The sequence below is a fragment of the Acinetobacter sp. 161(2023) genome (assembly GCF_037027805.1).
In the GTDB taxonomy this organism is placed as follows: domain Bacteria; phylum Pseudomonadota; class Gammaproteobacteria; order Pseudomonadales; family Moraxellaceae; genus Acinetobacter.
Map to the genome: position 1 here is coordinate 115,344 of NZ_JAZEYD010000010.1, position 57,671 is coordinate 173,014.

The window sequence follows — 57,671 nt, forward strand, 5'->3', positions numbered from 1 at the left end:
CTTATGTGCTTCGGGCTTAGATGCTGTAGGACTTGCTGCACGCTCAATTAAAGCAGGTGAAGCACAGTTCGTTTTGGCAGGTGGCGTTGAGTCGATGAGCCGTGCGCCATTTGTACAAGCTAAACCGACCGAAGCATTTAGCCGTACACCTGAAATTTATGACACCACCATTGGCTGGCGCTTTGTAAACAAGCAGCTTAAAGCACAATACGGCACCGACAGCATGCCGGAAACAGCCGAAAATGTTGCTGAAAAATATCAAATTAGCCGTGAAGACCAAGATGCTTTTGCATTGCGTAGCCAACAAAAAACGGCTTCTGCACAACAAAACGGTTTTTTTAACGATGAGATTTTGCCTGTCGAGATTGTAGACCGTAAGAAAAACGTGAACGTTGTTAATCGAGACGAACATCCGCGTGAAACGACACTTGAAGCACTCGCAAAACTAAAAGCACCTTTTAGAAAAGAAGGTGGTTCGGTGACTGCCGGAAATGCTTCTGGTGTAAATGATGGTGCAGCGTGTGTGTTAATTACCAACCGTGAATTTGCAAATGCACATGGTTTAAAACCTTTAGCACGAGTGATTGGCATTGCAAGTGCAGGGGTTGAACCCAAATATATGGGTATAGGTCCTGTTCCGGCTGTGCAGAAAATTTTAAAGCAGACAGGTTTAACGCTAGATCAGATGGATGTGATTGAACTGAATGAAGCATTCGCAGCCCAATCTTTGGCTTGTATGCGTGAACTCGGTCTAAAAGATGACGATGAACGCGTTAATCCAAACGGTGGTGCGATTGCGTTAGGGCACCCGCTAGGTATGAGTGGTACACGTTTAGTGATTACCGCAACACGTGAGCTAAAAAAACGAGGTGGACGCTATGCACTTTGCACGATGTGTGTGGGTGTTGGACAAGGCGTCGCACTGATTTTGGAAAATTTAAATTAATTTAGACGGTTTTAAAAATTACATAATGAGGAGATAGGCGATGGACAGCCTTACAACGGATAATGTTGAACAATTAACACTTGCAGAGCTTAGAGAGCTGCAAACTAAACGGTTAAAACAAACCCTGACTTTTGTATATGAAAATAGCCCGGTCTATAAGAAAAAGTTCGACGATGCAGGTGTACATCCTGATGACTTCATCACTTTGGACGATCTGGCGAAGTTTCCATTTACCACCAAACAGGATTTAAGAGACAACTATCCGTTTGGAATGTTTGCCGTGCCGCAAGAGCAAATTGTGCGGTTACATGCGTCATCGGGCACTACGGGTAAACCGACGGTGGTGGGTTATACCCAAAAAGATATTAATACTTGGTCGGACATAGTTGCGCGTTGCTTACGCATGGCGGGTTTAACCGCTAAAGATATGATTCAAGTTGCTTATGGCTATGGACTATTTACAGGTGGTTTAGGTGCACATTATGGCGCTGAGCGCTTAGGTGCGACGGTTATTCCAATGTCTGGCGGGCAAACTGAAAAGCAAGTTCAGCTTATTCAAGACTTTAAACCTACTGCAATTATGGTTACGCCATCGTATTGCGTAAGTATTATTGAAAAGCTTGAACAGCAATTTGGTACTGCACGTAATACGTCTTTAAAAGTCGGTATTTTTGGTGCCGAGCCGTGGACCAACGAACTGCGCCGTGAAATTGAAGAACGCCTCAATATTAAAGCACTCGATATTTATGGTTTGTCTGAAGTGATGGGACCGGGCGTTGCGATGCAGTGCTTAGGGGAGGGCGAAGGGCTAACCATTTGGGAAGATCATTTCTACCCAGAAATTATTAACCCTGAAACGGGTGAAGTCTGTAAAGATGGCGAACTTGGCGAGTTAGTCTTTACCACCATTACCAAAGAAGGCTTGCCGATTATTCGTTACCGTACTCGTGATTTGACCCGTTTACTCGCTGGAGAAAATCTGGCGATGCGTAAAATGGATAAAATTGTGGGCCGTAGTGATGACATGCTGATTATTCGCGGCGTGAACGTTTTCCCGACCCAAATTGAAGAGCAAATTTTGCAAGTTCCGAATTTAGTTCCAAATTATGAAATTTTGGTGACTAAAAAAGGGCATATGGATACTTTGCATATTCGTACAGAGATGTGTCATAACTGTACTATACAGGCCAATCAACTTGCTCAGGAGTTGATGAAACGTATTAAAACCATGATTGGGATTAGCGTTACTGTAGAAGTTGTTACAGAAGCGACCTTACCTCGTTCGGAAGGTAAGGCAAAGCGGGTAATCGATATGCGTCAGATTGCTTAACATCAAAATCATTCAGGGTATAGAATCTATACCCTGAAACTAAACGCCAAGACATGAGTATGAGTGCAAAAATACAGCAAATAATTGATTCTGTTGTAAAGAATGAAACCTTAAGTGGAACTTCGCTTATTTCGACAATTTTTGGAGATTCAGTACTTCATCGGGGCGGAAACATTAGTCTTGCAAGCCTGATTCAGTTATTAGAGCTGTTTGGTTTTAATGACCGTGCCGTAAGAACCTCTGTTTTTCGTTTAGTTAAAAATGATTGGTTATGTTCCGACAAAATCGGCAGAACCAGTTTTTATCGAATTACCGATTCGAGCCGTTCGACTTATTTACAGGCCGAGCAACGCATTTATAACGACCAGATGAAAGAGTGGGATCATTATTGGGATCTTATTCTGATGTCTAGTCTCGACACTGAAAATAAAGCGTTGCTAAAGAAAGAACTCGAATGGTTAGGATTTGCCAATATTTCGACAAACTTAATGGCATATCCGGGTTGTAACCGTATTGAACTGCAACGGTTGTTGGTTGACTTAAATATGAGTGAGCAAGTGGTGGTGTTTAAAGCCGAAACCTTGCAGCTCTTTAATAATTCGGTCGATACCATTGGTCGTATGCTCAGAACCAATTGGCCAATTGATGAATTACGCCAAAGATATCTACAGTTTCTCGATATTTTTAGAGAAATTGGCGTGTTGCTGATGCAGGAAAATGAACAACTCGAACCTGTGCAGGCCTTTCAAATTCGAACTTTGCTCATTCATTATTATCGACGGATTTTATTGAAAGACCCTGCATTACCGCTTGAGTTGTTGCCAACTGATTGGCCCGCAATTAGTGCACGAACTTTATCAATGAATATTTATAAAAAAGTATTTGAACCAGCCGATGAATACTTCTTGTCTGTTGCTGCAACAGCAGAAGGACCAATGCCAAATGCCACAGCACATTATTGGCGCCGTTTCGGAGGTTTGGTTGCGACAAATGAGAGGTTAAATCATGCCTTGTTATAGTATTGACGGTGTTATTCCAATCGTTAGCCCAGAAGCTTTTGTACACCCAACCGCTGTTTTAATTGGTGATGTGATTATTGAAGCGGGCGTATATGTAGGACCATTTGCCTCATTGCGTGCCGATTTTGGTCGTATCCATATTAAGCAAAATGCCAATATACAAGACAACTGCACCGTACATGGCTTTCCGCAAAGCGTGACTTTAGTTGAGGAAATGGGGCACATTGGGCATGGCACAACTTTACATGGTTGCCGCATTGGAAAAAATGTTTTGGTCGGCATGAACAGCGTAATTTTGGACTATGCCGAAATTGGTGAAAACACCATTATTGGCGCAAATAGTCTGGTCAAAACTAAAGATGTAATTCCGGCAAATGTATTGGCAATGGGTAGTCCGGCCAAGGTTGCGCGTGATTTATCAGAGCAAGAAAAAAAGTGGAAAACCAGAGGCACGCAAGAATACATTGAGCTTGCACAGCGCTGCTTAAACTCAATGCAAGAAGTTCAGCCTTTAAGCTCAGAGTTGGATGACCGCCTAACCTACAAGGACTTTAGTTCTTCAAACTATCAGATTAAGCAAGATAGTGTTTAACGGCTTTTAATCAGTCGATTTCAATACTGATAGATTCATAACATTAAGGAATACTCGCACGAGTAGGGAGACGTTTGTGCAAAAAAATGAAACTACTGCGGTTGATCAATTTGCAGAGCTATTGGGTGTACAAGTGCTGCATCGCAGTTTTGATGAAGCGCGTTGCAAGCTGAATGTGAAAGACGAACACATGAATGCCTTGGGCGGCGTACATGGTGGTGTCATATTTTCTTTAGCAGATATCGCTTTTGCGATGGCTTGTAATGCAGGGGATGCGCCCTATACAGGCTTACAGGCAGATATTCGCTATATGAGCGGTGCGAAAGATAGGGTGCTATTTGCAACGGCAACCAAGGTTGGAAGTAGTAAAAAATTTGCGCATTATGAAGTGTTGATAACAGACGGTTTGAATAATAGAGTCGCTTTATTTACATCTACCTGTTACAGACTGGCGCCGTAGCATTAGATCCAGAGCAGAACTTAATTAAATTAATAAAAGCCCAGTTATATCTTTTTTGAACTATGGTGTGTTATTGAATCCATGACTTTTCCAATGGAAGTTTTTCAAATTGTTCTGCTTGAAGAAATATGCCTTTGCTTGTCTTTCTATCATGAAAATAAAAGTCGATATGGTGAGAAATAAGATCATCAAATTTGAGCTGTTCTTGCCATATATATTTTATTAGATGAAGGTGGTAGTAGAAAAAACTTTCAAAATTATTAAAATCTTTGGATGAACGTAAGTAGCCTCCGATTTTATCCCAAAATTTTTGATCAGGATTCATGTTTGCCATCAATGCGACAAGGTTCATTGAATCAACTTCTTGGATTTTTATATGTTGAAACTCGATATTGATTTCTAAAATCGCATCTTTGGTTGTTTTGCCATTTTGATTAAATTCTTTTGAAATTAATAGGATGGTTGTCATTTCTGAAAAGTGGCAAACACCTTTTAAATTACAATATCTATAGTAGGTATCTTCTAATATCTGATCTAAATTTCTTTTATGTGATGTTTGTGCCATACATTCAATATAAAAACATTCAGCTATTAGGTAGTCGCCTGCTGAAGCAAAGAAGCCAAAAGGAATTTTTCTCAGTTTTTGATAGTTGTCATCTATTTTTAAGATAATATTTTTTTCTTCATTGCCATAATGCAATAAACCTCTTCTGTCTGTTGCTAGAATGGCAAAATCATTTAGGTTAAAAGCTATAACTAAAGACATAATAATTACAAATATTTTTAATATATAATATAATTTAACAAAATATTAAGTATTTGATAAATAGAGAATTTAAAATGGGCGGTAAATTTGTAGTTAGAGCAGGGCAACATAAGTTTGAAAGTGGTGAAAAAATTGTTTCACCTGTGAATATATTGCCTACTGCACCTAATGATTATAGTCGTAAATTTTTTATTCCTCCAAATGCTGAATCAACAGAAAGTAATATTAAAGTTGGCCATCCTACTCATATTTTGGGACTTAGAACCGATGACCATAAACCTATTTTTTCGGAAAATATAAAACCAAATAATTCAGATGAAATCGTTAAAACAAATCGCTTTTATACGGACAAATCAACTAAAGCCATCGTTCATTTGTTTGTAGACTTGCCTGTGATGAATATTCATGAAAGTGATGAAGAAGCAAGGGAGGAAGATTTAAATGGCTGATTTTATAGACGTAAATATTTTAATTCTTGACTCTAATAATAAAAAATTTAAAGGTTTTCCATTTAAAGGGAAATTTTCTAATGAAACTGTGCAAAAACAGAAGATATGTGATGAGAACGGAATTTGTAAATTAACTTTAAAAGTTGGTACGGCTTATCAAATTTCTGTTTTAAAGCCAGATGATAGTTACCAAGAAAAATTAGTCATTAACGCTATGGCAGGTTTAAACAACAGTACTCAAAAAATTGTTCTAGATGACCCAATTAACTCATATTTAGCATCTATCATTTTGACTGCCAAAGATATTAGTACTCCTCCACAAATTGTGCCTAAAGCACAAATCCAAATTAGTTATATGGGAAAAACCAGTATTCGAGATACGGATGATTCGGGTGTTCTTAAACTCAGAATATTGATTGGTGAACCACTACAATATCAACTTGTTGATCCTCTTTCTAAGAAGCCAATGAAAGGTACTCATATAGATGAGACTATCGCTAAAAAAATGAAAAACGAGGTAACAGTAGTTCAACCATCAATCAGAGTTGATGCTAGTTTAGAGCCTGATAAGCCCGATACAACTACGCCTAAACCACCTGTAAGCAATATGACGATTACTATGGCACAAATGAAAAAAATGTTTGAAAGTGCTACGTCTACGAAAATGCAACCAATTTTAGATGAGTTAAATAATAATTTAAAAGAATATAAATTGGATACTAAACTAAGACAAGCTCATTTTATGGCTCAAGTCAGGCAAGAAGTAGGTGCTACATTTAAATTAAGAGAACAAGTAGAGTATATGAGTCCGCCAGTATTAAAAAAGATAGGGTATTATAGGAAGCACCCCAAACAAGCAGATATAGATGGTTGGAAAGGAAAAGGGCATCCCCCTGCAAATGGAGAAATTATTGCTAATCGTATGTATGAAGATCGCTATAGACCAACTAGCCCTTTGGGAAATACAACGCCAGGGGATGGCTGGAAATACTTGGGTCGAGGATTAAAGCAATTAACTGGAAAGTATAATTATAATGATTTAACCGTTATGTATTCTCAAGTTTGGAAAGACGAAAAAAAGGATTTTGTAAAAAATCCTGAGTTATTAGAGCAACCTAAATATGCTGTTCGTTCAGCTATTAGATTTTGGTTAAAATTTAAGTTGTATGATATTGCTGATAAAGGTGCGACTAATATGCAAGTAGATGCTATTACAAAAATTATTAATAAAAGCACAGACTCATATATTGATCGTCAGAAGAATTTTGCAAGAGCTAAAACTATTTTTAATTAAATTGTTAGGATATAGATAGAATGAAAATTATATTTAAGTTTCTCTTACTATTTTTTTTGTATACGGTAAGCATAAAAAACTTGTATGCTCAAGATAAATGTGAACAAAGTCAATCAGTTGACCTGAATGTTTTTAGTAAAAATGATTATAATTTTAAAAGCTTCCGTTGTGATGCAGAAGAAGGAACATTTTTAAAAAATTACTTAGTTGGGTTAAATCAAAATATATTCCTCAATGAATTTGCTGAGTTCGCCGCCAATGAGGAACCAAAAGTTATAGCTGTCAGTATTTATAGCCCTAAGATTAGTAAAAATCCGTTATTAATATCAATTACTTCAGCATATTTTTGCTGTACTCCACAGATTGAAGGCTACTCTTATCAAGTAAATATTTATGAAATAAAAAAGCAAGGTGAAAGGATTGCATTAAAAGATATTACTAAGAAATTATTAAAAGATAATGCTAGCGGATTTGAAGGTAAAACCGATGTAGTAAGTTATTATAAATATAAAAATATTGCTTCAATCAAAAAATGGTTAGATAAAAATTATAAATAGATTAATATTTTTAAATATGGCTTAACTCGTATTTGAAATTTTGTCGACTTTGCTAATGCTGTCTTTTTAATCGCAACTAAGTAATAGAGAAAATTTTTTAAAATGATAGAGTATAAAATGATAGTAATTAAATTAATGATGTTTATTAGTAGCTTTTTTATAGTATCAGCTGGATATACAGGCAGTTCAGTTGATACAGAAAAATTTTGTAAAACTCAAATTACTAAACTGACAGTATATACAAAAAATGATTTTGAACTTTTTAGTAAATCATGTGATTCTGAAAGCAACCCTTTTATTGAAAACACTTTAGTTTCTAAAAATCAAAAACTGTTTTTAAACAAATACAGTATGGATGGTGGGGATAATCCTCAAAAACTAGCTGCGGTTAGTGTGTATAAAAAGAAAAATAGTGAACCTGTTTTAATTACTTTACATACTCAAAAATGGTGTTGCTATCCTTCACCTCAAGGGACTGTTTATTCTGTTGATTTATATAAAATAAAAAAAATAAATAATAATATAAAAATAGATCCAATAACTAATATTTTAGGTGAAAATAGTTCTGGATTAGATGGTATTTCTGATGATTATTTGAGCTTTAGGTTTAAAGATATAGCATCAATTAAAAAATGGTTAGAAGAAAATTATAAATAGCTAGATACTTTAAAATATGACTTTAGTTGCTTTAAAGCTGGGGGGTGCTCTCTATAACTTTAAATAATCCTAAAATAATAGAGAAATTTTTAAAAAATATCAAAAAATTCCTCTATTATTCTATGAGAAAAACATTGCGCAACAGAATTTATAGCAAATTATAGAGAGTGCAAGTGAAAAAATATATATGGATTTTATTTGTATTTTTATCCTTTAATGTATATGCCGATACAAATAAATGTATTAATTTTAAAAAGGATTATAGTCATTATAATAATGAAAATATGTATGATTTGGATGCCTACCTAACTGATTGTCATCAGAAATCAAAAAAAATAGAAACTTTTGGATATTTTGGAGATAGCCCTAAAGTAAATTATTACTTTTTTCAAAAAATAGATGGTGTTAATCGTTTATTTATTTCTACTTATGTTTTAACAGATCAGTATGAAGAAAATCCTAAATACGTATATGAAGATGGTAAGTATAATTTCATGAAAGTATTTGATTGTTATGGCTTTACTTGTAAAACTAATAAAAAGATGACTGATTTTTTTGGCGATGGGGCGAGTTTAGTCGAAGTTAAAAGCTATAAAACAATGTGGAAATATCCTTATTCGCTAGCTAATGATGTAAAAAAAGAATTAAATTCCAATTTTTTTAAAAACTGGTGGAGTAATCAGTTAAAGTCCGGTGTTGTAAAAAATAAAAGTGAAATTTATAGAGAGGCGGGATTAAACTCCGAAAAATCAGGTTATCTTATTCCTGGTGACAAATTTAGTATTTCAGGTGTTTACTCTAGATGGCTAAATATTTCTTATGTTAATAAGAATCACAAAACCACAACTGGTTGGATTCGTTGTGAAGATACGAATATTTGTAGTTGATTCTTATGAAAAAAACATTACTTAGTTTAATTGTAGTTTCATATAGCTTCTTTGCTGTAGCACCAGTTTATGCTGAAACTATATTTCAATGTACTACAAAAAATAATAAAGTAATAAAGGTCTTTGATGCGGATAAGACTATTCAATATTCTTTTGGCAAATCGCTGAAAACGCCTGAAATAGCATTGTCTATTCCCCGCAATAAAGTAACGACCTATCAATGGGCTGGCATAGGTCGTGATGAAAATTACTCAATTCAAATCCCAAATGGCAAGATCGTCTATGAGGTTTTTCATAGCTTTGATAGAGGCACACGTAAAAACTCAGCCGGTATTAATGTAATGCAAGAAGATGAACAGCTTGCAACTGTAAATTGTGATATGCGCAAGCCTATTATCAATAAATTAGAAGGCATTAAACTTCGATCAGAGTTATAACTTGACTATAAAAGGGAGGAACTTTTATTTCTAAGTTTTTAGCATTTTCTATTTTTTGCCAAAACCAATTCCTGACTTTCATTGTAAAAAGTTAAGGTATAGCTTTTTAAAGTTTTCCCATTCGAACTGATACAAAATTCTCCTGTAACTGGAACTTTCCATTCTGATCCAACATTGTTTGCCAAGCCAATCCACGCGTGTCCATTAAAAATAAATACTCGTTTATTTTCTATATAAAAGTCTTTGGCCGTAAGTTTTTAAATAGTAGAACTTTTTTCTGTATTAAAAAAACTCTGCAAAAAGCAGAGTATATGTTTTATATAATTATTTTTAGATTAAAAAATAGATAAAGTGAAATAGAGAGTATATGAAAACTCTTTTAAAGTAAGATTTTATCTACTTTTCGTAAACTAAAGTATAAAATTACTAATGAAATTAAGTTAATTAAGCAATTAAATAAAAATACATATCTTGATCCAAAAAAATCTACTATTAATCCTCCTGATAATGCACCTAATGGCATTACTCCATAAATTAACGTTCTAGCAGCGCCTATTAACTTACCCATGACTTCGGGTGGTACTATTTTTTGGCGATAAGTAGCTGAATATATATTAAACAAACCAAGACAAAGTCCCCATAGGAAATATCCAATTGAAATTAATGTAGATGTTATCCAAATAGGGCCTCTTGCAAATGACATAATTATAGATCCAATTATCATAAGTATAATTGAGAAAAGCATTAGAAACTTTACACTAAAAAAATTATAAAGCCACCTAGCTGAAATATTTCCAACTAATGATCCAATGCCACTAAAAATTAATAAAGAGGAAGCTACTAATGTATTAAATCCAAATAATTTTAGAGTTATTATGAAATATACAGATTGTACAGCCATAAATGCAAAATTTGATATCGTACCGACAAGTATTATACCCATTAAAACAGGTCTTGCTAAAAGTTCATGAAATCCATCAAAAAAAGATTCTTTTTGGTTGGAAATATTACTTCTCCTATCTTTAGCTTCTATAGGTAACTTGGCTATAAATATAGCGGATAGGAAAAAAGTTGCTGCATTAATTAATAATGAGGATGTTGCCCCTATAATATTAATAATAAAGCCTGCTACTCCTGGACCACTAATTTCACCTACAGAGGAAATGACCTGTAGATTGGCGTTGGCAGAAAGGCGCTTATCGGGGGGGATGACTATTGGAAATAATGAAGAAAGAGATAACTCAAAAAATATCCTAGCGATTCCAATTAAAAAAGCTATTAATATAAGAAATGGAATGTTTATGAAATAAAAGGTATATAAAATGGGTATTGATAAAACTAAAATGAATCTAGTTAATTCAGCATATATTGCTATAAATTTTCTATCTGAGCGGTCAACAAAAGATCCTATACTGATACTAAATAGCAAATTAGGTAAGTAGCGTGCAGTAGATATTAAACTCACCTCTATTGCAGACGCATGTAATAAATGAATTGCTATGATAGGAAGTGCTATATTGTGAATAGCAATGCCTATGATAGCAATAGATTGAGAGGACCAAATAATTCTAAATACTTTGAGGGTCCATGCAGAATTAGAACTGATTTTTATAAACAAATTAAAAGTCCTTTTTTATTTTTGTTATATCTAGTTTATTAAGCGTCAATTTTGTACTTTTTAATACGGGAAAAAACCATGCAATTTCTTCACCTTTTTCTATGGTAATTTTTGTATTAATAGGCGGGAGTCTAACTATGATATTAAGATATGTATAATTGTATAAATCATTGTCTATGTAAGTTTGTCTGGTTTGATTACCGTGTTCAATACCAGCCATTACTTCAAATTGATTATTTGTAAGACATGCATTTGGAATTGGTCCTTGATAAAGATAATAGTCTGAAGGAAAAAAAACTATAATACCTGTTTGTATTTTTACGTATTCAGAACCAGAAATCCAACTAGCTATAAGACCTGAATCACTATTTGGCCACTCATCTCCTTGAATACAAGCTTTTCCAAAAGCAGATTTTTTTTCATAAAATATTCTTTCTTTTAAAGGCGTTTCATTTCTCTCTAAAATAACAGTTCCAGGGCAGCGGACACTAAAACCATAATTAGCTATGATTGCTATAGGAATACAATCATAAGGATGAACTTCTCTACCAAGGTCAACTGCACGTGGCAAATCATCTTCTTTTTTTTGTAATCTATTTGCATATGCAAGTTTAATTTTACTGGGCGGATAGGCCCCCATTTCTTTTGATTCAAGGCAATCAAATGCCCATAATATTTCAGGCATTTCATTTCCCCTTCATATTTTCTCTAAAGCTAGATGAGCGATAGTTAAATGCAAAGGCTTCCCGAGCTGGAAGAGTATTCTTTTGTCCACTACGGTGAATAGCATAAGCATGATGTACTATGCAGTCTCCTTTTTTTAGAATTACCGGTTCAAAGGTATATTCTGAAGAATCTTTAAGCTCCATTCCAAAATCACGCGCATCAGATTTTACATGAGGTAATAATTCCATTAAATTATTTGTTTTTGCATATTCTAGTGCGCCATCGCCTAAATTAATATCAGTTAATGGACACCAATATGTTATAGCCATTTCATCATCAAAATGGCTTTGATAAAAAATTTGATCTTGGTGTGCAGGGGTAGGATATGCGCCTAATTTAGGTTTACAGAAATATTCACAATGTATAGGAATTACAGATTTACTTAATAACTTTTCAGAGACATTCATTATTTCTTTATCTCTAGATAAATCAAAAAGAAATTCACTCTTAGAAAATAGTGAATTAATCACTAAAAAATTGCCTTCTTCATCTGTTATAGAATTTGATTGAATACCAAATTCTAAGTCTTTTTTAATTAATATAGCTTCTTCAGTTAAAGTGACAACTAGATTGCTAGATAAAAAATTAGGCAAAATTACCCAACCTCTAGAAAGGAGTGTTTTAGAATAAAATTTTAAATCATTATCACTGTAAAAATTATTAAAAAGCATTTTGTAACCCTTTGTCTAATGGTGGAATATAGAGAGTAGGTCTATTGTTTAGTAAAATTTCATTACTAGTAATATCTTGAATCTTAATTTTCTTTATGTCTGATATTTCTAAAATTTGTGTTGCAGAATGTATAATATAAACTTCATGTTCTTCAGGATAAAATTTAATTAAATGTTCTTTTAAAGGGGTTAAGGCAGAGCCATTAATTTCTCCTAGCATGATTTCTTTATTATTGGTAGTACTTAATTGAAATATTAGAAGTGGTACTTCAGTATTCAAACTCCAATTGTGATTTATTAATGTCGTACTATCAAAAAACTGTAAAGCATACCCATAATCAATTTTAAGATCACACATTAATGTGTCAAAGGAACTTATGCCTGGTAAAATTCTTAACGATAGATTATTTTTTTTTGCTAAATCAAGGGTGTATTCAGATGCACTAACTAAAAATAGAGGATGCCCATGTACTATAAATGATACAGGACCATTATCTTTTGCGGTTTCTATAATAACTTCAGAAATTTTTTTGTATACATCTTGGCGATATAATTCATCTTTATAAAGATAAGCCATATCATGTACTTGAGCAGAGGTGTATGTTTCTTTAAAGTCCTCAATTAAGGATGTATCAGGATTTAAAACAAATATATGTTTTGATATTTGAAGAGCCTGTTTTGTTTCTTCTGTAAGATGAAGAGAACCTAAAATCCCTGATCCTAATAGATATATATTTGTAGCCAAATTATAATTCCTTCTTTTAATTGTACTTTGAAAGAGATTTAGTGTTCTCTTTCAAAGTATAGTTTTAGGTTAATTATGATGTTATGCAACTTCTTCTAATTTCAGATTTTCTATTATTTTGAATCCGTTATCTCTTAGGAAGCCGCGGAATGGACGTACATCAATACCCCATTCTTCTAGTGCTACACGCCGCATAGTCGAAATAACACTAATTTCCTCCTCGGTTAATCCTGAGTTTTTTAATGCCTCCTTTGGATTCTCAGTTAATAGTTCACGAAATTTAATATCTTTTACTGCTTGCTGAAGAATATTTTCTATTCGAATTTTTCCTTCGCTTGTAAGTGGCTTAACATGTAGTGACATGGTTAGTCTCCTTTATATATTAGTTTTATGTTGTACCGCCTTAATCAAAAAGCAAAAGTCATACCAGATAATATTAAAAATTATTAATTGCTTGAATTTTAAATTTAAAAATATTTTTTATATAATGATAATTAAATAAAAATGTATAGATTATAATTCAACATGATCCATGGAGATGCATTCTAGTGGTTTAATCAAATCTGTGCCTCTAGTTAGTGCATATTGATGAAAGAGGAATAATCTGTCTATTGTTATGGATTGTAATTTTCTAGCATTTTAATTTTTTATAAATCTTAGAATGCTGAAAGCTTATTGAAATAATTAAGTAAATTATTATTTTAAAATAATATTTCTGTAAATAAACTTTATTAATTCTAGTGTGGATATTTTTTAATACTGTTCTCATCCTCAATGTATTTGTTAGAAAATATTTTTAATCCAATATTGCTTAAGTATATTGCTATTTATAAAGAAGATCTTCCTTAATGCGATGTTCAAAAATTAAGACTTGGTTTTCCAGTGTATTTATTCTCTTTTACCCATTCTTTAGCATTTTCTAGAATGATTTAATTGACCATTGAATTCTTGTTGTACATCTCATAAGGATATTTTCATTTCATTATTTACTTTTTTATATTTGGAACTTACCTATTGAAAATTAATATTTTTAGATAAATTCTATTCCTCTATAACGCCCCACTTAACAATAACTCCCTCATTATTTAGCCTTACTTTTTTAATGATTTAATTTAAAGCAAATGTCATTTTGTGTGCTTGACTGCTAAAGGGCAGAGCACTATCCTTTGCCTGCTGGCCTACATTGCCAGTCGGTCGTCGCGGACCGCAGTAAGAGCACATCAGAGTTATTCCGTCTGAGGGATAGTCTTATGTGTTACTCCTAGTCTCCTCCCGTTGCGGTAGGACGGGAGTGGGACACCTTCGGGTGTGCTGGAGTCTTACCCAGTCCGCGAACCCTCTTCCGTTCTGCCACCATAATTCCTATTCATGTTGGCAGAACTCCCAATAAAAAGGAGTTGGCTTTGCACATCCATTATTTCTTGGCAACCTTTGCCAAAAGCTATAACGACACAGCTTAAAAATTAAAGCAGCTTGATTTCCCTAAGGTTTTCAGGCTTTAAGTCTTTTTTAATTAAAACTTAGCAACAACAAACTTGAGATGTGCCAAGCACAGTCTTTACGGCTTTGCTGTGCCTTTTTTTCTCCCAGAAAGGGCACAGGTTTTTTATCTCATTTAGAAACAACAAGAATTTATAACGGAAAAACTATGCCAAATTTAGTTCTCTCAACACGTGCTTTAGAAGTTGTAAAAAAAGGGACTAGTCTGTTTCATCACGATGGGTTTCCTATGGTGGGCGTCGACAAAATTATGCGAGAAGCAGGAGTGGCAAAAATGACGTTTTATAGTTATTTTCACTCTAAGCAACGCTTCGTTGAAATCTGTCTAATTGTGCAAAAAGAACGGTTAAAAGAAAAAGTGGTTTCAATTGCTGAGTACGACCAAGGCACAAGTGTGATAGATAAACTCAAAAAACTTTATTATTTACATACTGATTTAGAAGGACCGTATTACTTAATATTTAAAGCCATTTTTGAAACTAAAAATAATTATCCAAATGCCTATCAAACCGCAGTGAGATATCGAACATGGCTCACCAATGAAATCTATAGCCAGCTTATAAAACTAAAAACCGATGCGACTTTTCAGGATGCCAAACTATTTTTATATATGATTGAAGGCGCAATTATTCAGCATCTAAGCTCAGATGGGGTAGATGATCGGGAAAAGGTGATGGATTGTTTTTTGTGCAGTTTAGCTAGTTAATGTAATTTGAGGCCTCAGAATGCGCTAGACAATCGATAAAATTAAAAGCCAATTTGTCACCATATCTACGGATGTGGTTTTTTTATGTTTTTAATACATTTACTTTATTACTTAATCAGATAAATACTGAGTTGATAACAAAAAATATTAGACCGGTCGTCTATAGATCTATATAGTTAGGCCTCACTTTGTTGGCCTTCTAGTTTAAAAGAGAAAATTAATGTCTATTATTCTTCATCATTTAAATGCTTCACGCTCATTTCGCATTCTGTGGTTACTTGAAGAAATTAATCAACCTTATGAATTAAAAAGTTATTTTCGAGATAAAACTACAAATCTTGCACCTCAAGAATTAAAAAATATTCATCCTTTAGGAAAATCACCTGTGATTGAGTTCAATGGAAAAGTAATTGCTGAATCAGGTGCCATTGTAGAAATTTTGATTGAAAAGTTTGCTCCTCAACTTATGCCCGCGAAAGATTCAGACAGTTATCTTGATTATTTACAATGGGTTCATTTTTCAGAAAGTTCGGCTATGGTTCCATATTTATTAAATATTTTTAATTCGATTGAGTTAAAAAATGGCACTCAATTAAAGTTCTTGGATCAATATGCGCATGCTGAGTTGGATAAAGTATTTTCATATTTAGATCAACAATTAGTAGGCAAAAAATTCTTAGTAGACAATTGCTTAACGGGTGCCGATTTTATGATTGGTTTCGTAGTCTATGGTCTAATTAATTCTTTAAATATTCGATCAAAATATCTCAATATTGAGCAATATGTAAAAGGTCTAGAAAACTTAGAAAGCTGGAAAAAAGCCATGTCTATTGAACAAAATCTTCCTCAACAGACCAATGCCTAAAATTGCTGTAAGTAATTTTTTCAATATTGTTTAGCTGCTCAATTGGCTCGTATTCGTTCTTTCATGAGTTCTGGCAAGCCAGTAAGTTAACGACTTCGTTGTTTTAAAATTATGAGTCGAAACTCTTGCACCTCTAATTGATGACAAGAGTTTCTGAGTCTATTTAAATCACATTTCTAAGTTCATTGGCCGTGTTGCGCAGCAATGGCAAGATTTGCTGAACCAAATAATCTTCTTGTACACGGTTGGTTTGAGACATGCAGTTAAGCGCTGCCACGGCTTGACCTTGTGCATTAAAAACGGGCACCGCAATTGCAATCACACCAAGTTCATGTTCTTCTTTAGAAAGACAATAATCCGATAACGAAATGCCTTTAAGCACTTCAAAAAACTTTGACTCATCTACAATGGTAAAAGGGGTTAAGCGTTTTAAGCCATAGGTTTTTACCCATGCGTGCTGAGCTTCTTCAGACAGTGCCGCAAGTAACACTTTGCCTGTCGAAGTTGCATGGGCGGGGAGTCGATTTCCTAAATGCATGCCATAAGGGCTAACACGTAAATTATCTTGCTGCGGTAAATAACTACGGGCAATCGGTACGACTTCATTATCGTCCAGAACTACAATCGAAAAAGTAAGCGATGTCTGCGCGCACAAAAGATTTAAAAATGATTGAGCAACTTTAGGCAAATGCGCAGAGCTTAAATAAGAACTTGAAAAGCGCAGCACGCGATGGGTGAGCCAAAAGTAATGTTCATCTGTTTCTAAATAGCCTAAATATTTTAAAGTTTTTAGATAACGCCTTGCCGCCGTACGACTAATACCGGTTCGTTCGGCAACTTGAGTGACATTGAGCCGTTGGCGATCTGTTCCAAAGGCTTCCAGTAAAGCTAAGCCTTTTGCTAATCCTGCAATGTAGTCTTCTTGACGAATTTTCTCATGCGAGTTCGGGTGCTCTAAAAAAGCATCGAGAGAAGGCATCCTTTCATTCCTGTTATTTTGGTTGTTTCTGTCCGCTATTCGGACAAACTAAATGATAAACGGTTATTTTCGTCTTGGATACATAGTGCATAAAACTTAAAGCCAGTAATTTAAAAGTCAGGATGAAACAAGGATGAAGTTATGGATATTTTAAAGACACAGGTTGCAATTATTGGTTCTGGACCAGCAGGGTTATTGCTTGGGCAACTTTTATATAAAGCTGGTATCGACCATATTATTGTTGAGCAACGTAGTGCTGAATATGTGGCTTCACGGATTCGTGCAGGAATTTTAGAGCAAGTTTCGGTCGATTTACTGAAACAAGCAGGTGTTGACCAAAATTTAAAAGACAAAGGATTACCGCATTCAGGCATTGAAATCTTAACCAATGGTGTAAAACATCGGGTTGACTTGGCTGCACTAACGGGTGGAAAACAAGTGACCGTATATGGTCAGACCGAAGTTACCAAAGATTTAATGACTGCGCGTGAAGCAGCGCAGCTTACTTCATTTTATGAAGCTCAAAATGTACAAGTGAAAGATTTTTACACTGCACCAAAAGTTGAGTTTGATTACCAAGGTAAAGCCTTTCAAATTGAGTGTGACTTTATAGCAGGTTGTGATGGCTACCATGGTGTCTGCCGTGCCAGCGTACCTGAAGATAAAATTAAGACCTTTGAAAAAGTTTATCCTTTTGGCTGGTTAGGGGTATTGGCAGATGTTCCACCAGTAGCCGATGAACTGATTTACGTACAGTCAGAACGTGGATTTGCTTTATGCAGTATGCGTTCAGAAACGCGTAGCCGTTATTATTTACAAGTCCCTTTAACCGATCACGTAGAAGACTGGTCAGATGAAAAGTTTTGGGATGAATTAAAACTTCGCTTAGACCCTGAAAGTCGTGAAAAGCTAGTAACTGGGGCCTCTATTGAAAAAAGTATTGCGCCGTTACGTAGCTTTGTGACCGAGCCAATGCGCTTCGGCAAACTATTTCTAGCAGGTGATGCTGCGCATATTGTTCCACCAACAGGAGCAAAAGGCCTCAATCTCGCGGCTTCCGATATCGCTTATTTATCAAGCGCACTTATTCAATATTATGTAGAAGGTTCAGAACAGGGTATTGATGAATATTCTGAAAAATGCCTACAACGTGTATGGAAAGCAGAGCGTTTTTCTTGGTGGATGACTCATTTATTGCATCGCTTTGAAACTGAAAGTGAGTTTGATCATAAGATTAAACAAGCCGAACTAAGTTATGTGCTCGGGTCTATTGCAGGTAGAACAACATTGGCTGAAAACTATGTCGGTTTGCCTTATGAGATTAAGCAAATTGATAGTTTTAAGCACGCCAGTTGATTTTCTAAGTAATCAGAGAACCTGCTTTAAAGCGGGTTCTTTTATTTTAAAGCGATTAAAAATACCAAATACATCTTCATCTTTTTAAGCTTAGCTCCCTTGGGAGCTAAGCTTACCTAAAAAATTAAAATGAAGAGTAATAAACTCTACATATGTGGAAATAAGGAATAATTTTGAGTAGTAAACTCCTTATTTCCTGCTAACGATCTAAAACATCTGTTTGATCGTTAGAACCATCACCATATAGGCACATGGCCTATATGGTATTTTGTGATGGATCTCTTTACGACTTTTGTGGGTCATATAATTTTTCTTTAATGAATAGGGCAGGTATCACACCACAAATCAGGTAGGCAGCCCCCATGACCAAAAAACCTAGGCCAATAGAACCGCCCGATGCTAAAAAGCCAATCGTTGCGGGTGCCAACGCAGCGCCTAAACGTCCCACATTATAAGCACCACCAATGGCTGTACCGCGGATGGCTGTTGCAAAGCTTTCGGTCATATAGGTTGCATTTACGCCGTAAGGAATACCGTATAAGAAACCGAAGGTGACGAGTAAATATAAAATGTTGCTTGGTGAGTTATAAAAAACAATAAGCGGTAAGAAAATAGCAGTGCCGATTGCACCAAAGGCATAGGTAAAACGACGTCCTAGTTTGTCTGCCATCATGCCGGCAAGAACTTTACCTAAAATCATCGCGGTATATGTACCCACCATATAGGCAGTCATTTCTTTAAACTTCATACCCAATTCACTTTCTAGATATGATGGCATCCAGTTATTTACGCCATAGTAGCCAAACTGTAAGAAGCCCGCTGTTAACGCCCATAAGATAAACATATTTCGGTTTCGTTTATCTTGAAAAATAAGCTTAAATGCTGATGTTTTTTCATTATTTTGCGTAAGGCTAGTTTGCTGTAGTCGAGCCTGTTGCCATGCTTGTGGTTCTGGTACAAAAATATGCATTAAAATAGCAATAATGACCGGAATAATCGCAACATAAAACAGCACACGCCAGCCATGATCTGGAATAATCCAGCCTGCAAGCAAAGTCGCAACAATATAGCCAACGGTCCAGCCAGCTTGTAGCGTGCCTAGTACAGTTGTGCGGAAACGTGTTGGTACATATTCGGCCATGAGGGTATTACAGGCAATATAAAGTGAACCCAAACCAAGTGATGCAAAAAATCTTAAAATACCAAATTGAAAAAAGCTCTGAGTAAAGCCTAAGCCACAGGTGAGGAGTGAGAAAATTAAAATAGAAATAACAACAATGCGGACGCGACCAAATTTATCGCACGCCCATCCCCCAAAAATTCCACCAACAGCCATTCCTGCCAATGTAAAACTGCCAAGCATACCTGCTTGTACTGAACTTAATCCAAAATCTGCCTTAATACTATTTAAGCTATAAGACAGCAGCATCAAATCTGCACCATCAACCAATAACGCTAAAAATGCAAAAATAAATGCTATTTTCCACGTATGAGGCTGTATACGAGAAAGACCTTCTTTGTAATTTGTAGCCATAATCCATTACCTACATTTGATTGAAAGCACTCCAAGTCGTTTTGAAGTGCTTTAAATTTGATTAAGAAGCCGCGCGAATCATGTTTCGGGCAATAATCATTTGTTGAATTTGAGTGGTCCCTTCATAGAGGCGGAACAAACGAACATCTCGATAAAAACGTTCAATTGCATATTCACTGATGTAACCTGCACCGCCATGAATTTGTACGCAGCGATCTGCAACTCGACCACACATTTCGGTTGCAAACATTTTTGCGCAGGAAGCTTCAGTGCTGACGTTTTGTCCTGCATCACGTAGGCGTGCAGCATCTAAAACCATGCATCTAGCTGCATAAATCTCGGCTTTGGAGTCGGCGAGCATGGCTTGAATAAGTTGGAATTCGGCAATCGGTTGCCCAAATTGCTTACGTTCGATGGCGTACTTTAAAGAATCGTCTAGCATTCGGGCTGCTGCTCCGACGCTCAAAGCCGCAATATGCAAACGACCTTTATCCAGCACTTTCATGGCGGTTTTAAAACCAACGCCTTCAACTCCACCAATGAGTGCTGAAGCAGGAATACGACAATTTTCAAAAATCACATCACAAGTGTGAGCGCCTTTTTGCCCCATTTTTTTATCGCGTTTGCCAAGAGAAATACCCGGAGTTTGGCTGTCGACAATAAAAGCAGAAATACCACCAGCACCCTTAATATCAGAACTTGTGCGTGCCATTACTGTAAATACGCCAGCGTGAGGAGCATTGGTAATAAAGCGTTTTGTGCCATTTAAAATGTAAAAGTCACCCTCTTTTACTGCACTAGTCTTTAAAGAGGCAGCATCAGAGCCTGCATCTGGTTCGGTTAAGCAAAAAGAACTGATCACTTCACCACGTGCTAAACGTGGCAAGAAAAATGATTTTTGTGCTTCAGTACCGTCAATAATCAGGCCACTTGAACCAATGCCATTATTGGTACCAATAAGAGAGCGAAAAGCAGGAGAGGTACGACCTAATTCAAAAGCCACATAGACCTCTTCTTCCATTGTCAGTCCAAGGCCTTCGTACTCTTCTGGAATGGTTAAACCAAATAAGCCGAGAGCTTTCATCTGTTCAGCGATATCTTGAGGAATTTCATCCGTTTCAGCGACTTCATTCTCATGAGGAATTAATACACCTTCAACAAATTGTCGAATCATATCAACAAGTTGATTTAAGGTTTCCTGATCTCGAATCATAGTCTCATCCTTTTACTACATGCAGAAAACATCAATGTGATGTTCGTAAAATCACCAATATTTGAAGCGATAGTAATCAATGAATGAGCGCAAAACAATATATTTTGAAAATTAATTTCGCAATGCGGTACTTTGTTATTGATTTATCTTTAGCTAATTTATTGATTTATTTAAGCTATATTTTCTTATAAAAAATCATTATTTCTAGTGGAAAATTATAGTTTGATTTTTAAAAAGACCTGTGTATATTAAAAATATATATCGCTATGCGAAATTTTAAATGGGTAAGTTTTCCTATAGGAAATAAGTCACAAAATATAGTGGGATGAAGATGGGTGCTTTAAATGGAATTCGGGTGCTTGACTTAAGTCGGGTATTGGCTGGGCCTTGGTGTGGACAGATTCTTGCCGATTTGGGTGCAGAAGTAATCAAAATTGAAAGACCGAAAGTCGGTGACGATACCCGTTCTTGGGGGCCACCTTGGATGAAAGATGACTCAGGGTTTGATACTCAAGAAGCTGCTTATTATCAATCTACTAACCGCAATAAACTGTCTGTTGCTATCGACATTGCGAGTCCTGAGGGCCAAGAATTGATTAAAGCCCTTATTCAAGACACCGATGTCGTGATTGAAAACTACAAAGCGGGTTCTTTGAAAAAATACGGTTTGGACTATGAGTCTTTATCTGCGATTAACCCTAAACTGGTGTATTGCTCAATTACAGGTTTTGGTCAAAATGGCCCAAGAGCAGAAGAGCCCGGTTATGACTTTATTATTCAAGGCATGGGCGGACTCATGTCAGTTACAGGTGAGCGTGATGATTTGCGGGGCGGCGGTCCTCAAAAAGTAGGGGTCGCATTTTCTGATTTAGCTACAGGACTTTATTCTACGATTGCCATACAGGCTGCTTTACTCAACCGCCATGTGACGGGTTTAGGACAATATATTGATATGGCCTTGCTTGATGTCCAAATTGCGACTATGGCAAATCAGGGAATGAATTATCTTTCATCAGGTAACATCCCTAAGCGTTATGGCAATGCACACGCCAATATTGTGCCTTACCAAGTATTTAAAGCTTCTGATCGTGATTTTATTATCGCGTGTGGAAATGACACTCAGTTTATTCAGCTCTGTAGAAGTATTGGTTTACCCGATTTACCAAATGATGCGCGTTTTGCCCGAAATGCAGACCGAATCAAACATCGCGATGAAATTATCGGGATTTTATCAAATCACTTTTTAACAAAAACAGCAGATGAATGGGTAGATGCAATTTATGCCGCTAAAGTTCCGGTCGGTGTGATTAATAACTTGGAACAAGCTTTTCAAGAGCCGCAAGTGATTGCTCGAGAAATGTTAGTCGAGATGAATCACCCGCAACGTGAAAAATTGAAGGTAATTGGTTCGCCAATCAAACTTTCAAGAACACCTGTTGAGTACAAAACAGCTCCTCCGTTGTTGGGGGAACATACACAGGCCGTTTTGGGCCGAGTGGTTTCTCTTGAAAAACTAGCTGAGCTTAAGAAAAAGGGCGTAATTGGGTAAGTAGCTTAAAAGTGGAAGGTTAAAATTAGAAAATAAAATATTTAGCCTTTCGCTTGAAGGGTTTAAATCAAGTTATATTTTAGATGCAGACTAGGACGTTTGCTCTTTTGCTATTTATAGAAAAAATAGATTATAATTTTCGCAGTGCGAAACAAAATATGGATTGGTATAGATATGAATGATGCAGTAGATGCAGAGCAAACAGAAAAATTATTAGCGCCTTTAAGACATGAATTATTACATCCGATTCAAGACATGCAGGATGAAAATGATCGCCAATTTATTACTGCATTAGCCCGTGGTTTAGAGCTATTACGTTGTTTTACCCCAAAACATCAGCATTTAGGAAACCAAGAACTCGCACAAATGACGGGGTTACCTAAGCCAACCATTACTCGTCTAACGCACACTTTGTCTCGTTTGGGTTATATCAAACAAGTACCAAACTCGAGCAAATTTCAACTTTCAGTTGGGGTTCTTGCTTTTGGTTACTCGATGCTTTCTAACGTGTCGATTCGTTCTATTGCTCATCCATATATGAAAAATCTGGCAGACTATGCTGGCGCTGCTGTTGCAATGGCAACACGTGATCGACTGAATATGATTTATCTTGATGTGGTACAAGGTAAAGGAAATATGACCATGCGCCGTCAGGTCGGAACCTATTTACCGATTCATTTAAGTTCGATGGGACGTGCCTGTTTAGCTGCAATGCCTGAAGATGAACGAGAGTTTCTGCTAGATGCGATTCGTAGCAAGCACAAAGAAGACTGGATCAAGATTAATCGTGATTTAGATAAAGCTTTTAAAGACTACCAAGATTTTGGATATTGTTTTTCAATTGGCGAATGGCATAAAGATGTGAATTCAGTCGCAGTTCCACTGATTCATGAACAACATGGTTTACTGGTGTTCAACTGTGGCGGTCCAAGCTTTATTATGAACCGTGAAAAACTTGAAGAAGATATTGCACCACGTCTTTTGCATATGGTGAATAACATTCGTACTGAGATTAGTTAATTGTACTGAATTAAAAAATCGAAAAGGCCAGAAAAGATATTGATTGCTGGCCTTTTTCATAAGTTATATTTCAAATGACGTGCTTATGAAAGTTCGGTTTTCTTTTTTCTTTGAAGGCACTTAGAGCTTCTTTAAATTCTTCACCTTGCAAACAATGAGAAAAAATAGTCGACTCATGATCAATACGATTTAATAGATCATCAATAGGCATATCTCTTAGTAACTTTTTGCTGAGCTGTAAAGCTTGACTTGGCTTATTTGCGAGTTTGGTTGCCGTATCTTCAACAAATTGATCAAGCTCATTTTCTTCGCATACGTTATTTACTAAACCATAATTTTTAGCTTGTTGCGCCGAAAATTTCTCGCCGAGTAAAATAATTTCAGAAGCTCGAGCGAAACCTAATAATCTCGGTAAGATGTAACTAGAACCTGCTTCAGGTACAAGTCCCAAATTCACAAAGGGAAATTGGAAAATAGAGTTTTGGCTTGCATATACAAGGTCACAGTGTAAAAGCATGGTGCTGCCAATGCCAATTGCCACACCATTTACTTTAGCAATAATCGGTTTTGGAAACGTTGCTAAGCTTTTTAAGAAAACAATCGAAGCGGGTGGTTCGGAACTGGTGGTATCTCGTTTTTCAAATGCATTTACATCATTGCCACTGGTAAATGCAGACCCTTCGCCTGTGAGTATAACAACATGAACTTCTTGATTGATTGCTGCCTCATCTAATGCCTGACTGAGTGCAGAATACATTTCATAATTAATCGCATTCTTTTTGGTGGGATTGCTCATTGTTAGTGTGAGTATATTTTTATCTAAATGTTGCTTAATTACACCTATTGTCAATTTATTTTGACTCATATCATCCTGCTGCATCATTCATTCCTTTTGTTTAACTATTTGAAAAATATTTGCTTTATTGTTGATTCAAACCAAATATTTTCAGACAGATCTGAAATTAAGACTTTAAATTAATAAGATGATCCTATCGAAAATAAATTCCGTTATCAATTAATTTGTTTTATATTGTGGTATAAAATTTTGTAATACGAAATTTTAAGCTTTGTAAGTTTAGAAATGTTTACAGGATTTATTGGTAATAAAGTATCTAGACATGCTAAGGAAATCAGAAGCTAGGTATATAAAAAGTGAGTGGAAATAATATGAAGACGAAAATTACAGAATTATTTGAAATCGAGCACCCGATTATTCAAGGTGGTATGCATTATGTCGGTTTTGCGGAGCTTGCTGCTGCGGTTTCAAATGCAGGTGGATTAGGCATTATTACTGGCCTGACTCAGCGTACACCTGAAAATCTGGCAAAAGAAATTGCGCGCTGTCGAGAAATGACTGATAAACCTTTTGGCGTGAATTTAACTTTTTTGCCTACGGTGAATACCCCTGATTATCCGGGTTTTGTAGAGGCAATTATTAAAGGTGGGGTAAAGGTTGTAGAAACAGCGGGGCGTAATCCTGAACAAGTCATGCCATATTTAAAGGCGGCTGGCATTAAAGTTATTCATAAATGTACTTCGGTTCGACATAGCTTAAAAGCACAGCAAATTGGGTGCGATGCAGTTTCTGTAGATGGATTTGAGTGTGGTGGCCACCCTGGTGAGGATGATGTGCCAAATATGATTTTATTGCCTTTAGCAGCTGATGCATTAGAAATTCCATTTGTTGCTTCAGGAGGTATGGCGGATGGACGTTCACTCGCGGCAGCTTTAGCCATGGGGGCAGATGGAATTAATATGGGCACGCGTTTTATTGCAACTCAGGAAGCTCCTGTACATGCAAATGTAAAACAGGCGATATTGAATGCAACCGAACTAGATACGCGTTTAATTATGCGGGCTTTACGAAACACCGAACGTGTCATGAATAATGCGGCCGTAGAAAAAATCGTGGCAAAAGAAAAAGCGCTTGGTGAGAGCATTAAATTTGAAGATATTATTGAAGAAGTTGCTGGCGTCTATCCAAAAGTCATGATTAATGGTGATGTCAATGCGGGCGCATGGTCATGTGGTTTGGTCGCAAGTTTGATTCATGATATTCCGACCTGTGATGAGTTGGTCAGCCGTATTGTCAAAGACGCAGAAGATATTATTCGTGGACGTTTATTAGGGCTTTTATAAAATTTAACTTTAGCTCATAACGTTTATTACGAAATTATTGAAAGTTATTCGTTTAAGATCAGCACAAGCTTGCTAGTTGTGCTGATCTTTTGCATCGGCGATACAATAATAAAGACATAAAACGGCAAAAATTAAACCTAAAATACAGACACCTGTCCAACCAAAATGTTTCCAAGCGTAGCTTCCTGCTGTTGTGCCTAAAGCACCACCCGCAAAGTAACCTGTCATATAAATCGCATTAAACCGTGAGCGTAATTCTTGATTAAGTTTAAATACAATACTTTGGTTGGTGACATGCACAGCAGAAAGAGAAGCGTAGAGAATAAGTAAGGCAATAATGTAAAAAGCGAAATGGTAGGGTAAAAGTGAAAATAATATCCAACTTAAAATTAGCCCGATGCCGCAATAAATCGAAATTTTATGGATATACCCTTGGTCAATAAATTTACCTGAAAAATTGGCAACGAACGTTCCTAAAACACCAACAAAACCGAAAAGACCAATCGTAAAGTCACTAAAAAAATAGGGTGCTGGAGCCAATAGTAATGACATGGTGGTAAAGGTTAAGCTCACGCAAGCAAATGTAAAACCACCAATATAAGTTCTGGTTCTTAAACGTCGATTTTGGATAAAAATTTGTGGAAGTGAGCGGATGGTTTTCGCATAGTTTTCAGATTTGGTGGGTGGGAACAATCCAATACTACGGTGCAAAATAATGGCGATAACCAGTAATAAAAAGCCACTGACCAGATAAATAATATTCCAAGCGAAAAGTGTAGACATCAGCCCTGAAAGAGAACGAGCGAGTAAAACACCCATCATTAGTCCGCTCAGTAAAAAGCCAACCACACGACCACTTTGTTGAATGGGAACCAGACTTGCGGCGAGAGGTAATAGAAGCTGAGCTGAACTGGAAAATAGACCGGTAATGATTGTACCTAGTAAGAGCAGATAAATATTGTGTGAAAAACCACTAATAATTAATCCACTTGCAGCCAGTAACATAAAGGTGAAGAGCAGTTTACGCTTTTCTAAAATGTCTCCTAGTGGCATTAAAAAGAGTAAGCCACAAGCATAGGTAATCTGGGCTAAAGTAGGCACCCACGCTGTAGTTGTTTCGGTTAAATTTAGGCTTACACTAATTGAGTGAATGAGTGGCTGACTAAAATAATTTCCACCTGTACAAATGCCTGCTGCAATAGCCATTAAAATAATGGTTGGGGTATAGAGTGCGTTTTTCATCATGCCTATAGTCATAATGAAAGTGGAACTTTAATCAACACAACCATGACTGTTTTAAGTATGGTTATTAGTGCGTTTCATTCAAGGCATCTTGAATATTGTGCACCATGTGGATTAAACGTGGTCCAATTTCACCTTCAAGTTTTTCGGGATTTAAATGAAAACTTGGTGCACCACAGTTAAAAACATAAAGACCATGTTTGGAGCTGACCAAAGGTACAGCCACCGAGTTCACTTCTTTATGCCACTCGCCTAAAGACAAACAATATCCATAATCTTGATAATCACGGAAAGCTCGCTCTAAAGAGCGTTTTATGGCTGGCCAGTTTTCGGGGTTCTTTTGTTTCAGTGCATCGAGTAGAAAGTTGCGTTCACGTTCAGGAGTCGCAGCCAAGCATGCTCGTCCCATAGAACTGCTATGCAGTGGTAAAGTCGAACCAATTGGACGGCGCATATTTAATGCAGTTTCAATTTGCACTACATCGATATACACCATATTTAATCGGTCACGTGTTGCCATTGCCACAGGGGCCTGAACATACTGACTCAACTCTTCCATATATTGATGAGCAATATTACGAATCGAGATGTTAGATAGTGCTGCGTATCCTAAAGATAAAACACCAATGTCTAACGTGTATTTGGTTGAGTTAGGCAATTGTTTTAAATAACCTAAAGACACAAGCGTATTGGTAATACGTGCAATGGTCGGTTTAGGTAGACCTGTCATTTTTGCTAATTCTTGATTACCAAGCACCTGATTATTTGCAGAAAAGCATCTTAAAAGTTCTAAACCGCGCGCTAAAGAAGCAATAAATTGCGGGTTATTTTCCCGATGTATATGTGAAATAGGATCTAAACGTATCTCATCAAAATTTATTGGTTTTTCAGTTTCCGTGTTTTGAGACATTCGATCCTCAAATATAATTAAAGCAAAATAGTTTTGCCATTATATTTCGCTATGCAAAATAAATCCATTCATCACTGCGCTGTTGTGATGAATGGATATCTGGATCAATGGTTATGAAACGTTTTCAATCACCATTGCAAGACCTTGACCTACACCAATACATAGGCTCACCACTGCATATTTCTTTTTACGGCGAATTAACTCACGAGCTACTGTTAAGCTAAGACGAGCGCCAGATGCACCAAGTGGATGACCAACCGCAATCGCACCACCGTTTGGATTTACGCGTGGGTCATTAAAATCAACATTTAAACCTTTTAAACAAGATAAAACCTGTGAAGCAAAAGCTTCATTAATTTCAATAATATCCATGTCGTCTAAAGTAAGCCCCGCACGCGCAACTGCTTTTTTAATGGCTTCGATCGGGCCTGCACCCATAATGCGTGGCTCAATACCCGCTGCTGCCGCTGACAAGATTTTTGCCATAGGTTTTAGGCTATATTTTTGACCTGCTGCTTCTGAACCAATCAAGAGGGCTGCTGCACCATCATTAATACCTGAGGCATTACCAGCAGTGACCACGCCACCTTCAAAGAGTGGTTTTAACTTTGTGAGTGCTTCAACAGTTGAACTTGGGCGAGGGTGTTCATCTTCTGAAACGAGTTTAGGGGGCAATTTTTTGCCTTGGAAAACCTCAATTGGCGTAATTTCATCGGCAAAGAAACCCTCTTCTTTGGCTTTTTGATATTTAGCTTGTGATTGGGCTGCAAATAAGTCAGCTTGTTCACGACTAATACCAAAATCGGCTGCAACGTTATCGCCTGTTTCAGGCATTGAATGACCGCCGTACTGAGCAATAATTTTTTTATTTGGAAAACGAGAGCCAATGGTGGTGTCATAGATTTTTGCATCACGGCTATAAGCACTTTCCGCTTTACCCATCACGAAGGGTGCACGTGACATACTTTCTACACCACCTGCAATATAGAGTTCACCTTCACCACAAGTAATGGCGCGTGCTGAGTCAATCACAGCACCTAAACCACTAGCACATAGGCGGTTTACTGTCTGGCCCGGCACAGTGACTGGTAATCCCGCAAGTAACAGCGCGTTGCGAGCTACATTACGACTGTCTTCACCTGCTTGGTTGGTGTCACCTAAAATCACATCTTCAATATCAGCACCCGGAATACCAGTTTTTTCTAGTAGTTTTTGAATGACAGTTGCGGCTAAATCATCAGGGCGAATTGAGGCAAGTTCACCTGCATGACGGCCAAATGGACTGCGTAAACCATCATAGATATATGCATTTAACATTGAGAAATTCCTTTTCAAGACTCGTGAGTAAAAGTAAGAGGTAAATCAAGTGCGACACGGCGCTGTAACCACGGGCTAGGGCGGTAACGCGGGTCATGCGTAAGCGCTGTTATACGGTTCAGAATAAGTAAGATTTTTTCACTACCGACTTGATCACCCCATTCAATTGGGCCAAATGGATAGCCTAAGCCAAGACGTACCGCGGCATTAATATCATCTACCGTGGCAACATTTTGCTGGGCAATATCACAGCCTAAATTAATCACCATTGCTAAAACGCGCTGCGCAACAAAGCCAATACTTTCAGCAATCACGCTGACCAGATTTCCATCTAGATTGAAAATAGAGTGAGCAGCCCGACGATATTCAGGTTTTGTAATAAGTGATGGCATTAAGGTTCGATGCTTTGCAATGCCATAAAGCATGTCTATAGCAACAGCCTGCTCAGGATTAACCCCTAGGCGAGTAGCCGCTTGAGTTGTGTCTTCACCATAACAAGCGAGCAAACATAAGCTATCTGTTTGTGGTTCCGGCTGAGTGTCTAAGGCAATATTTTGCTGAGTTAAATAATCTTCAAGCAGTTTTTTATCGTCTAAAAAATCTGCCGCAATCCAAACTTTTGGATATTGTGCTAAACGCTCTACAAACTGAGCAGGTTGTTCACCTGTTTTTGAACCGGTTTCATAATTATAAAAACCTTGATTAACCTTACGTCCAAGTTGCTTGGCATCTAGCATTTGCTTGGTCAGTGGGTTCGGTTTGTAGCGGGCTTCTTCATAGTATTGGTGATAAATCGATTCCATGACTGGATGAGAAACATCAAGGCCAGTTAAGTCCAATAATTCAAAAGGACCCATTCTAAAACCAACGCCGTCACGTAAAATTCGGTCAATTTCACTAATGTTACAAACGTTTTCATTTAAGATTTTGAGTGCTTCGGTTCCATAAGCCCGACCCGCATGATTAATAATAAATCCAGGGGTATCTTTTGCCACAACAGGGCGATGACCAAATGCACGAGACAGATCATTTAAGGCATCAATAATAAGTGGATCAGTTTTTAAACCACGAATCACCTCGACCACTTTCATGAGTGGAACGGGGTTAAAGAAGTGATAACCCACAACACGTTCAGGTTTTTTGCAGTTTGCCGCAATGGCTGTAATAGACAGAGAAGAGGTGTTCGAGGCTAAAATGGCATTTTCTGAAACAACGTCTTCAAGCTGCTGCATTAAGCTTTGTTTTATATCTAGACGTTCAACAATTGCTTCTACAATCAGATCGCAATTTTTTAAATCTTCAATTTGATGAGCGACAATTAAATGGTTATTTGCCGCTGTTGCTTGCTCAGACGTAATCTTATTTTTGTCGACTAACTTTTGAAATGTAGCAGCTAGTTTTTCTTTGGCCTGTTCTGCAGCACCTGCTTTGGCATCATATAAATAAGTGGTATGACCTGACTGCGCAGCAATTTGAGCAATGCCGCTGCCCATAATACCTACACCAATCACAGCCATGCTTTTAATATCATAAGTCATGTCGATCATCCTGATTATTGATCTGTATTTGAAATTAAGCGGATAAATAAGGGTTGGTGATTTAGCTTAAGCATTGTTTATCACCATCAATTGGTAAGATCTGGCCTGAAATAGAACGCCCACTATCTGAGGCTAAAAATAGGCATAAATCTGCGATATGCTTTGGATTGACAAAATATTTGAGCGACTGATTTTTAAGTGCATTTTGTGTGACTTCTTCAAGTGAGGTATGCGCTACGTCAGCACGGGCCTGTAATACATGTTGAACTCGATCACCATCTACCGCACCCGGAAGAATAGCGTTAACCCGAATGTTATCTGCACCGAGTTCCATCGAAAGTGTTTTGGTAAAACCGATCAGCCCCCATTTTGAGGTGGAATAGGCCAGTCGATATGGATAGCCTAAGCGGCCAGCAATAGACGACATATTAATAATCACGCCTTCTTCTGCTTTCTTTAAATAGGGAATAGCTAACTGAGTAATTAAAAAAGTGCTATTCAGGTTTAAATTAATGACCGTATTCCAATCTTCAAAACTTAGCTCATCTGCGGCAACCGTAGGGCCTGAAATGCCTGTGTTATTGACTAAAATATCAATACCACCAAGTTTCTGAACTACTTCACTAAACATCAGTTTAATTTGTTCATGATTAGCTAAATCACATGGGTATATGTGCAGCTTTGGATAATCTTTCTGAAACTGTTCTAGGCTTTTAGCATTAATATCACAAACGAAAACTTCATCATGATTGTTTAAAAATGCTTCGGCAATGCATCGTCCAATCCCTGAACCACCTGCACTAATCAATACTTTTCTGGTCATATTCATTCCTTTTTTATTATGGTTTTAAATTATTTACCTTGGTAAGACGGTTTACGCTTTTCAATAAAAGCTTGAACACCTTCATTTTTATCTTCGGTAGAGAACAGCAGTTGGAATGCTTTACGCTCTAGGGTTAAGCCAGCATTTAATGGAATATCTTCGCTCATCAGTGCAACTTCTTTAATTTGTTGCAGGGCAATAGGAGGCATTTTTGCTAGGCTTTGCGCCATTTGAATCGCAGTTGGAATAGTTTGGTCATCTTCTGTGACTTGTGAAACAAGACCGATGGTATAAGCTTCTTCGGCTTTCACCATGGCACCCGTCATAATCATGCGCATGGCATGGAATTTACCCACAGCACGGAATAAGCGTTGTGTACCACCAGCACCCGGCATTAACCCGACTTTAATTTCCGGTTGACCAAAGGTTGCACCTTTACCTGCAATAATAATGTCAGCGTGCATTGCAAGTTCACAGCCCCCACCCAATGCATAACCATTTACAGCAGCAATCACAGGCTTAGGGCATTGAGCAATCGCATTCCAATAACGTTCCGTATGACGCAATAACATTTCTGTTGAAGTTGCTGTTGCCATTTCTTTTAAATCGGCACCTGCTGCAAAGACTTCTTCACCACCTGTGAGCACAACTGCATTGATCTGATCGTTAAAACTTAATTCGGTAAAAGCTTGTGCTAGTTGTTTACGAACTTCTGTATTCAGTGCATTTTTTGCTTCAGGTCGATTTATTTTTACAATTGCTATTTTTTGAATAGAAAAGTCGACCTCTACGAAATTATTCCCTGTTGATATACTCATTTTTGAATTCCTTGTTTCGCACATCAAAACTATATTCCTTTTATGATGCTTATTTTGGAATTTATTTCAAGTCTTATTTAGTCTGTTCAAACGATAATGAACTACGAAATAAGCTAAGTAATTGATATTACGTAATGGTAATTTTTAAAATTTCGTTTAACGAAATTAATTTTCAAAAAAGCTTGAAATTTGTATTTTCGTTCTCGTACTATGAAACACATCCGCAGTAAACAAGATTTAAAACATGGTATCCAGACAAGCTGGAGATGGCTGATGGGTACGATGGAAATACATAAAAAGGGAGATCACAGATGATCCGTGATGAAGGGATGTTGGAGCAGTTACTTTCAACAATTCGAGATTTTGTAAAAAATGAATTGATCCCTCGTGAAAACGAAGTGGTAGAGAAAGACAAAATTCCAGATGACATTGTGCAGCAAATGCGTGAGCTTGGTTTATTCGGCCTCACAATTCCCGAAGAATATGGTGGCCTAGGCATTACCATGGAAGAAGAAGTCAGAGTTGCATTTGAACTTGGGCAAACTTCACCAGCTTTCCGTTCTTTAATTGGTACCAATAACGGTATTGGCTCAAGTGCAATTTTGATTGATGGCACAGAAGAGCAAAAGCAGAAATATTTACCGCGTTACGCAAGTGGCGAAATTATTGGTTCATTTTGTTTAACTGAGCCTGAATCTGGTTCTGATGCGGCATCTTTAAAAACCAGTGCAGTAAAAGATGGCGATTTTTATGTATTAAATGGCACCAAGCGTTTTATTACCAATGCACCTCACGCTGCAACTTTTACCGTAATGGCACGAACGAATCCTGAAATTAAAGGGTCAGGTGGTATTTCAGCTTTTTTAGTTGAGGCCAATACACCAGGTATTACATTAGGCAAAATTGACCAAAAAATGGGGCAAAAGGGTTCGCACACCTGTGATGTCATTTTTGAAAACTGCCATGTGCCTGCTTCTGCACTCATCGGTGGGGTAGAAGGTGTCGGTTTTAAAACGGCCATGAAAGTGCTTGATAAAGGGCGCTTGCATATTGGTGCATATAGCGTGGGTGTTTCTGAGCGTATGTTAAATGACGCACTTCATTATGCAATTGAACGTAAACAATTTGGTCAACCTATTGCTAACTTCCAACTTATTCAAGCGATGCTCGCCGACTCAAAAGCCGAAATTTATGCGGCTAAATGTATGGTCTTAGATGCAGCCCGTCGCCGTGACAATGGCGAAAACATTAGTACAGAAGCATCTTGCGCCAAAATGTTTGCAACCGAAATGTGTGGTCGTGTTGCTGACCGCTGTGTACAGATTCACGGTGGTGCAGGCTATATAAGTGAATATGCCATTGAGCGTTTTTATCGAGATGTCCGTTTGTTCCGTTTATATGAAGGAACCACGCAAGTTCAACAAATTATTATTGCCAAAAACATGATTAGGGAAGCTACTACCTAATAAAAAACAAATGCCATGAGGCATTGGATGCCTCATGTTCCTTCTGAGGATATGGACATGACAACAGAAACAGTTGCACAAAATACGGCTAGCAGTGAAGCTATCCAGACACCAAAAAAAATTTGGGTTACCGCATTTATATTCGCTTTTTTAACATTGTTGTGTGATGGGGCAGACTTAGGTTTTTTGGCATTAAGCCTGACCAGTCTTAAAACAGAATTTCATTTAACGGGCATACAGGCTGGAACGCTAGGCAGTTTAACACTTTTAGGTTCAGCAATTGGTGGCCTGATTGGTGGTTGGGCTTGTGACCGTTTTGGGCGGGTCCGCATTATCGTGTTCTTTATTGCTTATTCTTCAGTTTTAACCAGCGCACTGGGTTTTACTGATTCTTATATGCAATTTGCAGTTTTAAGAACTTTTGGAGCGATGGGTTTAGGTGCGCTCTATATTGCTTGTAATATTTTAATGTCAGAAATGGTGCCAACAAAACATCGCTCGACTGTTTTGGCTACTCTCATGACGGGTTATACCTTAGGTTCTTTGTTAGCAACCTTATTGGCAGGACATATTATTCCTGAACATGGCTGGCGTTTCCTGTATTGGATTGCGATTACGCCTGTGGTGTTGTCAATTTTAATGCACTTTTGTGTACCTGAACCTGAGTCTTGGAAAAAAGCACGTCAATTAAAAGCGCTAGAAGTCGCTCAAAGTAATCAACCTAAAAAACGTCAAAACCCATATCTTGAAATTTTAAGAGATAAGAAACACGGCACCATGTTTGTTCTTTGGATTATTAGTACAGGTGCGTTGCAGTTCGGTTATTACGGTGTAAGTAACTGGTTACCAGCTTATTTAGAGTCTGATCTTGGCATCAAATTTAAAGAAATGGCGATGTATATGGTCGGTACCTTCCTGATCATGATGTTTGCCAAAGTGATTGCAGGAATTGTTGCCGACAAATTAGGGCGCCGCGCTGTATTCGCTTTCGGAACCATTGGTACAGCTTTATTTATTCCAGTGATTGTCTATTTAAATACACCAACTAACATTTTATGGATGATGCTGTTCTTCGGTTTCCTTTACGGTATTCCATACGCAATTAATGCCACCTATATGACGGAAAGTTTCCCGACTTCAATTCGAGGTTCGGCAGTGGGTGGTGCTTATAACATTGGTAAAGTACTTTCTATTTTCTCTCCATTAACAATTGGTTATCTATCGCAAAACGGTTCTATTGGTTTAGGGCTTTTGGTGATGGCTGCGGCTTATTTTATCTGCGGGGTAATTCCATTGTTATTTATTAAAGACCGACTATTTAACCCGCAAAAGGCAGAGTGACAGATCAATCTGTCACCTTAAATTAAGGATGAAAAGGGACAAGTGAGATGATAAATAAAATCACCAGTGACATTGAACCGATTTTAAAAGCTATTCCTGATGGTGCAACCATCATGACAGGCGGGTTTGGTGTGACGGGGCAACCTGCTGAATTAATTGAAGCCTTAATCGATTTAGGGAAAAAAGAACTGACCATTGTAAATAACAATGCGGCTTCTGGTGATCGTGGTTTAACAAATCTGATTATTGCTGGCTGTGTTAAAAAAATGATTTGTTCATTTCCGAAATCTGCGGGATCAACCGTTTTTCAGGACTTATACCGCGCAGGAAAAATTGAGTTAGAACTGGTTCCGCAAGGTAATTTGGCATGTCGTATTCAGGCCGCCGGAGCTGGCTTAGGCGCTATTTTTACACCAACTGGGTATGGTACTAAAGTTGCCGAGGGTAAAGAAACCCGCGCCATCAACGGTAAAAACTATGTGCTTGAATATCCACTTGAAGCTGATTTTGCACTGATTTATGCCGATAAAGCCGACCGCTGGGGCAATTTAACTTACCGTAAAGCAGCCCGCAATTTTGGCCCAATCATGGCAAAAGCCGCTAAGACTACGATTGTTCAAGTGAATGACACCGTAGAGCTAGGAACGCTTGACCCAGAGTGCATTATTACACCGGGAATTTTTGTTCAGCACATTGTAAAAGTAGGAGATATCTAATGTCAGTTCAAAAGCGTTCTCGTGAAGATATTGCCAAGCTCATTGCCAATGACATTCCTGAAGGTTCTTATGTTAATTTAGGGATTGGCTTGCCGACCAACGTTGCTAAGTTTTTGCCTAAAGATAAAGAAATCTTTTTACATTCAGAAAATGGTGTCTTGGCTTTTGGTCCACCACCACAACCTGGTGAAGAAGACCAAGATTTGGTTAATGCCGGAAAAGAACTTGTGACTTTGTTAGATGGTGGATGCTTTATGCATCATGGTGACTCATTTGATATTATGCGTGGCGGCCATCTGGACATTTGTGTGATTGGTGCATTCCAAGTTGCTGTAAATGGAGACTTGGCAAATTGGCATACTGGTAAAGCAGATGATGTACCCGCGGTCGGTGGTGCTATGGATTTGGCGGTCGGCGCAAAAACGATTTATGTCTATATGGAACATGTCACTAAAAAAGGTGAGTCAAAAATTGTAAAAGAACTAAGCTACCCAATGACGGGTGAGCAGTGTGTCAATCGTATTTATACCGATTTATGCATTATTGAACTCAAAGACCAAAAAGCTTATGTCACAGAAATGGTGGAAGGCCTAGGTTTTAATGAATTACAAGCAGTCACAGACTGTGAACTAATCGATGCACGTGTAGCCTAAATACACACGGAAAAACGCTTCTTTAAGGATTAAAAGATGAAAAAATTAATTTTAGCTGCAGCTTGCGCTGCGGCTTCAGGGACTATTTTTGCAAATTCTTCAGATACCACAGAGCAAAGAATTAATTTGCTAGAAACCGAGCTGCAAAAATTAAAAGCAGAACTTGCTGCTCAGAAACAAACTCAAAATAATTTACAGGTCAAACAGGTAAAGATCGAAGAGAACATTGAAAAAACTAAAGCGACTGTAATAGAGAAGCCTGTTGCTCCTTCGTGGGTCACTTGGACGGATAACGTGAAGGTTTACGGTATTGCCCGTATTGATGCAGCGGTCGATTTTAAATCTTCACCAGATTCGGGCGGTAGAACGACCAGCAGTTTGTACCGAACACCTTTTGAAAGTGAAAAACGTTCAAATCATGCACGCTCTGATGCCATGATTAATGCAAGCCGATTAGGTGTTTATTTTAATAGCCCAAATAAAGCTGTGACGGGAAATATTGAAGCCGATTTCTTTGATAGCTCTAACATGGGAACGGGCGATGGTAAATTCCGTATCCGTCATGCTTTTTTCACTTATAAAGACTGGACCTTTGGTCAAACATGGTCACTCATGTCCAACATGGAAACTCGTACAGAAGCTGTCGATTACACCCAATTTGTGGGAACTTCTTATACACGTACTCCTCAAATTCGCTATGACTGGAAAATTGATGCCAATAATGATTTGAAAGTGGCTTTGGAATATACAGGTTCAAGAGTCTCGGCATTTCCAACTTTAACGGGGCGCTATAGCTTTAAACAAGGCCCTTTAACGGCACTTGCTCAAGGCTTTATTAATGAAAAATCTACAGATGTCGCAACTGCCACGGTTAAGAAAGTAAGCTGGGGCGCTGGAGGCGGTTTAAAATATCAACTCACGCCACAACAATCGGTGCAAGCAAATTATCAATATATTGTTGGTGATCAAAAATTTATGCCGTACACCACCCAAAGTGGTTTGGCAAATTCAACAAATTTAAATGCCGCGGGTGATTTTTCTTTAAACGAAGACAAAACAGATTTGGTTATGAATAAGTTGAATAGCATCAATATTGGTTATTCATATAAATTCAATGAGCAATGGCGTGCAAACTTATCTGCTTCAATGTTTGATTATGATGACGACACGGCTTATGCCAAACTCAACCCAGATGCTAACAAACGCTTAACCGACTACGCAGCTAACGTTTTCTATTCACCGATTGAGCAAATGGATATTGGTATGGAATATCATCAAGGCAAACGAGAAGTGTTTGATGGCAGAACCGCTGATGTATCACGCGTAAACTTTGTATCGATGTATAAATTTTAAAATAGGGCGTAGTTAAAAATGGAAAAAATAGTTGAGCCCAATGCAGAAAATATACTGTCAAAAAGCTTTATTTTTATCATGGCAATGACATGTGGAATTTGTGCGGGTTCAAACTATTATAACCAGCCCTTAATTTACTCCATTGCCGAAGCATTAAAAGTTAATGCTGATCAAGTCGCTTTAACCATTGTCATTAGCCAACTGTCATATGCAGTTGGCCTTTTCATATTGGTTCCCTTAGGGGATTTTTTTGAAAAGCGCAGTTATATTTGCTTGCTCATGTGTTGTACGGGGCTTGCACAAGTAGGGTTATCCTTAAGTCAAACCTTGCCAGTTTTATATGGCTTTACCTTTTTAGCCACATTCTTTTCGATTGCGACTCAAGTTTTAGTTCCTTTCGCCGCAGGTCTAGCTAGCCCGAAAAAAAGCCCTCAAGTTGTAGGCACTCTCATGAGTGGTTTGTTTTTGGGAATATTATTAGCACGTTCTATTGCAGGCTTACTTTCTACAGTTTGGTCTTGGCATGCGGTTTATTTAATTAGCGGAATCGTCATTTTGGTGTTTGCTTGGGTGATGTGGGTGAAGTTGCCAGTTGCGCGTAAGTCTCATCAACTCAATATTCTACAGATATATGGTTCACTATTTTCATTAGCAGTACATCAACCGCATTTACTGCGCCGTGGTTTTGCAGGTGGGGTTGGCTTTGGTATTTTGGCTCTCATTTTTACCACCATGACTTTTATCTTGGCAAATGAGCCTTATCACTTTAATGATTTCCAGATTGGTTTATTTGGGATTGTTGGACTGGCAGGTGTATTTGCAACCCCTTGGGCAGGTAAGAAAATTGCGGCAGGGCTTGAGAATAAAATTGCAGTGATTTGTATGGGCTTATTAATAAGTGCATGGATACCGCTATTTTTTGCACAGCAGTCTCTGGTTGCCTACGCTGTAGGGGTTATTATGGCTTATTTCGGTTTGTCGGCATTTCATGTGCTTAACCAAAATCTGGTCTACCGAATTTCGGCCGAAGCCCGTTCCCGTATTAATTCAATTTATATGACCTTATATTTTGGTGGAGCCGCCTTAGGTTCTTTTATTGCGGTATATGCATGGAAGCATTGGGGGTGGGAAGCATGTGCCGCTTTAGGTTTAGCGATGGCAATATTAAGTTTTATGATTGATCGTTTAGATTTTTATGAAATGAACAAAATTGCAAAGCAAGAAAAAGCTCCCTAAACAGGAGCTTCAATATTTTATTATTTTCGAATGATCATTAAGGTTGCCGAGGCAAAGGCATACACTTTGCCATTTTCATCTACGATTTTACCTTCGGTGCTAATAATATTACGGCCTGCGTTAATCAACTCGGCTGTCGCATAGTAAGACGTATCAACTTGCATGGGACGAATCATTTTTACATTCAAATCAATAGTCCCATAACCCACTCCATGTTCGAGTAGGGTATGCGCAGCACTTCCTGTAGCAGTATCTAAAGCTGTAGCACAAAAGCCGCCGTGTACACCGCCTTGTATATTTCGATGTTCTTTTCTAGGTGTAACTTTATAAGTAGCTTTACCTTCGGAAACTTCTACTAATTGCATGGGTATGGTGTGGGCCATAGGCGATGGAGAAACTTCACCATTTTTTAAAGCTGTTAAAAATTCAAGACCTGTGTATTTCGGGCTTTCCATGAATCGTCCTTGGATGATTAAGCAATCTAATTACGATACTATAAATTGAATTTTTACGGAATAAAATTTTGCAATACAAAATTTAAAGTTATTCTAATTAAGCAATGCTAATTACTTTTTATTCTATATTTGTATTTTAAAACATGTGCTTATGTTTTATATCTATTTCTGAGTTACGATAATTTTATTAAATTAGTGAAAATATATTTTGCTATAAGAAATTTTTTGATATTTTGGTGAGATTGAAACAATAAAAGTCCATTTTAAGGAAAAACGATATCTGCCCATGAAACAGGCAGAGAGGTGAAAGGAAAAAAACTATGCCTTTATACAAAGCTCCATTACGCGATATGCAATTTGTACTGCATGAAATGCTTCAAACAGAACAGAACTATCAAGGTTTAAGCAAATATCAGGAAAGCGTAAATCGAGAATTAATTGATCAATACTTAGAGGCAGCAGCAGATTTTTGTGAAAATGAATTGGCACCGATTAACCAAAATGGCGATCAGGAAGGCTGCCATTTAAATCAAGGCGTAGTCACAACGCCGAAAGGTTTTAAAGAAGCCTACCAAAAATATGCTGAGCTTGGGTTTACCTCTTTAACGGCTGACCCAGAATATGGTGGACAAGGCTTACCGACCTTATTGCGGATCGCTATTTCTGAAATGTTATGTGGTTCTAATTGGGCTTGGGCAATGTATCCGGGCTTATCTCATGGTGCAATGAGAACCATTGAGCACCATGGTACTGAGCAACAAAAGCAAAAGTTTTTAATTAAGCTCATTAGTGGTGTCTGGACTGGAACGATGTGTTTAACCGAATCACATGCGGGTTCGGATCTTGGATTAATTAGAACAAAAGCAGAACCCAATCTGGACGGTAGTTACTCAATTACAGGTGAAAAGATTTTCATCTCGGCAGGTGAACACGATCTTTCTGAAAATATTATTCATATTGTTTTAGCTCGTTTGCCTCAGGCACCCGCAGGGACTAAAGGGATTTCTTTATTTATTGTACCTAAATTTAATGTGAGTGACGACGGTCAGGTACTGGACCGTAATAAAGTCGTCTGTAGCGCGATTGAACATAAAATGGGGATTCATGGCAATGCCACCTGTGTACTGAATTTTGATGGCGCTCAAGGTTATTTGATTGGTCCTGAAAATCGCGGGCTTAATTGTATGTTTACCTTCATGAATACCGCACGTATTGGAACAGCAGTACAAGGGCTTGCTGCCTCTGAAATTTCATTTCAAGGTGCATTAAGTTATGCCAAAGAGCGTCTTGCTATGCGATCGTTATCAGGTCCTCAATATCCTGAGAAGAATGCAGACCCAATTATTGTGCATCCCGCTGTGCGATCGATGTTAATGACACAAAAAGCTTTTTCTGAAGGCGGCCGTGCATTGGCTTATTTTCTAGCTCAACATGTAGACATTGTTGAAAGTTCAAATGATCAGGAACAGCAAAAACACTCCGATGAATTACTGGCCTTTTTAACGCCAATTGCTAAAGCTTTTTTAACAGAGTCAGGTAATGAATCTGCAAAGCATGGCGTTCAAGTATTTGGTGGTCATGGCTTTATTGTTGAGCATGGTATGGAGCAGATTGTACGTGATGCGCGTATCTCAACATTGTATGAAGGAACCACCGAAATCCAGTCTTTAGATCTGCTTGCACGTAAAGTCCTAAAGTCGGAAGGCAAACTTCTAAAAAATATGACGGATTTAATTGATCAATTGATTAGTCAGCAGCAATCCATTGAAGTGTTGAAACCTTATTTAGAAAAATTAGCTGAGCTTAAGCAACAATGGTTGTCACTGACCAAAACTATTGCCGACAAAGCGAAGCACAACCCAGAAGAAATAGGGGCCGCTTCAGTAGATTATCTTTATTTTTCTAGTTACGTCGTGTTCGCTTATTTGTGGGCTCGAATGGCACAAGTTGCCCATGAAAAATTAGAGGCGGGTACACAAGAGCAAACTTTTTATAAAGCAAAATTAACGACAGCTAAGTTTTTCTATCAAAAACTTTTACATCGTACACAGAGCCATGCTGCTTCTATTGAGTCTGGAGCTGAATCTGTGATGGAACTTGACCAAGATGCTTTTGCATTTTAATGACTAGTAATTTTTAGGATCATTGGGTGAAATTTACATGTGGAGTTTTACCTAGTGATTAAATTTGTAATTTTAGACTCATGAGTTTTTGGTAGGAAAAACCAGTTGAGCCAAAAAAATAGAGGGTTAACATAAGCATTAAAATGTGAATTTTCATCAAATATTGATGTTGGATAAGGACTACGGAAAGAAAATCATGAATGCTTATTATCAATTACTGAATAGAACAATTGGTCTTCAAGGTGAAGTTATTGCTCATTATTGCTCAACTGTTCATGCACAAGGGGCTTGGAACCCTCATGAACAGCATATGGCGCCTGCAAGTGGCGTAATCGCAGCTGAGTTAGAGCAATTTTCACCACGACAAGATATGCGAATTGGTCGAATTAGTTTTGATATTTTTGGATTGATTGCTTTTGGTGAATTTACGATAAAGACACATGTGATTCGTGCCGGTAAAACTATTGAATTGATTGAAGCAGAAATGCAGGCACAAGGTAAAACCTGTATTGTTGCCAGAGCATGGCGAATGTGTACTCAAGACAGTTCCGATATTGCTGGGCTTGAAGATCAGCCAGTTCATCATCCAGACTCTTTTACAGAGTGGAAGGGTATGAAAAGATGGCCGGGTGGCTTTATCCAGACACTAGTCACTAAAACGGATGATCAGCATCGTGCGGGCAAAGGTATTGTTTGGCTCAATAATGATAAAGAAATGATTGAAGGGCAGCCGACGACAGATTTTGCCCATTTGATTGGCATGGTCGATACCGCCAATGGGATTGTGCCAAGACAAGAAGGCGAATTTACGTGGGGCTTTCCAAATCTAGATTTGCAAGTTCACATGCACCGCTATCCAAAAGGTAAATGGTTAGGTTTGGAAACTGTTCAGCAATATGGTTCGGATGGTATTGGTTTAACCAGTGCAGTTTTACATGATGTGTATGGCCCATTTGGACGAAGCGAGCAGATTTTGACGTTACGTAAAATGGCTAAATAAATTTTTGAGCCAATAAAAAAGTCATCCCTAAGGATGACTTTTTTATTTCGAGATTTAAATTCTAAGCAATTTCTTAGCTACGAACTTTAATGAGTGTTGGTGTAAGTTCATCCCAACGCGCTTTTGCAGCATCCATTGCTTTCATTTTGATATGTCCATAACCACGTACTTCCGCTGGTAATTTTGCAATTTGTTCAGCAACAGCCAAGTTATGATTTTCTGGAGCTTCAACAAGTGTTTCAACAAATGCGATGTAGCGGTCACGCCATGCTTGTTCGTGTTGACGTTCTTCTTGGCGCGCAAATGGATCAAGGAAAGTTTCACGAAGCCATTGTAATCGAGCAAGCATCATCATCGGGAAACGCATCCAGTAACCAAATGCACGTTTACGAATATTTTGCAGACCGCCGAGTAATGCTGGTGGAGCAAGATGGTAAGTTAAACGTAGGCTTTTACCGAATTGTGTTTCAATCGATTCTTTGAAGCTTTTACCTGTTAACAGACGTGCAACTTCATATTCATCTTTATACGCCATAACTCTATAAAGCTGAGTTGCAATCGTACCTGTTAATTCTTCAGGTAATTTTTTAGCTGCCAGTTCTACAAGCGTACGGTACTTAGTTGCATAAGCTTCATTCCAATAATCTGTTAGACGAGTAGAGCGGTCTTCAACAAGTTCAGCCAAAGTTTGTGGAGTTTTAGTTTTTGGCATTGCCGCAACTAAGCGTGCAGCTAAAGTCGGGTCACTTGCAAGATGACAACCCACACGGAAAGCTTCTAGGTTCTTTTCAACAGCCGTACCATTTAGGCGAATTGCTTTTTCAATGCTTTCACGCAGTAATGGAATACGACCAGATTGCCATGCCATACCGAGTAATAACTGGTTGGTATAGATTGAATCACCTAAGAGTTGAGTTGCAATGCGAGCTGCTGGCAGAGAAACCAGTTGACCTTGACGAACACGACCACGAAGACGATCAACTAAATCGCTAATAGGTGCATACCAGTCACGAGATTTAATAAAATCAGAAGTAGGGGTACTGTCTTCATTCACAATAACCAAAGCATCATCTTTTAAGCGAGATAGAGCAGCGCTACCACCAGCGACTACGGCATCTGCACCGATCAGTAATTCACATTGTCCTGCTGGAATTTTGGTAGAAGAAATTTGCTCATCAGTTGCTGCAAGTTGTACGTATGAATAAACCGTACCACCTTTTTGGGCAAGTCCAGCCATATCCATAACACGTGTCGCTTTGCCTTCTAGGTGAGCCGCCATACCAAGGAGTGCACCAATAGTCACCACACCTGTACCACCAATACCACCGACCATAATACGACTTGGAACATCATATAACTGAGGAATGATTGGCGATGTTGGCCAGCCTGCACTAATTCCTTCAAATTTAGCTGGACGTTTCATATCACGTGTATGAACAGTCACAAAACTTGGGCAGAACCCTTCAGCACAAGTAAAGTCTTTATTACAGCTACTTTGGTTAATCTGACGTTTAGTACCTAAAGCAGTCTCTACTGGCTCAATAGATAAGCAGTTTGATTTTTTTGAACAGTCGCCACAGCCTTCGCAAATATCACTGTTAATGTATAAACGCTCAGCTGGGTCAGGATATGCATCACGTTTACGGCGACGGCGTTTTTCACTGGCACAGGTTTGTACATAAATTAAAGCGGTTACACCTGAAACTTCACGAAGCTCGCGTTGAACCGTATCGAGTTCATTACGGTGGCGAATTTCTACACCCGGTGCAATACCGTCTTCTTCGTTTAATAGTTTAACTTCATCCGTCACAATAACTTGTTTTTTAATACCTTCAGCAGCAAGCTGACGAGTTAACTGTGCAACGCTCAAATGTCCGTCTACATGCTGACCACCTGTCATAGCGACCGCATCGTTGTAGAGGATTTTATAGGTAATATTAGTTTTTGCAGCGATGGACTGACGAATTGCTAAGTAACCTGAGTGGAAGTAAGTTCCGTCACCAAGGTTGGCAAAAATGTGTTTTTCGTTAGTAAAAGGTGATGCACCCACCCAGCTTACACCTTCACCGCCCATTTGAGAGAACGTTTCAGTACCACGGTCAAGTGAAACTGCAATATAGTGACAACCAATACCACCAAGTGCACGGCTACCTTCTGGGACAACTGTTGATGAGTTATGTGGGCAACCACTACAGAAATATGGTTTACGCTCAGCAAGATCAATAACACGTTTTGCTTCTTGCTCTGCTTTTAGCAGTAAGTCGATTCTGCTTTGGATTTGTGCTTTTAGGCTTTCTGGAATATCGAGTTTTAAGAAGCGAGCAGCCAGCATTTTTGCAATAGGTTCAGGCTGGTACTCATAGTGACCAATGAGCGGTGCTTCTTCAATAGAGGTACTCCATTCACCTTTACCATCAGTTGCTTTACCAATCACATGTGGGCGTTTGCCATCAGGAAGTGAGTACAGCTCATCTTTAATTTGTGCTTCAATAATTGGACGTTTTTCTTCAATAACGATCAGTTCTTGCAAACCTTCTGCAAATTCACGAACGCCTTGAGGTTCTAAAGGCCAAATGAGACCAACTTGATAAACACGTAGCCCAAGCTGCTGAGCAGTTTCATCTTCAATACCTAAAATGCGTAGGGCTTCAATCGTATCTAAATAACCTTTACCACTTGCGGCAATACCAATACGGGCATTTTCACAAGGCCATGTTACGGTATTGATTTTATTCGCGCGGGCATAAGCCAAAACAGCAGGTAAGCGATATTTATAAAGACGTTCTTCTTGCTGAATGCCATGATCTGGCCAACGGATATTAACGCCGCCTTCTGGGAAATTAACATCTTCCGGTATAACGGGATTAACTCGGTCTAGATCAACATGAACTGAAGCAGAAGTTTCTACAATTTCACTGACGAGCTTCATTGAAGACCAAAGACCAGAAAAACGTGAAACTGCAATGGCGTGAACACCAAAGTCTAAAATTTGTTGAACGGATGTTGGGTAGAAAATTGGAATACCGCAACCAATCATGACATGTTCAGACTGGTGAGGGATTGTAGAAGATTTACATGAGTGGTCATCACCAAATAAAGCAACGACACCACCACGTTCAGAGGTACCAGCTAAGTTAGCATGGCGGAGTACATCGCCTGAACGGTCAACACCTGGGCCTTTACCATACCACCATGAAGACACTCCATCATATTTGCCTTGGCCTGAAAGATTAACTTGTTGCGTACCCCAAATTGCGGTAGCAGCCAAGTCTTCATTTACACCAGGTTGAAATACAACATTATGGGATTTAAGTAATCCTTGAACTTGCCAAAGGAAACTATCATAGTTACCAACAGGAGAACCGCGATAACCAGAAATAAAACCAGCAGTATGATAACCATTAATCGCGTCACGGCGAGTTTGGGCAAGAGGCAACCGAACAAGCGCCTGAATGCCAGTCATATATGCTGTACCGTTATCACTTATATATTTATCTTCAAGTGACACATCCTTTGTTGCAATAATATTTGGAGTGACTTTTGTAGCTATGTTCATTTATATCTCCTTAGAATTTTTAGTAGCTCGGACTACTTTCTTTTTTCAACATCCAGTTGAATATTTGGAGCAAGTGACATACGAAATAAAAAAAAGATCGGTTCCTCTTCTTAAAAAGAATTAGTGCCAATGTATGTACATTTAGTCATTGTGGTTGATCTAAACTGGTGCAACAATCCGTAATTTAGGAAAACATATTTACGTTATGCGCAAAAATCTCGATGGTGGACTATTGCATGCAATGCATGCATTCCTGAAAGTGATTGATAGCGGGAGTTTCACAGCAGCAGCTGAGCAGATGGATCTGACCACAGCACAGGTTTCACGTCTTATCAGCGAGCTAGAAACACGCTTAGGTACAAAACTCATACAACGCTCAACGCGCCAGCAGGCACTGACTGATATTGGTGCAGCTTATGCGGAGCGTTGTCGGCAAGTTATTTCAATGGTGGATGAAGCTGAATCAGAAGTTGCTGGAACCGCTTCAAAACCGAAAGGACGTTTACGTGTATTAAGCATGGGAAGCTTTGGGCATCACTATGTTTTTCCCGTCATGGCCGAGTTTTGTAAAAATTACCCAGAGTTAACGGTGGAATATACGACCTCACAATACGTTCCAGACCTGTTGGCAAAAGGGGTAGATGTCAGTCTTTATCTGACTGAATCTTTAACAGATTCTCGGTTTGTTGCACGCAGAATTGGGACTATTTTTTCTGTTTTATGTGCTTCACCTGCTTATCTCGAAAAACATGGGGTACCAACATCTCCAGAAGACTTAAAAAATCATGCCTGTTTGCGCTTGGTAAACCCATCTATTACACCAGATTGGCACTTGTTAAATGCAAAGGGTGATTCTTACCAAATCGATACTGGCGGGCAAGTCATTGCAGATAACCCAGAGTTATTGTTAGATGTGGTGCAACAAGATATGGGCGTGGCGTTATTGCCGATGTTTTCGGCTTTAGATGCAGTTCAAAATGGAAGATTATGTCATATCTTGCCAGAGTGGCGTTCGCCCGATATAGGGGTTTATACGCTATTGCCTTCACGCCATTTTATTGATGCCAAAACACGTGCATGGTTAGATTGGGTGGAAGAATATATTTCCCCAAGAATTGAAATGGATGCATCTTATTTTTATAAATAATGAGATAAATTTTAAGGACTACCATTGAAAAAGGATGCAGAATAAGACGGATTTAGAATAAAAAAAGGGTAAAGAATGCTTCTGTTGAGAGAGGCATTTAATACAGAGATAAATGATAAATTTTAAAAAATTGCATAAGGGATTTAGTCCCAATTCCTGAATGAAATGAGATAAAGGTGAGATAGGATGATCTGGTACTCAGCCCAATATTAAGCCTTATACCAGAAGTTAAGCTATTTTAATTTATGACTATGCACACTTGGTTTGCCAATAAGCATTTGCATAATTCGACAAGCTTTTTCGGTTTAATACATTGCTAATATTTTGGCTGGCTTGCATCAGTTTTTCTAAGTCAATGCCAGTTTCAAAGCCCATGTGTGACAGCAAATAAAACAAATCTTCGGTCGATACATTGCCAGAGGCACCTTTGGCATAAGGGCAACCACCGAGTCCTGCAAGAGACGAATCAAAAACACGAATGCCTTGCTGTAAAGACTGATAAATATTGGCAATTGCCATGCCATAGGTGTTGTGGAAATGTCCTGCTAAAACCTTGCTGTCGAGTTCAGCGAGGCATGCTTGCCAAACCTTTTGAACGCGATCTGGTGTTGCGGTGCCAATGGTTTCACCTAAAGATACTTCATAGCATCCCATGTCATAGAGTCGTTTAACGACTTTCACCACTTGCTCAGGTGCAATTGCGCCTTCATAAGGACAATCGACTATACAAGAGACATAACCACGCACACGAATATTGTGTGCTTTTGCCGCGCTCAGGACATCGCTAAATTTTTCAAAGCTTTCGTCAATAGAGCAGTTAATATTTTTACGGGTAAAGCTTTCAGAAGCTGCGGTAAACACCGCTACCTCTTTGCATCCTACCGCTTGAGCTGTCTCAAAACCTTTGATATTGGGCGTGAGCAGGCTAAATTGCACATCGGTTGTTTGGGGTAATTGCTTAAATAGCTCGTCACTTTGAGCCATCTGCGGCACCCATTTTGCCGAAACGCATGAACCGACTTCAATCGATTTCAGACCTGCATTAATCAGGTCATTAATGAAGTTTAAGCGTTGTTCGACGGTTAAAGCCTGCTTTTCGTTTTGGAGGCCATCTCTTGGACCGACCTCCACGATTTTGACAAACTCACTCATGCAACTTCCTCCTGTGCAGGCTGAAATTCCACAAGCTCATCGCCAGCTTTGACTTGATCACCGACTTGGAAATAGGAGTCTACAATCACGCCATCTTTAGGGGCACGAATGGTATATTCCATTTTCATGGCTTCAAGCGTCATTAAAATATCGTCTTTCTTCACGCTATGATTTGCGCTCACCAGTACTTGCGTGACCACACCTGGCATTGGTGCTTTTAAATGACCTTCATCGGCTTGGCTATCTGCTTGATTAAAGTCTTGGCGAATATAAGCAAACTTATAACTTTGTCCATTTTGGAACAAGGTAATGCCTTGCTGGCTTTGGTTAAAAGACAGCTTTTGCTGGGTCCCATCAATTTGAACAGAGGCAGTATGTGCATCAATCAATTGACCTGAAATCGGGTAGCTTTGACCGTTATATTCTGCGGTAAAGCCATCTTCATTTGAGGCAAATTTGATTTGGATATTTTGGTTTAAATAATTCAGTTTAATACTGTGCTGATAAGCAATATTTAAACGCCAAAGCGGTTGAGCTTGCCAAAGCTGTTTTTGGCTTGAACTGTTGTTATTAAGTTTAATTAAAAACTCAATAAATGCCGCTGCCACTACAAGTTCTGGTTTGATCTCTTCAGGACTAAACAAGAAGTTTTGTTCACGTTGAATCAGGTTGGTATCAAGTTTGGCTTGTTTAAACGATTCGCTACGAACAATTTTTTCAAGAAAAGCAATATTGTTGCCTAAGCCATCGACATGGAATTGGCTTAAAGCGTGTTGCATTTGAATGAGCGCAGCTTCACGGTTTTTACCCCATACGATCAGTTTGGCAATCATCGGATCGTAATAAGTCGTAATTTCATCGCCTTCAACAATGCCGCTATCTACACGCACATATTGGTTTTGAGTTGGGTAGTGCAGATAGTCAATTTTACCGATTGCAGGTAAAAAGCCTTTTTCAGGTTCTTCGGCATAGATCCGAGCTTCGAGCGCATGTCCGTGAATTTTTAATTCGTTTTGTAGTTTAGGTAACGGTTCGCCATAAGCCACACGAAGTTGCCATTCAACCAAGTCTTCACCTGTAATCATTTCGGTGACAGGGTGTTCGACTTGTAAGCGGGTATTCATTTCCATGAAATACGCTGTACCGTCTTGTTCTACAATAAACTCAACTGTACCGGCACCGACATAATCTACGGCACGTGCAGCATCGATTGCAGCTTGGCGCATTGCATCGAGCTTTTCGCTTGGCATTTGTGGAGCAGGGGCTTCTTCTAGCACTTTTTGGTGGCGACGTTGTACGGAACAGTCGCGTTCAAACAAGTGCACATAGTTGCCGTGTGTATCGCCAAATACTTGAACTTCAATGTGACGCGGTTGAATCACATAGCGTTCAATCAAGACATCATCATTACCAAAACTTGATTTGGCTTCACGTTTACACGAGGCTAAAGCATGTAGAAAATCTTCACTGCGCTCAACCAAACTCATGCCTTTACCGCCACCGCCAGCACTGGCTTTGATTAAAACTGGATAGCCAATTTGGTCTGCCTGTTGTTTTAAAAAGTCGGCATCTTGGTTGGTTCCGTGATAACCCGGTGTTAAAGGAACACCTGCTTTTTCCATTAAAGCTTTAGAGGTCGCTTTTAAACCCATCGCTAAAATGGCATCGACTGGTGGGCCAATAAAGCAAATATTGTGCTGTTGGCAAGCGAGTGCAAACTGGTCATTTTCTGAAAGGAAGCCGTAGCCCGGATGAACAGCTTGGCTACCTGTATCAATGGCTGCTTGAATAATACGATCAACCTGTAAATAACTTTGCGTTGCAGGGGACTGACCAATATAAATTGCTTCATCTGCAAGTTTGACATGTTGTGCGTTTGCGTCTGCATCTGAGTAAACAGCAACTGTTGCAATACCTAATTTTTTAGCTGTACGAATTACGCGGCAGGCAATCTCGCCACGGTTCGCAATTAAAATCTTTTCAAACATGATGATCGTCCTTAATTGTTGTTATTCGAGTTAGAAACCCAAGCAGGCTGTTGTTTATTTAAAAAGGCACTCAGACCTTCTTTTGCCTCGCTGCCTTGACGAACTTGAGCAATATGATGTGCTGTCTGTTGCAGTAAATCATTGCTCATCGTCTGGTTGCTCACCATTTGAATGAGTTGTTTTGATGCAGCCTGAGCTTGTGGTCCACCAAGTAATAGAGCATCAATAATTTCTTGAACTTTTCTATCTAAGTCTTCCGCATCTGCGACTTCATGTGCCAAGCCAATTTGTTTGGCATCACGTGCCGAAATACGCTCAGCGGTTAAAAAGTAACGAGAGGCTTGTCTGGCGCCAATCGCACGAATCACATAGGGACTAATAGTAGATGGCGCAAGTCCTAAACGCACTTCAGAGGTTGCAAACTTAGCGTCAGTGCTGGCAATGCAAATGTCACAAGCCGATGCCAAACCCATACCGCCACCAAAGGCAATGCCATGAACGCGGGCAATAGTGGGTTGTCTCAATGTTGCAAGCGCATCTAACATTTGTGCGAGTTTTAGAGCATCTGCTTCATTTTCTGCTGAAGACGCTTGACCTGCCTGTTTCATCCAATTTAGGTCAGCACCTGCCGAAAAGCTTTTGCCACGACCAGCTAAAACCACAACACGAATATCATCACGTGTATTGATTTGCTTAAAGCAGGCATGTAGTTCTTCAATGACGGTAGTATTAAAAGCATTGTGCAATTCAGGGCGGTTCAGCCAAACATAGGCAACCTGACCTTGTTGTTCGAGTTGTAAAAATTGATAGCTCATATACACCTCTTACATGCGGAACACGCCAAATTTGGTTGGCTGGATTGGAGCATTCATAGCGGCAGCAAGACTTAAGCCAAGTACCTGACGAGTTTGAGCGGGGTCGATTACACCGTCATCCCAAAGGCGGGCAGAGGCATAGTATGGATGGCCTTGGCGCTCGTATTGCTCCCGAATCGGTTGTTTAAATTCATCTTCTTGCTGAGCTGACCACTCGGCACCTTTTTGCTCAATCTGATCACGTTTTAAAGTTGAGAGTACGCTTGCTGCTTGTTCGCCACCCATCACTGAAATACGAGAGTTCGGCCAAGTCCATAAAAAGCGTGGTGAATAAGCACGTCCGCACATCCCGTAGTTACCTGCACCAAACGAACCACCAATAATCAGGGTGAGTTTGGGCACATTGGCGGTTGCAACTGCCATGACCAGTTTAGCGCCATTTTTTGCAATCCCTTCATTTTCGTACTGGCGACCGACCATAAAGCCCGTAATGTTTTGTAGGAATAACAAAGGAATATTGCGCTGTGTGCATAACTCAATAAAATGCGCACCTTTTTGTGCAGACTCTGAAAATAAAATCCCGTTATTGGCAATAATGCCGACTGGCATACCATAAAGCGAAGCAAAACCAGTAATGAGGGTTGAGCCAAAACGTGCTTTAAACTCATCAAAACGAGAGCCATCTACAATGCGTGCAATCACTTCACGAATATCAAAAGGCTTACGTGCATCACTTGGTACTACACCATAGAGTTCAGATGCATCAAACAATGGTTCATCAACTTGTTTATTTAACTCATTTGGCTTTTTATTTAGGTTAGCGACAATGTTACGGGCAATCGCAATTGCATGTTCATCATTTTCTGCTAGATGGTCAGCCACACCTGAAAGACGTGTGTGAACATCACCACCGCCTAAATCTTCACTGCTCACCACTTCACCAGTCGCAGCTTTTACAAGAGGAGGGCCACCTAAGAAAATCGTACCTTGATTACGGACAATAATGGTTTCATCAGACATGGCTGGTACATAAGCCCCACCTGCTGTACAGCTCCCCATCACCACAGCAATTTGGGCAATACCAAGGCTCGACATACGTGCCTGATTGTAGAAAATACGCCCGAAGTGGTCGCGGTCTGGGAAAACCTCATCTTGCATTGGTAAATAAGCGCCGCCTGAATCCACCAAATAAATACAAGGCAAATGATTTTGTTCAGCAATTTCTTGTGCTCGTAAATGCTTTTTAACCGTAAGGGGATAATACGTTCCGCCTTTAACCGTTGCATCGTTGGCAACGATCATGCAAGTTACGCCGTTGACTTGACCAATACCAGCAATCACACCCGCGGCAGGAACATCATCTTCATAAACGTTGTACGCTGCCAACTGACCAATTTCTAAAAATGCCGTACCGACATCAACCAGTTGATCAATACGTTCACGGGGTAAAAGTTTACCTCGAGCCAAATGTTTTTGACGGGCATTTTCACCGCCACCTAAAGCAATACGCTGGGCAACTTGTTTTAGATCTGTGACCAATGTTTGCATGGCTTGCTGGTTTGTTTTGAAGTCTTCACTTCGAACATTAATCTTGCTTTGTAATTGGTTCATAAGATGAGTCCTTATTTATAATTATTATTTAGTTTCATTGAAGAGTTCGCGGCCGATCAGCATGCGGCGAATTTCAGAAGTTCCTGCACCAATTTCATAAAGTTTTGCATCGCGCCATAAACGGCCAGCAGGGAATTCATTGATATAACCATTACCGCCTAAAGTCTGGATTGCTTCACCAGCCATCCATGTTGCTTTTTCGGCAGAATATAAAATGGCACTTGCAGCATCTTTACGTAGACTGCGGTCATGGTCAGCTTTATCACATGCAGCACCAACAGCATAAACGAGAGCTTTGCATGCCAACCAAGTTGAATACATATCGGCAAGTTTGCCTTGCATAAGCTGGAACTCACCTAAAGCTTGGCCAAACTGTTCACGTTGATGTAAATAAGGAATCACCACATCTAAACAGGCATCCATAATGCCTAAAGGTCCAGCACTTAAAACTGCACGTTCATAGTCCAAACCACTCATGAGTACTTTCGTACCGTTACCAACACCGCCGAGTACGTTTTCAGCAGGGACTTCCACATTGTCAAAAAACAGTGGGTAAGTGTTAGAGCCACGCATACCAAGTTTGTCTAAGTGGTTACCGTGGCTGAAGCCTTTCATGTTTTTTTCAACTAGAAAAGCAGTCATGCCTTTCGCGCCAGCTTTAGGGTCAGTTTTTGCATAAACCACCAACACATCTGCATCACCGCCGTTGGTGATCCACATTTTTGAACCGTTTAAAACAAAGTGATCACCTTTTTGCTCAGCACGTAATTTCATGCTGACCACATCAGAACCGGCATTCGGTTCAGACATCGCAAGGGCACCTACATATTCACCAGAAATCAATTTTGGTAAATACTTTTGTTTTTGCTGTTCGTTACCGTTACGGTTAATTTGGTTTACACATAAATTAGAATGAGCACCGTAAGACAAACCAATGGCTGCCGAAGCACGGGAAATTTCTTGCATAGCAATAATATGAGCTAAATAACCCATATTGGCACCGCCATATTCTTCAGAAACCGTCATGCCCAAAAGGCCCATATCTCCGAACTTTTTCCAGAGATGTGCAGGGAATTTGTTGTCTTGATCAACTTGTTGAGCAATTGGTGCAATTTCCTTGGCACAAAATGCGGCTACCGAATCTTGAAGCGCAATTAAAGTTTCATCTAGACCGAAATTCAAGCTGCGTAGGTTCATGATATTTTCATCCTATTGGTTATATTTGTTGTCCATAAAATATTTTGTGGGTATTTGATAAGTAACATACAATGATTTTTTGAAAAAGTGAATACAGATTCATAAAATGATTTACAATTCATTTTATTTGTTAGAGAATAAATTATGAGCTATAAACGATCATCTTTAATGCAAGAACGGATGGAGCAAAATCGTAAATCGATTTTGAATTCAGCCAGAAAAATAATTTCAGAGGGAGGATTTAAAGACGCACAAATACAAACCATTGCAGAGCAAGCGGGTGTATCTAGTGGACTGGTTTATCGCTACTTTGATAATAAAAGCCAAGTGCTCATTGAAGTTTTGTCCGAGGCCATTAATACAGAACTATTGGTGATTGATTCGATTACCGAAAGTGAGTTATCGGCAAAGCAGAAATTACACAAGGCGGTGGCAACCTTTGTAAAACGGGCACTCAATAGTCCTCAGCTTGCATATTCACTCATGTTTGAACCTGTCGATTCAACAGTTGAACATGAGCGTTTTCGTGTGAAGCAATTGATTAAACAAAGTATTAAAAAAATACTTGCGGATGGAAATGCAAGTGGTGAGTTTGTCTTGGATGATTTAAACACGGCAGCACTTTGTGTAGTCGGTGCCATGACCTATGTGGTGGTTGAACCCCTAGACCCAGCTCAAAATACAAAGTTTGATCATGCACATAAAGACTATTTTTCAAAACAGATTGCTGACTTTTGTGTAGATGCTGTGCAGAAGAAATAGAGCATATAAAGGTTAAAAAACACAAAATAAGTAGTTTAGAAAAGTAGTTGCAGTAACAAAAATTAGATCAGGTATGAAGAGAATTAAAAGAATCAAGGAGAATGATTCAATGCAACAAGAACGGTTAAGCTACGCCTCGGGACCAAGCACACAGCCCTTATTGGGTATGACCATTGGTGAACAATTTGATCAGGCCTGTCGGCAATATGCAGACAAGGAAGCAATCGTTAGTTTCCACCAAAACAGACGATTAACCTATAAAGCTTTACAGGATGAAGTAAATGCTTTTGCGTGTAGCCTTTTAAAATTGGGATTAAAAAAAGGAGATCGATTAGCTATTTGGTCACCTAACTGTGTGGAATGGACGGTAACCCAATTTGCAGCTTTTAAAGCAGGGATTATTTTAGTCAATCTCAATACAGCTTATAAGAGCCATGAACTTGAATATGTGTTGAATAAAGTCTCATGCAAAGGATTGATTATTGCTTCTCAATTCAAAACCACTGATTACCAAGAATTACTCACAAAAATAGCCCCTGAGTTAACCAACAGTCCAGATAAAGTACTCAGTTCAGCGCGACTGCCACATTTAAAATTTGTCATTAAAATCGATGACCAACAACATACGGGCATTCATCGTTTTAGTGATTTAGTTACTACACCAACTTCTGAACAGCTAGAACAATTAAAACAATTAGCGAAGCAACATCAGTTTGATGAAACGATTAATATCCAATTTACCTCAGGTACAACAGGCAACCCTAAAGGGACCATGTTGACCCACCACAATATTTTAAATAATGGTTATTTTGTAGGTGAAGGGATACGTTTAACCCCTCAAGATAAAGTCTGTATTTCTGTGCCGTTGTTTCATTGTTTTGGCATGGTGATGGGGAATTTAGCCTGCGTTACGCATGGGTCAACCATGGTCTATCCATCGGCTGTATTTAATCCTTTAGAAACTTTAAAAGCGATTCATCAAGAACGCTGTACGGCAGCTTATGGCGTGCCAACCATGTTTATTGCGACATTAGAACATGAGCAATTTAATGAATTTGATCTATCGAGTTTAAGAACAGGAATCATGGCAGGTAGTCCTTGCCCACGTGAAATTATGCAACGTGTGATAGACCGTATGCATATGTCTGAAATCACGATTTGTTATGGCATGACTGAAACCTCGCCAGTAAGTGTACAAAGTTCGGTAAATGATTCGATTGATAAACGTGTGAGTACAGTTGGACATGTTCATCCGCATGTTGAAATTAAAATTGTCGATTTAGAAGGACAGATTGTTCCGCAAGACACTTTAGGCGAGCTATGCGTTCGTGGTTACTCAGTGATGGCGGGCTATTGGGGCGAAGAAGAAAAGACCAAAGAGGTCATTGATTCAGCTGGCTGGATGCATACGGGTGATATTGCCGAAATGGACCAAGACGGTTTTATTAAAATTAAAGGCCGTATTAAAGATGTCGTGATTCGTGGTGGGGAAAATCTCTTTCCTAAAGAAATTGAAGACTTTTTATATACCCATCCCGATGTGAGCGATGTCCAAGTCATTGGTTTGCCAGATGCCAGATATGGTGAAGAACTCTGTGCTTGTATTATTTTGCATGAGCATCATCAAATTGATGAAAACAGCATTCGCCAATTCTGCAAAGAGCACATTTCTCATAATAAAGTGCCGCGTTATGTTCGATTCTTTAATGAGTTTCCAATGACTGCTTCTGGGAAAGCCCAAAAGTTTAAGTTACAAGAGATTATGCGTGCTGAGCTTAATTTAACAGGAAATGTCTTTGACTAAATAAAGTCAAAAGCCCGGTCAAAGTGCAGCAAACTATAAATTGAAAGGCAGTTTGAAAAGAGGATAAAACAAAATGGCAAAAGACTTTAATAGCCCAAAAGTAGTCGATGGATATGATGAACATATCCGTAAATTAATTCCGGGTTATGAAGCGATCCATCAACAGGTGGATGCCATTTTGCAATCAGTGTTGAAACCAAACTCTCACATATTAATTGTGGGATGTGGTACGGGTTATGAACTCGAATATTTACTTAAAAGACATCCGAACTGGAAATTTACAGCAGTTGATCCATCTTTAACGATGCTTCAAAAAGCCCAAGAACAGGTTGAACTTTTAGGTAAATCTTCACAAGTGACTTTTGTACATGGGGAAACTTCAGCTTTGCCTCTTGAAAATTGCTTTGATGCAGCACTGTCTATTCTTGTGGCGCATTTTATTGCAGACGACATAAAACCTGCGTTCTTTAAAGATATTTATAATCGCTTAAAAGAAAACGCGATTTTGCTTACCTATGACTTAATGACGTGTATAAACCCAAAGCAGCTTCAAGCTTTACCTTATTTATGCTTGGCACAAGGTTTAACAGAAGAACAATGTCAAAAAATGCTAGAGCGTATGGCACAAGACTT

52 protein-coding genes and 1 pseudogene (2 of these 53 cut by a window edge) are annotated in these 57,671 nt (G+C 38.6%); 29 read left to right on the forward strand and 24 right to left on the reverse strand.

The window, feature by feature from the left end; genetic code table 11:
* The 5 genes from pcaF to WA249_RS11460 all read left to right on the forward strand — a co-directional run.
* A protein-coding gene (gene pcaF, locus WA249_RS11440) for a 3-oxoadipyl-CoA thiolase (RefSeq protein WP_336168795.1) crosses the window boundary here: on the forward strand, positions 1–946 show its 3' portion. It extends 263 nt beyond the left edge of the window; only the last 946 of its 1,209 coding nucleotides appear in the window; its start codon lies beyond the left edge, outside the window; it ends in the stop codon at positions 944–946.
* A gap of 40 nt (positions 947–986) precedes the next feature.
* Positions 987–2,276 (forward strand): phenylacetate--CoA ligase PaaK, encoded by a 1,290-nt coding sequence (gene paaK / locus WA249_RS11445; RefSeq protein WP_336168797.1) that lies wholly within the window; start codon positions 987–989, stop codon positions 2,274–2,276.
* A gap of 53 nt (positions 2,277–2,329) precedes the next feature.
* Positions 2,330–3,295: a phenylacetic acid degradation operon negative regulatory protein PaaX gene (gene paaX / locus WA249_RS11450; RefSeq protein WP_000062822.1), complete on the forward strand. Its 966-nt coding sequence runs from the start codon at positions 2,330–2,332 to the stop codon at positions 3,293–3,295.
* On the forward strand, positions 3,282–3,887 hold the full coding sequence (locus WA249_RS11455; protein ID WP_336168799.1) for a DapH/DapD/GlmU-related protein: 606 nt from the start codon (positions 3,282–3,284) through the stop codon (positions 3,885–3,887). The genes paaX and WA249_RS11455 overlap by 14 nt, the downstream gene beginning before the upstream one ends.
* 76 nt (positions 3,888–3,963) lie before the next feature.
* Positions 3,964–4,347, forward strand: a complete 384-nt coding sequence (locus tag WA249_RS11460) for a PaaI family thioesterase (protein ID WP_336168801.1) — start codon at positions 3,964–3,966, stop codon at positions 4,345–4,347.
* Between the two features lie 70 nt (positions 4,348–4,417).
* On the opposite strand, the gene WA249_RS11465 is transcribed toward WA249_RS11460, so the two are convergent.
* A complete protein-coding gene (locus WA249_RS11465) occupies positions 4,418–5,113 on the reverse strand; it encodes a hypothetical protein (RefSeq protein WP_336168803.1) in 696 nt (231 codons plus the stop codon).
* Between the two features lie 74 nt (positions 5,114–5,187).
* Between WA249_RS11465 and WA249_RS11470 the strand changes: the two genes are divergently transcribed.
* The 6 genes from WA249_RS11470 (at position 5,188) to WA249_RS11495 (ending at position 9,394) form a co-directional block, all read left to right on the forward strand.
* Positions 5,188–5,562, forward strand: coding sequence for a hypothetical protein (locus tag WA249_RS11470; RefSeq protein ID WP_336168804.1), 375 nt, complete (start codon positions 5,188–5,190; stop codon positions 5,560–5,562).
* Positions 5,555–6,856: a glycoside hydrolase family 19 protein gene (locus tag WA249_RS11475; RefSeq protein ID WP_336168806.1), complete on the forward strand. Its 1,302-nt coding sequence runs from the start codon at positions 5,555–5,557 to the stop codon at positions 6,854–6,856. Before WA249_RS11470 ends, WA249_RS11475 begins: the two co-directional genes overlap by 8 nt.
* Before the next feature lie 20 nt (positions 6,857–6,876).
* The gene (locus WA249_RS11480; RefSeq protein ID WP_336168808.1) at positions 6,877–7,413 is read left to right on the forward strand and encodes a hypothetical protein; all 537 of its coding nucleotides are present in this window, start codon (positions 6,877–6,879) and stop codon (positions 7,411–7,413) included.
* 117 nt (positions 7,414–7,530) lie between these two features.
* Positions 7,531–8,070, forward strand: a complete 540-nt coding sequence (locus WA249_RS11485) for a hypothetical protein (protein ID WP_336168810.1) — start codon at positions 7,531–7,533, stop codon at positions 8,068–8,070.
* 173 nt (positions 8,071–8,243) lie between these two features.
* Entirely contained in the window at positions 8,244–8,957 is a 714-nt protein-coding gene (locus tag WA249_RS11490) for a hypothetical protein (protein ID WP_336168812.1), read from the forward strand.
* A gap of 5 nt (positions 8,958–8,962) precedes the next feature.
* Positions 8,963–9,394, forward strand: coding sequence for a hypothetical protein (locus tag WA249_RS11495; RefSeq protein ID WP_336168813.1), 432 nt, complete (start codon positions 8,963–8,965; stop codon positions 9,392–9,394).
* 38 nt (positions 9,395–9,432) lie between these two features.
* On the opposite strand, the pseudogene WA249_RS11500 reads toward WA249_RS11495, so the two are convergent.
* The 6 genes and pseudogenes from WA249_RS11500 to WA249_RS11525 form a co-directional block, all read right to left on the reverse strand.
* Positions 9,433–9,639, reverse strand: a pseudogene (locus WA249_RS11500) (hypothetical protein); the annotation flags it as partial.
* 134 nt (positions 9,640–9,773) lie between these two features.
* Complete coding sequence (locus WA249_RS11505) at positions 9,774–11,012, reverse strand: MFS transporter (RefSeq protein WP_336168815.1); 1,239 nt, start codon at positions 11,010–11,012, stop codon at positions 9,774–9,776.
* Position 11,013: 1 nt separating this feature from the next.
* Positions 11,014–11,697 carry a hypothetical protein gene (locus tag WA249_RS11510; protein ID WP_336168817.1) on the reverse strand — a complete coding sequence of 228 codons (684 nt, stop codon included), beginning with the start codon at positions 11,695–11,697 and terminating at the stop codon, positions 11,014–11,016.
* Between the two features lies 1 nt (position 11,698).
* Complete coding sequence (locus WA249_RS11515; protein ID WP_336168819.1) at positions 11,699–12,409, reverse strand: phytanoyl-CoA dioxygenase family protein; 711 nt, start codon at positions 12,407–12,409, stop codon at positions 11,699–11,701.
* Positions 12,399–13,154 (reverse strand): SAM-dependent methyltransferase, encoded by a 756-nt coding sequence (locus WA249_RS11520; protein WP_336168821.1) that lies wholly within the window; start codon positions 13,152–13,154, stop codon positions 12,399–12,401. The genes WA249_RS11515 and WA249_RS11520 overlap by 11 nt, the downstream gene beginning before the upstream one ends.
* Before the next feature lie 81 nt (positions 13,155–13,235).
* Positions 13,236–13,517: a hypothetical protein gene (locus WA249_RS11525; RefSeq protein ID WP_336168823.1), complete on the reverse strand. Its 282-nt coding sequence runs from the start codon at positions 13,515–13,517 to the stop codon at positions 13,236–13,238.
* A 1,285-nt stretch (positions 13,518–14,802) separates the two neighbouring features.
* Here WA249_RS11525 and WA249_RS11530 point away from each other — a divergent pair.
* Complete coding sequence (locus tag WA249_RS11530) at positions 14,803–15,360, forward strand: TetR/AcrR family transcriptional regulator (protein WP_336168825.1); 558 nt, start codon at positions 14,803–14,805, stop codon at positions 15,358–15,360.
* A 220-nt stretch (positions 15,361–15,580) separates the two neighbouring features.
* Positions 15,581–16,225 (forward strand): glutathione S-transferase family protein, encoded by a 645-nt coding sequence (locus WA249_RS11535; protein WP_336168826.1) that lies wholly within the window; start codon positions 15,581–15,583, stop codon positions 16,223–16,225.
* Between the two features lie 163 nt (positions 16,226–16,388).
* Here the strand turns inward: WA249_RS11535 and pobR are convergent, their stop codons facing one another.
* Positions 16,389–17,204, reverse strand: a complete 816-nt coding sequence (gene pobR / locus WA249_RS11540) for an IclR family transcriptional regulator PobR (protein WP_336168828.1) — start codon at positions 17,202–17,204, stop codon at positions 16,389–16,391.
* A 141-nt stretch (positions 17,205–17,345) separates the two neighbouring features.
* Between pobR and pobA the strand changes: the two genes are divergently transcribed.
* Positions 17,346–18,560, forward strand: coding sequence for a 4-hydroxybenzoate 3-monooxygenase (gene pobA, locus WA249_RS11545; RefSeq protein ID WP_336168830.1), 1,215 nt, complete (start codon positions 17,346–17,348; stop codon positions 18,558–18,560).
* 283 nt (positions 18,561–18,843) lie between these two features.
* Here pobA and WA249_RS11550 read toward each other — a convergent pair whose 3' ends face one another.
* Together WA249_RS11550 and WA249_RS11555 are read right to left on the reverse strand one after the other, a co-directional pair.
* Complete coding sequence (locus WA249_RS11550) at positions 18,844–20,094, reverse strand: MFS transporter (RefSeq protein WP_336168832.1); 1,251 nt, start codon at positions 20,092–20,094, stop codon at positions 18,844–18,846.
* A gap of 61 nt (positions 20,095–20,155) precedes the next feature.
* The gene (locus WA249_RS11555; protein WP_336168834.1) at positions 20,156–21,307 is read right to left on the reverse strand and encodes an acyl-CoA dehydrogenase family protein; all 1,152 of its coding nucleotides are present in this window, start codon (positions 21,305–21,307) and stop codon (positions 20,156–20,158) included.
* A gap of 331 nt (positions 21,308–21,638) precedes the next feature.
* Between WA249_RS11555 and WA249_RS11560 the strand changes: the two genes are divergently transcribed.
* Positions 21,639–22,856, forward strand: coding sequence for a CaiB/BaiF CoA transferase family protein (locus WA249_RS11560; protein ID WP_336168836.1), 1,218 nt, complete (start codon positions 21,639–21,641; stop codon positions 22,854–22,856).
* Positions 22,857–23,030: 174 nt separating this feature from the next.
* On the forward strand, positions 23,031–23,876 hold the full coding sequence (locus tag WA249_RS11565) for an IclR family transcriptional regulator (RefSeq protein ID WP_003651125.1): 846 nt from the start codon (positions 23,031–23,033) through the stop codon (positions 23,874–23,876).
* A gap of 70 nt (positions 23,877–23,946) precedes the next feature.
* Here WA249_RS11565 and WA249_RS11570 read toward each other — a convergent pair whose 3' ends face one another.
* Complete coding sequence (locus tag WA249_RS11570) at positions 23,947–24,756, reverse strand: enoyl-CoA hydratase (protein WP_336168839.1); 810 nt, start codon at positions 24,754–24,756, stop codon at positions 23,947–23,949.
* Between the two features lie 287 nt (positions 24,757–25,043).
* Here WA249_RS11570 and WA249_RS11575 point away from each other — a divergent pair, with 287 nt between their 5' ends.
* Positions 25,044–26,015 carry an NAD(P)H-dependent flavin oxidoreductase gene (locus WA249_RS11575; protein ID WP_336168840.1) on the forward strand — a complete coding sequence of 324 codons (972 nt, stop codon included), beginning with the start codon at positions 25,044–25,046 and terminating at the stop codon, positions 26,013–26,015.
* 72 nt (positions 26,016–26,087) lie between these two features.
* Here WA249_RS11575 and WA249_RS11580 read toward each other — a convergent pair whose 3' ends face one another.
* From WA249_RS11580 to WA249_RS11605, 6 genes are all read right to left on the reverse strand, one after another.
* A complete protein-coding gene (locus WA249_RS11580) occupies positions 26,088–27,260 on the reverse strand; it encodes an MFS transporter (RefSeq protein ID WP_336168843.1) in 1,173 nt (390 codons plus the stop codon).
* 64 nt (positions 27,261–27,324) lie between these two features.
* Entirely contained in the window at positions 27,325–28,167 is an 843-nt protein-coding gene (locus WA249_RS11585) for an IclR family transcriptional regulator (protein ID WP_009391028.1), read from the reverse strand.
* A 111-nt stretch (positions 28,168–28,278) separates the two neighbouring features.
* On the reverse strand, positions 28,279–29,484 hold the full coding sequence (locus WA249_RS11590; protein WP_336168845.1) for a 3-oxoadipyl-CoA thiolase: 1,206 nt from the start codon (positions 29,482–29,484) through the stop codon (positions 28,279–28,281).
* Between the two features lie 14 nt (positions 29,485–29,498).
* Positions 29,499–31,022 (reverse strand): 3-hydroxyacyl-CoA dehydrogenase, encoded by a 1,524-nt coding sequence (locus WA249_RS11595; RefSeq protein WP_336168847.1) that lies wholly within the window; start codon positions 31,020–31,022, stop codon positions 29,499–29,501.
* A gap of 61 nt (positions 31,023–31,083) precedes the next feature.
* The gene (locus tag WA249_RS11600) at positions 31,084–31,845 is read right to left on the reverse strand and encodes an SDR family oxidoreductase (protein WP_336168850.1); all 762 of its coding nucleotides are present in this window, start codon (positions 31,843–31,845) and stop codon (positions 31,084–31,086) included.
* A 29-nt stretch (positions 31,846–31,874) separates the two neighbouring features.
* Complete coding sequence (locus WA249_RS11605) at positions 31,875–32,663, reverse strand: enoyl-CoA hydratase (RefSeq protein WP_336168851.1); 789 nt, start codon at positions 32,661–32,663, stop codon at positions 31,875–31,877.
* 311 nt (positions 32,664–32,974) lie between these two features.
* On the opposite strand from WA249_RS11605, the gene WA249_RS11610 reads away from it, so the two are divergent.
* Genes WA249_RS11610 through WA249_RS11635 form a run of 6 tightly spaced genes read left to right on the forward strand, consistent with a single transcriptional unit; the run spans position 32,975 to position 39,428 of the window.
* The gene (locus tag WA249_RS11610; RefSeq protein WP_336168853.1) at positions 32,975–34,129 is read left to right on the forward strand and encodes an acyl-CoA dehydrogenase family protein; all 1,155 of its coding nucleotides are present in this window, start codon (positions 32,975–32,977) and stop codon (positions 34,127–34,129) included.
* 57 nt (positions 34,130–34,186) lie between these two features.
* Complete coding sequence (locus WA249_RS11615; protein WP_336168854.1) at positions 34,187–35,470, forward strand: MFS transporter; 1,284 nt, start codon at positions 34,187–34,189, stop codon at positions 35,468–35,470.
* 47 nt (positions 35,471–35,517) lie between these two features.
* Complete coding sequence (locus WA249_RS11620) at positions 35,518–36,186, forward strand: 3-oxoacid CoA-transferase subunit A (protein ID WP_336168857.1); 669 nt, start codon at positions 35,518–35,520, stop codon at positions 36,184–36,186.
* Positions 36,186–36,839, forward strand: a complete 654-nt coding sequence (locus tag WA249_RS11625) for a 3-oxoacid CoA-transferase subunit B (RefSeq protein ID WP_336168859.1) — start codon at positions 36,186–36,188, stop codon at positions 36,837–36,839. The genes WA249_RS11620 and WA249_RS11625 overlap by 1 nt, the downstream gene beginning before the upstream one ends.
* Positions 36,840–36,875: 36 nt before the next feature.
* Entirely contained in the window at positions 36,876–38,192 is a 1,317-nt protein-coding gene (dcaP, locus tag WA249_RS11630; RefSeq protein WP_336168861.1) for an outer membrane trimeric porin-like protein DcaP, read from the forward strand.
* Positions 38,193–38,210: 18 nt separating this feature from the next.
* Positions 38,211–39,428 (forward strand): MFS transporter, encoded by a 1,218-nt coding sequence (locus WA249_RS11635; RefSeq protein WP_336168863.1) that lies wholly within the window; start codon positions 38,211–38,213, stop codon positions 39,426–39,428.
* A gap of 20 nt (positions 39,429–39,448) precedes the next feature.
* Here WA249_RS11635 and WA249_RS11640 read toward each other — a convergent pair whose 3' ends face one another.
* Positions 39,449–39,898, reverse strand: a complete 450-nt coding sequence (locus tag WA249_RS11640; protein WP_336168894.1) for a PaaI family thioesterase — start codon at positions 39,896–39,898, stop codon at positions 39,449–39,451.
* A 305-nt stretch (positions 39,899–40,203) separates the two neighbouring features.
* Here WA249_RS11640 and WA249_RS11645 point away from each other — a divergent pair, with 305 nt between their 5' ends.
* Together WA249_RS11645 and WA249_RS11650 are read left to right on the forward strand one after the other, a co-directional pair.
* Positions 40,204–42,006 carry an acyl-CoA dehydrogenase C-terminal domain-containing protein gene (locus WA249_RS11645; RefSeq protein ID WP_336168865.1) on the forward strand — a complete coding sequence of 601 codons (1,803 nt, stop codon included), beginning with the start codon at positions 40,204–40,206 and terminating at the stop codon, positions 42,004–42,006.
* A 196-nt stretch (positions 42,007–42,202) separates the two neighbouring features.
* Entirely contained in the window at positions 42,203–43,006 is an 804-nt protein-coding gene (locus WA249_RS11650) for a thioesterase family protein (RefSeq protein ID WP_336168866.1), read from the forward strand.
* 73 nt (positions 43,007–43,079) lie between these two features.
* Here the strand turns inward: WA249_RS11650 and WA249_RS11655 are convergent, their stop codons facing one another.
* Complete coding sequence (locus WA249_RS11655; RefSeq protein ID WP_336168867.1) at positions 43,080–46,562, reverse strand: indolepyruvate ferredoxin oxidoreductase family protein; 3,483 nt, start codon at positions 46,560–46,562, stop codon at positions 43,080–43,082.
* A 205-nt stretch (positions 46,563–46,767) separates the two neighbouring features.
* Here WA249_RS11655 and WA249_RS11660 point away from each other — a divergent pair, with 205 nt between their 5' ends.
* On the forward strand, positions 46,768–47,709 hold the full coding sequence (locus tag WA249_RS11660) for a LysR family transcriptional regulator (protein WP_336168869.1): 942 nt from the start codon (positions 46,768–46,770) through the stop codon (positions 47,707–47,709).
* Positions 47,710–47,958: 249 nt separating this feature from the next.
* On the opposite strand, the gene WA249_RS11665 is transcribed toward WA249_RS11660, so the two are convergent.
* From WA249_RS11665 to WA249_RS11685, 5 genes are read right to left on the reverse strand one after another with little or no spacing between them, the layout of a single operon-like run.
* The gene (locus WA249_RS11665) at positions 47,959–48,861 is read right to left on the reverse strand and encodes a hydroxymethylglutaryl-CoA lyase (RefSeq protein ID WP_336168871.1); all 903 of its coding nucleotides are present in this window, start codon (positions 48,859–48,861) and stop codon (positions 47,959–47,961) included.
* Positions 48,858–50,849, reverse strand: coding sequence for an acetyl/propionyl/methylcrotonyl-CoA carboxylase subunit alpha (locus WA249_RS11670; RefSeq protein WP_336168873.1), 1,992 nt, complete (start codon positions 50,847–50,849; stop codon positions 48,858–48,860). Before WA249_RS11670 ends, WA249_RS11665 begins: the two co-directional genes overlap by 4 nt.
* Before the next feature lie 11 nt (positions 50,850–50,860).
* Entirely contained in the window at positions 50,861–51,664 is an 804-nt protein-coding gene (locus WA249_RS11675) for an enoyl-CoA hydratase/isomerase family protein (protein ID WP_045125312.1), read from the reverse strand.
* A gap of 9 nt (positions 51,665–51,673) precedes the next feature.
* Positions 51,674–53,275, reverse strand: coding sequence for a carboxyl transferase domain-containing protein (locus WA249_RS11680; protein ID WP_309455474.1), 1,602 nt, complete (start codon positions 53,273–53,275; stop codon positions 51,674–51,676).
* A 24-nt stretch (positions 53,276–53,299) separates the two neighbouring features.
* Positions 53,300–54,472 (reverse strand): isovaleryl-CoA dehydrogenase, encoded by a 1,173-nt coding sequence (locus WA249_RS11685; RefSeq protein ID WP_016138538.1) that lies wholly within the window; start codon positions 54,470–54,472, stop codon positions 53,300–53,302.
* 144 nt (positions 54,473–54,616) lie between these two features.
* Here WA249_RS11685 and WA249_RS11690 point away from each other — a divergent pair, with 144 nt between their 5' ends.
* From WA249_RS11690 to WA249_RS11700, 3 genes are all read left to right on the forward strand, one after another.
* Complete coding sequence (locus WA249_RS11690) at positions 54,617–55,234, forward strand: TetR/AcrR family transcriptional regulator (protein WP_004793061.1); 618 nt, start codon at positions 54,617–54,619, stop codon at positions 55,232–55,234.
* 109 nt (positions 55,235–55,343) lie between these two features.
* Positions 55,344–57,038, forward strand: a complete 1,695-nt coding sequence (locus WA249_RS11695) for an AMP-binding protein (protein WP_336168878.1) — start codon at positions 55,344–55,346, stop codon at positions 57,036–57,038.
* Between the two features lie 73 nt (positions 57,039–57,111).
* A protein-coding gene (locus tag WA249_RS11700; RefSeq protein WP_336168879.1) for an SAM-dependent methyltransferase crosses the window boundary here: on the forward strand, positions 57,112–57,671 show its 5' portion. 112 nt of this gene lie beyond the right edge of the window; 560 of the gene's 672 nt are visible here — the first part of the coding sequence; it begins with the start codon at positions 57,112–57,114; its stop codon lies beyond the right edge, outside the window.

Bases quoted from the DNA above. Each gene is read 5' to 3' on its own strand.
- paaK (WP_336168797.1), top strand. From the start codon at position 987: ATGGACAGCCTTACAACGGATAATGTTGAACAATTAACACTTGCAGAG.
- paaX (WP_000062822.1), top strand. From the start codon at position 2,330: ATGAGTATGAGTGCAAAAATACAGCAAATAATTGATTCTGTTGTAAAG.
- WA249_RS11455 (WP_336168799.1), top strand. From the start codon at position 3,282: ATGCCTTGTTATAGTATTGACGGTGTTATTCCAATCGTTAGCCCAGAA.
- WA249_RS11465 (WP_336168803.1), bottom strand. From the start codon at position 5,113: ATGTCTTTAGTTATAGCTTTTAACCTAAATGATTTTGCCATTCTAGCA.
- WA249_RS11470 (WP_336168804.1), top strand. From the start codon at position 5,188: ATGGGCGGTAAATTTGTAGTTAGAGCAGGGCAACATAAGTTTGAAAGT.
- WA249_RS11475 (WP_336168806.1), top strand. From the start codon at position 5,555: ATGGCTGATTTTATAGACGTAAATATTTTAATTCTTGACTCTAATAAT.
- WA249_RS11480 (WP_336168808.1), top strand. From the start codon at position 6,877: ATGAAAATTATATTTAAGTTTCTCTTACTATTTTTTTTGTATACGGTA.
- WA249_RS11485 (WP_336168810.1), top strand. From the start codon at position 7,531: ATGATAGTAATTAAATTAATGATGTTTATTAGTAGCTTTTTTATAGTA.
- WA249_RS11495 (WP_336168813.1), top strand. From the start codon at position 8,963: ATGAAAAAAACATTACTTAGTTTAATTGTAGTTTCATATAGCTTCTTT.
- WA249_RS11510 (WP_336168817.1), bottom strand. From the start codon at position 11,697: ATGCCTGAAATATTATGGGCATTTGATTGCCTTGAATCAAAAGAAATG.
- WA249_RS11515 (WP_336168819.1), bottom strand. From the start codon at position 12,409: ATGCTTTTTAATAATTTTTACAGTGATAATGATTTAAAATTTTATTCT.
- WA249_RS11525 (WP_336168823.1), bottom strand. From the start codon at position 13,517: ATGTCACTACATGTTAAGCCACTTACAAGCGAAGGAAAAATTCGAATA.
- WA249_RS11530 (WP_336168825.1), top strand. From the start codon at position 14,803: ATGCCAAATTTAGTTCTCTCAACACGTGCTTTAGAAGTTGTAAAAAAA.
- WA249_RS11535 (WP_336168826.1), top strand. From the start codon at position 15,581: ATGTCTATTATTCTTCATCATTTAAATGCTTCACGCTCATTTCGCATT.
- pobR (WP_336168828.1), bottom strand. From the start codon at position 17,204: ATGCCTTCTCTCGATGCTTTTTTAGAGCACCCGAACTCGCATGAGAAA.
- pobA (WP_336168830.1), top strand. From the start codon at position 17,346: ATGGATATTTTAAAGACACAGGTTGCAATTATTGGTTCTGGACCAGCA.
- WA249_RS11550 (WP_336168832.1), bottom strand. From the start codon at position 20,094: ATGGCTACAAATTACAAAGAAGGTCTTTCTCGTATACAGCCTCATACG.
- WA249_RS11555 (WP_336168834.1), bottom strand. From the start codon at position 21,307: ATGATTCGAGATCAGGAAACCTTAAATCAACTTGTTGATATGATTCGA.
- WA249_RS11560 (WP_336168836.1), top strand. From the start codon at position 21,639: ATGGGTGCTTTAAATGGAATTCGGGTGCTTGACTTAAGTCGGGTATTG.
- WA249_RS11565 (WP_003651125.1), top strand. From the start codon at position 23,031: ATGAATGATGCAGTAGATGCAGAGCAAACAGAAAAATTATTAGCGCCT.
- WA249_RS11570 (WP_336168839.1), bottom strand. From the start codon at position 24,756: ATGCAGCAGGATGATATGAGTCAAAATAAATTGACAATAGGTGTAATT.
- WA249_RS11575 (WP_336168840.1), top strand. From the start codon at position 25,044: ATGAAGACGAAAATTACAGAATTATTTGAAATCGAGCACCCGATTATT.
- WA249_RS11580 (WP_336168843.1), bottom strand. From the start codon at position 27,260: ATGATGAAAAACGCACTCTATACCCCAACCATTATTTTAATGGCTATT.
- WA249_RS11585 (WP_009391028.1), bottom strand. From the start codon at position 28,167: ATGTCTCAAAACACGGAAACTGAAAAACCAATAAATTTTGATGAGATA.
- WA249_RS11590 (WP_336168845.1), bottom strand. From the start codon at position 29,484: ATGTTAAATGCATATATCTATGATGGTTTACGCAGTCCATTTGGCCGT.
- WA249_RS11595 (WP_336168847.1), bottom strand. From the start codon at position 31,022: ATGACTTATGATATTAAAAGCATGGCTGTGATTGGTGTAGGTATTATG.
- WA249_RS11600 (WP_336168850.1), bottom strand. From the start codon at position 31,845: ATGACCAGAAAAGTATTGATTAGTGCAGGTGGTTCAGGGATTGGACGA.
- WA249_RS11605 (WP_336168851.1), bottom strand. From the start codon at position 32,663: ATGAGTATATCAACAGGGAATAATTTCGTAGAGGTCGACTTTTCTATT.
- WA249_RS11610 (WP_336168853.1), top strand. From the start codon at position 32,975: ATGATCCGTGATGAAGGGATGTTGGAGCAGTTACTTTCAACAATTCGA.
- WA249_RS11615 (WP_336168854.1), top strand. From the start codon at position 34,187: ATGACAACAGAAACAGTTGCACAAAATACGGCTAGCAGTGAAGCTATC.
- WA249_RS11620 (WP_336168857.1), top strand. From the start codon at position 35,518: ATGATAAATAAAATCACCAGTGACATTGAACCGATTTTAAAAGCTATT.
- WA249_RS11625 (WP_336168859.1), top strand. From the start codon at position 36,186: ATGTCAGTTCAAAAGCGTTCTCGTGAAGATATTGCCAAGCTCATTGCC.
- dcaP (WP_336168861.1), top strand. From the start codon at position 36,876: ATGAAAAAATTAATTTTAGCTGCAGCTTGCGCTGCGGCTTCAGGGACT.
- WA249_RS11635 (WP_336168863.1), top strand. From the start codon at position 38,211: ATGGAAAAAATAGTTGAGCCCAATGCAGAAAATATACTGTCAAAAAGC.
- WA249_RS11645 (WP_336168865.1), top strand. From the start codon at position 40,204: ATGCCTTTATACAAAGCTCCATTACGCGATATGCAATTTGTACTGCAT.
- WA249_RS11650 (WP_336168866.1), top strand. From the start codon at position 42,203: ATGAATGCTTATTATCAATTACTGAATAGAACAATTGGTCTTCAAGGT.
- WA249_RS11655 (WP_336168867.1), bottom strand. From the start codon at position 46,562: ATGAACATAGCTACAAAAGTCACTCCAAATATTATTGCAACAAAGGAT.
- WA249_RS11660 (WP_336168869.1), top strand. From the start codon at position 46,768: ATGCGCAAAAATCTCGATGGTGGACTATTGCATGCAATGCATGCATTC.
- WA249_RS11665 (WP_336168871.1), bottom strand. From the start codon at position 48,861: ATGAGTGAGTTTGTCAAAATCGTGGAGGTCGGTCCAAGAGATGGCCTC.
- WA249_RS11670 (WP_336168873.1), bottom strand. From the start codon at position 50,849: ATGTTTGAAAAGATTTTAATTGCGAACCGTGGCGAGATTGCCTGCCGC.
- WA249_RS11675 (WP_045125312.1), bottom strand. From the start codon at position 51,664: ATGAGCTATCAATTTTTACAACTCGAACAACAAGGTCAGGTTGCCTAT.
- WA249_RS11680 (WP_309455474.1), bottom strand. From the start codon at position 53,275: ATGAACCAATTACAAAGCAAGATTAATGTTCGAAGTGAAGACTTCAAA.
- WA249_RS11685 (WP_016138538.1), bottom strand. From the start codon at position 54,472: ATGAACCTACGCAGCTTGAATTTCGGTCTAGATGAAACTTTAATTGCG.
- WA249_RS11690 (WP_004793061.1), top strand. From the start codon at position 54,617: ATGAGCTATAAACGATCATCTTTAATGCAAGAACGGATGGAGCAAAAT.
- WA249_RS11695 (WP_336168878.1), top strand. From the start codon at position 55,344: ATGCAACAAGAACGGTTAAGCTACGCCTCGGGACCAAGCACACAGCCC.